This is a genomic window from Alcanivorax nanhaiticus, from assembly GCF_000756665.1.
Lineage (GTDB): Bacteria > Pseudomonadota > Gammaproteobacteria > Pseudomonadales > Alcanivoracaceae > Alcanivorax > Alcanivorax nanhaiticus.
On record NZ_ARXV01000001.1, the window covers coordinates 1 to 57,671 of the forward strand.

General features: G+C 56.5%; 48 protein-coding genes, 2 tRNA genes and 1 pseudogene (1 of these 51 running past the window's edge). 17 read left to right on the top strand and 34 right to left on the bottom strand.

All coding sequences use genetic code 11. The annotated features are described in order from the left end of the window. Window positions 1–63 precede the first annotated feature (63 nt). Window positions 64–558 carry a response regulator gene (locus tag Y5S_RS00005; protein ID WP_052041252.1) on the top strand — a complete coding sequence of 165 codons (495 nt, stop codon included), beginning with the start codon at window positions 64–66 and terminating at the stop codon, window positions 556–558. Window positions 559–603: 45 nt separating this feature from the next. Next, the gene (locus Y5S_RS00010) at window positions 604–1,827 is read left to right on the top strand and encodes a serine/threonine-protein kinase (RefSeq protein ID WP_052041253.1); all 1,224 of its coding nucleotides are present in this window, start codon (window positions 604–606) and stop codon (window positions 1,825–1,827) included. A 673-nt stretch (window positions 1,828–2,500) separates the two neighbouring features. Here Y5S_RS00010 and Y5S_RS00015 read toward each other — a convergent pair. The 5 genes from Y5S_RS00015 to Y5S_RS00035 form a co-directional block, all read right to left on the bottom strand. Next, window positions 2,501–2,977 (bottom strand): SixA phosphatase family protein, encoded by a 477-nt coding sequence (locus tag Y5S_RS00015; protein ID WP_035229116.1) that lies wholly within the window; start codon window positions 2,975–2,977, stop codon window positions 2,501–2,503. After that, on the bottom strand, window positions 2,974–4,002 hold the full coding sequence (locus tag Y5S_RS00020; protein ID WP_035229118.1) for an NAD(P)H-dependent glycerol-3-phosphate dehydrogenase: 1,029 nt from the start codon (window positions 4,000–4,002) through the stop codon (window positions 2,974–2,976). Before Y5S_RS00020 ends, Y5S_RS00015 begins: the two co-directional genes overlap by 4 nt. A gap of 186 nt (window positions 4,003–4,188) precedes the next feature. Then, complete coding sequence (gene htpG / locus Y5S_RS00025; protein WP_231552589.1) at window positions 4,189–6,036, bottom strand: molecular chaperone HtpG; 1,848 nt, start codon at window positions 6,034–6,036, stop codon at window positions 4,189–4,191. 100 nt (window positions 6,037–6,136) lie between these two features. Beyond that, window positions 6,137–7,036, bottom strand: coding sequence for a TIGR01777 family oxidoreductase (locus tag Y5S_RS00030; protein ID WP_035229122.1), 900 nt, complete (start codon window positions 7,034–7,036; stop codon window positions 6,137–6,139). After that, window positions 7,033–8,640: a hypothetical protein gene (locus Y5S_RS00035; protein ID WP_035229124.1), complete on the bottom strand. Its 1,608-nt coding sequence runs from the start codon at window positions 8,638–8,640 to the stop codon at window positions 7,033–7,035. The genes Y5S_RS00030 and Y5S_RS00035 overlap by 4 nt, the downstream gene beginning before the upstream one ends. Window positions 8,641–9,119: 479 nt before the next feature. Here Y5S_RS00035 and Y5S_RS00040 point away from each other — a divergent pair, with 479 nt between their 5' ends. Then, entirely contained in the window at window positions 9,120–9,356 is a 237-nt protein-coding gene (locus tag Y5S_RS00040) for a PA3496 family putative envelope integrity protein (RefSeq protein WP_035229127.1), read from the top strand. A gap of 164 nt (window positions 9,357–9,520) precedes the next feature. Here Y5S_RS00040 and sucD read toward each other — a convergent pair whose 3' ends face one another. From sucD to sdhC, 9 genes are all read right to left on the bottom strand, one after another. Then, window positions 9,521–10,396 (bottom strand): succinate--CoA ligase subunit alpha, encoded by an 876-nt coding sequence (gene sucD / locus Y5S_RS00045; protein WP_035229130.1) that lies wholly within the window; start codon window positions 10,394–10,396, stop codon window positions 9,521–9,523. Next, complete coding sequence (sucC, locus tag Y5S_RS00050) at window positions 10,393–11,562, bottom strand: ADP-forming succinate--CoA ligase subunit beta (protein WP_035229135.1); 1,170 nt, start codon at window positions 11,560–11,562, stop codon at window positions 10,393–10,395. Before sucC ends, sucD begins: the two co-directional genes overlap by 4 nt. A 69-nt stretch (window positions 11,563–11,631) precedes the next feature. After that, window positions 11,632–13,074, bottom strand: coding sequence for a dihydrolipoyl dehydrogenase (gene lpdA, locus Y5S_RS00055; RefSeq protein WP_035229139.1), 1,443 nt, complete (start codon window positions 13,072–13,074; stop codon window positions 11,632–11,634). 68 nt (window positions 13,075–13,142) lie between these two features. Continuing rightward, on the bottom strand, window positions 13,143–14,372 hold the full coding sequence (odhB, locus tag Y5S_RS00060) for a 2-oxoglutarate dehydrogenase complex dihydrolipoyllysine-residue succinyltransferase (RefSeq protein ID WP_035229140.1): 1,230 nt from the start codon (window positions 14,370–14,372) through the stop codon (window positions 13,143–13,145). A 13-nt stretch (window positions 14,373–14,385) separates the two neighbouring features. Continuing rightward, on the bottom strand, window positions 14,386–17,220 hold the full coding sequence (locus Y5S_RS00065) for a 2-oxoglutarate dehydrogenase E1 component (RefSeq protein WP_035229143.1): 2,835 nt from the start codon (window positions 17,218–17,220) through the stop codon (window positions 14,386–14,388). A 389-nt stretch (window positions 17,221–17,609) separates the two neighbouring features. Next, on the bottom strand, window positions 17,610–18,326 hold the full coding sequence (locus Y5S_RS00070) for a succinate dehydrogenase iron-sulfur subunit (protein ID WP_022986642.1): 717 nt from the start codon (window positions 18,324–18,326) through the stop codon (window positions 17,610–17,612). Window positions 18,327–18,340: 14 nt separating this feature from the next. After that, on the bottom strand, window positions 18,341–20,116 hold the full coding sequence (sdhA, locus tag Y5S_RS00075; RefSeq protein WP_035229149.1) for a succinate dehydrogenase flavoprotein subunit: 1,776 nt from the start codon (window positions 20,114–20,116) through the stop codon (window positions 18,341–18,343). A gap of 3 nt (window positions 20,117–20,119) precedes the next feature. After that, window positions 20,120–20,491 carry a succinate dehydrogenase, hydrophobic membrane anchor protein gene (sdhD, locus tag Y5S_RS00080; protein ID WP_035229151.1) on the bottom strand — a complete coding sequence of 124 codons (372 nt, stop codon included), beginning with the start codon at window positions 20,489–20,491 and terminating at the stop codon, window positions 20,120–20,122. Continuing rightward, window positions 20,485–20,859: a succinate dehydrogenase, cytochrome b556 subunit gene (gene sdhC / locus Y5S_RS00085; RefSeq protein WP_035229153.1), complete on the bottom strand. Its 375-nt coding sequence runs from the start codon at window positions 20,857–20,859 to the stop codon at window positions 20,485–20,487. The genes sdhD and sdhC overlap by 7 nt, the downstream gene beginning before the upstream one ends. 477 nt (window positions 20,860–21,336) lie before the next feature. On the opposite strand from sdhC, the gene gltA reads away from it, so the two are divergent. The 3 genes from gltA (at window position 21,337) to Y5S_RS00100 (ending at window position 24,983) form a co-directional block, all read left to right on the top strand. Further along, window positions 21,337–22,620 (top strand): citrate synthase, encoded by a 1,284-nt coding sequence (gltA, locus tag Y5S_RS00090; RefSeq protein ID WP_035229156.1) that lies wholly within the window; start codon window positions 21,337–21,339, stop codon window positions 22,618–22,620. Window positions 22,621–22,998: 378 nt separating this feature from the next. Then, complete coding sequence (locus tag Y5S_RS00095; protein ID WP_035229158.1) at window positions 22,999–24,096, top strand: SMP-30/gluconolactonase/LRE family protein; 1,098 nt, start codon at window positions 22,999–23,001, stop codon at window positions 24,094–24,096. Next, window positions 24,096–24,983 carry an NAD(P)-dependent oxidoreductase gene (locus Y5S_RS00100; protein WP_035229160.1) on the top strand — a complete coding sequence of 296 codons (888 nt, stop codon included), beginning with the start codon at window positions 24,096–24,098 and terminating at the stop codon, window positions 24,981–24,983. Before Y5S_RS00095 ends, Y5S_RS00100 begins: the two co-directional genes overlap by 1 nt. A 52-nt stretch (window positions 24,984–25,035) precedes the next feature. Here the strand turns inward: Y5S_RS00100 and Y5S_RS00105 are convergent, their stop codons facing one another. Continuing rightward, on the bottom strand, window positions 25,036–26,079 hold the full coding sequence (locus Y5S_RS00105; protein ID WP_231552590.1) for an amidohydrolase family protein: 1,044 nt from the start codon (window positions 26,077–26,079) through the stop codon (window positions 25,036–25,038). A gap of 164 nt (window positions 26,080–26,243) precedes the next feature. Between Y5S_RS00105 and Y5S_RS00110 the strand changes: the two genes are divergently transcribed. From Y5S_RS00110 to Y5S_RS00120, 3 genes are read left to right on the top strand one after another with little or no spacing between them, the layout of a single operon-like run. Then, complete coding sequence (locus Y5S_RS00110; protein ID WP_035229162.1) at window positions 26,244–26,651, top strand: MbcA/ParS/Xre antitoxin family protein; 408 nt, start codon at window positions 26,244–26,246, stop codon at window positions 26,649–26,651. Next, window positions 26,642–27,352, top strand: coding sequence for an RES family NAD+ phosphorylase (locus Y5S_RS00115; RefSeq protein WP_035229164.1), 711 nt, complete (start codon window positions 26,642–26,644; stop codon window positions 27,350–27,352). Before Y5S_RS00110 ends, Y5S_RS00115 begins: the two co-directional genes overlap by 10 nt. 39 nt (window positions 27,353–27,391) lie before the next feature. Further along, a complete protein-coding gene (locus tag Y5S_RS00120; RefSeq protein WP_035229167.1) occupies window positions 27,392–28,165 on the top strand; it encodes a TIGR01458 family HAD-type hydrolase in 774 nt (257 codons plus the stop codon). 199 nt (window positions 28,166–28,364) lie between these two features. On the opposite strand, the gene Y5S_RS00125 is transcribed toward Y5S_RS00120, so the two are convergent. From Y5S_RS00125 to gltX, 3 genes are all read right to left on the bottom strand, one after another. Further along, a tRNA-Glu gene (locus Y5S_RS00125) sits at window positions 28,365–28,440 on the bottom strand. Between the two features lie 5 nt (window positions 28,441–28,445). After that, window positions 28,446–28,521: transfer RNA gene (locus Y5S_RS00130), tRNA-Ala, on the bottom strand. Window positions 28,522–28,823: 302 nt separating this feature from the next. Continuing rightward, entirely contained in the window at window positions 28,824–30,308 is a 1,485-nt protein-coding gene (gltX, locus tag Y5S_RS00135) for a glutamate--tRNA ligase (RefSeq protein WP_035229169.1), read from the bottom strand. Between the two features lie 170 nt (window positions 30,309–30,478). On the opposite strand from gltX, the gene Y5S_RS00140 reads away from it, so the two are divergent. Beyond that, window positions 30,479–31,024 carry a DUF4399 domain-containing protein gene (locus Y5S_RS00140; protein ID WP_035229171.1) on the top strand — a complete coding sequence of 182 codons (546 nt, stop codon included), beginning with the start codon at window positions 30,479–30,481 and terminating at the stop codon, window positions 31,022–31,024. 52 nt (window positions 31,025–31,076) lie between these two features. On the opposite strand, the gene Y5S_RS00145 is transcribed toward Y5S_RS00140, so the two are convergent. Continuing rightward, on the bottom strand, window positions 31,077–31,916 hold the full coding sequence (locus Y5S_RS00145; protein ID WP_035229173.1) for a universal stress protein: 840 nt from the start codon (window positions 31,914–31,916) through the stop codon (window positions 31,077–31,079). Window positions 31,917–31,932: 16 nt separating this feature from the next. After that, window positions 31,933–33,414, bottom strand: coding sequence for a SulP family inorganic anion transporter (locus tag Y5S_RS00150; protein ID WP_035229176.1), 1,482 nt, complete (start codon window positions 33,412–33,414; stop codon window positions 31,933–31,935). A gap of 171 nt (window positions 33,415–33,585) precedes the next feature. On the opposite strand from Y5S_RS00150, the gene dusA reads away from it, so the two are divergent. The 3 genes from dusA (at window position 33,586) to Y5S_RS00165 (ending at window position 36,228) form a co-directional block, all read left to right on the top strand. After that, window positions 33,586–34,593 carry a tRNA dihydrouridine(20/20a) synthase DusA gene (gene dusA / locus Y5S_RS00155; protein ID WP_081939593.1) on the top strand — a complete coding sequence of 336 codons (1,008 nt, stop codon included), beginning with the start codon at window positions 33,586–33,588 and terminating at the stop codon, window positions 34,591–34,593. 216 nt (window positions 34,594–34,809) lie between these two features. Next, entirely contained in the window at window positions 34,810–35,754 is a 945-nt protein-coding gene (locus Y5S_RS00160; protein ID WP_035229178.1) for a transaldolase, read from the top strand. Between the two features lie 27 nt (window positions 35,755–35,781). Then, on the top strand, window positions 35,782–36,228 hold the full coding sequence (locus Y5S_RS00165; protein ID WP_035229180.1) for a tellurite resistance TerB family protein: 447 nt from the start codon (window positions 35,782–35,784) through the stop codon (window positions 36,226–36,228). A 155-nt stretch (window positions 36,229–36,383) separates the two neighbouring features. Here the strand turns inward: Y5S_RS00165 and Y5S_RS00170 are convergent, their stop codons facing one another. The 9 genes from Y5S_RS00170 to Y5S_RS00210 all read right to left on the bottom strand — a co-directional run bounded on the left by Y5S_RS00170 (window position 36,384) and on the right by Y5S_RS00210 (window position 48,107). Next, window positions 36,384–37,157 (bottom strand): MlaA family lipoprotein, encoded by a 774-nt coding sequence (locus tag Y5S_RS00170; protein ID WP_035229182.1) that lies wholly within the window; start codon window positions 37,155–37,157, stop codon window positions 36,384–36,386. Between the two features lie 102 nt (window positions 37,158–37,259). Next, window positions 37,260–37,913, bottom strand: a complete 654-nt coding sequence (locus Y5S_RS00175; protein ID WP_035229185.1) for an HvfX family Cu-binding RiPP maturation protein — start codon at window positions 37,911–37,913, stop codon at window positions 37,260–37,262. 191 nt (window positions 37,914–38,104) lie between these two features. Then, window positions 38,105–38,872: an HvfC family RiPP maturation protein gene (locus Y5S_RS00180; protein WP_035229187.1), complete on the bottom strand. Its 768-nt coding sequence runs from the start codon at window positions 38,870–38,872 to the stop codon at window positions 38,105–38,107. After that, entirely contained in the window at window positions 38,869–39,714 is an 846-nt protein-coding gene (locus Y5S_RS00185; RefSeq protein ID WP_035229189.1) for an HvfB family MNIO-type RiPP peptide maturase, read from the bottom strand. The genes Y5S_RS00180 and Y5S_RS00185 overlap by 4 nt, the downstream gene beginning before the upstream one ends. A 12-nt stretch (window positions 39,715–39,726) precedes the next feature. Then, on the bottom strand, window positions 39,727–40,020 hold the full coding sequence (locus Y5S_RS00190) for an HvfA family oxazolone/thioamide-modified RiPP metallophore (protein WP_035229191.1): 294 nt from the start codon (window positions 40,018–40,020) through the stop codon (window positions 39,727–39,729). A gap of 317 nt (window positions 40,021–40,337) precedes the next feature. Next, the gene (locus tag Y5S_RS00195) at window positions 40,338–41,468 is read right to left on the bottom strand and encodes a beta-ketoacyl-ACP synthase III (protein WP_035229194.1); all 1,131 of its coding nucleotides are present in this window, start codon (window positions 41,466–41,468) and stop codon (window positions 40,338–40,340) included. Between the two features lie 123 nt (window positions 41,469–41,591). Next, window positions 41,592–45,476 carry an ATP-dependent RNA helicase HrpA gene (gene hrpA, locus Y5S_RS00200; RefSeq protein WP_035229195.1) on the bottom strand — a complete coding sequence of 1,295 codons (3,885 nt, stop codon included), beginning with the start codon at window positions 45,474–45,476 and terminating at the stop codon, window positions 41,592–41,594. 111 nt (window positions 45,477–45,587) lie between these two features. Continuing rightward, window positions 45,588–47,384 carry a M61 family metallopeptidase gene (locus Y5S_RS00205; RefSeq protein ID WP_035229197.1) on the bottom strand — a complete coding sequence of 599 codons (1,797 nt, stop codon included), beginning with the start codon at window positions 47,382–47,384 and terminating at the stop codon, window positions 45,588–45,590. A gap of 84 nt (window positions 47,385–47,468) precedes the next feature. Next, a complete protein-coding gene (locus tag Y5S_RS00210; protein ID WP_052041255.1) occupies window positions 47,469–48,107 on the bottom strand; it encodes a hypothetical protein in 639 nt (212 codons plus the stop codon). 65 nt (window positions 48,108–48,172) lie between these two features. Between Y5S_RS00210 and Y5S_RS00215 the strand changes: the two genes are divergently transcribed. Continuing rightward, window positions 48,173–49,105 carry an alpha/beta fold hydrolase gene (locus Y5S_RS00215; RefSeq protein ID WP_035229202.1) on the top strand — a complete coding sequence of 311 codons (933 nt, stop codon included), beginning with the start codon at window positions 48,173–48,175 and terminating at the stop codon, window positions 49,103–49,105. Window positions 49,106–49,206: 101 nt separating this feature from the next. Here Y5S_RS00215 and Y5S_RS00220 read toward each other — a convergent pair whose 3' ends face one another. From Y5S_RS00220 to Y5S_RS00235, 5 genes and pseudogenes are all read right to left on the bottom strand, one after another. Next, window positions 49,207–49,494, bottom strand: coding sequence for a sll1863 family stress response protein (locus Y5S_RS00220; RefSeq protein WP_035229203.1), 288 nt, complete (start codon window positions 49,492–49,494; stop codon window positions 49,207–49,209). Between the two features lie 108 nt (window positions 49,495–49,602). Further along, window positions 49,603–51,708, bottom strand: coding sequence for a transporter substrate-binding domain-containing protein (locus Y5S_RS00225; RefSeq protein ID WP_035229206.1), 2,106 nt, complete (start codon window positions 51,706–51,708; stop codon window positions 49,603–49,605). Between the two features lie 839 nt (window positions 51,709–52,547). Beyond that, on the bottom strand, window positions 52,548–53,696 hold the full coding sequence (locus Y5S_RS00230) for a thrombospondin type 3 repeat-containing protein (protein ID WP_407921411.1): 1,149 nt from the start codon (window positions 53,694–53,696) through the stop codon (window positions 52,548–52,550). Next, window positions 53,691–53,852 (bottom strand): annotated as a pseudogene (locus Y5S_RS20145) (thrombospondin type 3 repeat-containing protein); the annotation flags it as partial. The pseudogene Y5S_RS20145 and the gene Y5S_RS00230, both read right to left, overlap by 6 nt. A gap of 146 nt (window positions 53,853–53,998) precedes the next feature. Continuing rightward, window positions 53,999–55,093 carry an OmpA family protein gene (locus tag Y5S_RS00235; RefSeq protein ID WP_035229211.1) on the bottom strand — a complete coding sequence of 365 codons (1,095 nt, stop codon included), beginning with the start codon at window positions 55,091–55,093 and terminating at the stop codon, window positions 53,999–54,001. 410 nt (window positions 55,094–55,503) lie between these two features. Between Y5S_RS00235 and Y5S_RS00240 the strand changes: the two genes are divergently transcribed. The 3 genes from Y5S_RS00240 to msrA all read left to right on the top strand — a co-directional run. Then, window positions 55,504–56,109 carry a hypothetical protein gene (locus Y5S_RS00240; protein WP_035229212.1) on the top strand — a complete coding sequence of 202 codons (606 nt, stop codon included), beginning with the start codon at window positions 55,504–55,506 and terminating at the stop codon, window positions 56,107–56,109. An 81-nt stretch (window positions 56,110–56,190) separates the two neighbouring features. Further along, the gene (locus tag Y5S_RS00245) at window positions 56,191–57,333 is read left to right on the top strand and encodes a CaiB/BaiF CoA transferase family protein (RefSeq protein ID WP_035229215.1); all 1,143 of its coding nucleotides are present in this window, start codon (window positions 56,191–56,193) and stop codon (window positions 57,331–57,333) included. A gap of 96 nt (window positions 57,334–57,429) precedes the next feature. After that, window positions 57,430–57,671 carry the 5' portion of a peptide-methionine (S)-S-oxide reductase MsrA gene (gene msrA / locus Y5S_RS00250; protein WP_035229218.1) on the top strand. The gene runs 382 nt beyond the window's last position, so the window shows 242 of its 624 coding nt (coding positions 1–242); it begins with the start codon at window positions 57,430–57,432; its stop codon lies beyond the right edge, outside the window.

Consider the following 57,671-nt stretch of genomic DNA (forward strand, 5'->3'; position numbering starts at 1 on the left):
CAAGGCGTCATTCAGAGGCTCCCCATTCCAGATTAAACCAGCCTTTTATTAGCGGATAACACGATGTCCTCCAGCGAACAGATAGCAGACGAACCGACACTTCCTGTCTCCCGTGTCCTGATGGTGGATGACACCCCTCAGAACCTTGTTGCCCTGGAAGTAGTGCTGGAAGATCTGGACTGTGAGCTGGACAGTGTCTCCAGTGGCAATGCTGCACTGGCCAAGCTTCTCAAGCATGACTATGCGCTGGTACTGCTGGATGTGCAGATGCCGGAGATGGACGGTTTTGAAGTGGCTAAACTGATGCGCTCCAACAAGCGTACGGAAAACGTCCCGATCATCTTTGTGACCGCCATCTCCAAGGAAACCCGCTTTGTACAGGAAGGCTACCGCACAGGTGCCGTGGACTATTTGTTCAAACCCATCGATCCCATGCTGCTACAAAGCAAGGTCAATTTTTTCCTCGGCCTGGATCGCCAGAAAAAACGGCTGGAAGCCAAATTGGCACAGGCCAGACGCTCTGAAGCAGAAATGAAGGCGCTATACGGGAAAGAGTAAACCCGGTAAAAAGCGTAAATAGTCAAGGACGGCACAGACTCGCACATGGCACTGAGACTCCCCGGATACCGCATTACCGAGCGCCTTGGCAAAGGCGGAATGGCGCACGTTTTTCTGGCCACCCAGAATTCCTTTGAACGCCAGGTAGCCATCAAGATACTCAGCCCCACCCTCTCCATGGAACCGCGTTTCGCAGAGCAGTTTATGCGGGAGGCGCGCACTGTGGCCAGCCTGAATCACCCGCACATCGTGCCGGTTTATGATGTCGGGGAGCATGAGGGCTATCACTATCTCAGCATGGAGTATGTGACCGGTGGCAGCCTCAAGGCCCGTATCCGGAACGGCATGTCTGAAAGCGATAGCGAGGCGGTATTACGGCAACTGGCCAGCGCGCTGAATTACGCCGGTGAACACCATTTCATTCACCGCGATGTAAAACCGGATAACATCCTATTCCGCGCCGATGGCTCAGCCCTGCTAATGGACTTTGGTATCGCCTCGAGCATGCTCAACGACGCCACCCAGAACAAAGGTCGGCAAATGGGGACCCCCAAGTACATGAGCCCGGAGCAACATCGTGCTCAGCCGCTCACTCCCCAGTCAGATCTCTACTCCCTCGGCTGCGTATTTTATGAAATGCTCACCGGTGAGCCTCCTTTCAAGGGGGCAGACCCCAGCGCCATGGCGGTAGCGCATCTGCGTGAACCTGTGCCTTTGCTGCCTGTTCGGCTGCGCCACTACCAGCCGTTATTACGCGCACTACTGGCGAAGGATCCGGCGGACCGACCGGAGAACGGCAACAAGGTGATTACCATGCTGGATGCGCTGGAACCGCCCGCCGCCCATTACAGCAAGGAGCGCTCCAGCTACCGACCTCAGCAGCAGGCCAACAGCACCCCGCTTGCCCCTCGACTACGCCTCAAGGAAACACCGCTTGGCCTGAGCTGGCGAGGCAAGCAGTATCAGTACGACGTCTACCTGGTGGCGGATGACTTCGAACATTTTCAGGATCACTTTCCCGTACTACGCTCCGCCCTGCTCGACTGGCATGCCCAGCGTGGCAGCCGCTGTAAGGCCGTCACTGTCAAGGCCACCCTGCATCCGTGGATCAGTGGCCGTGTGAAGCAATACCTGCGAGATCTGCGCAAGACCGACGGACTGGAGTTCATGTCTGCTATTCCCGTCTCGGTGAATCTGGTTGCCGCAGATGGCGAACCGATCGAAAGGTTTGTGCTGGAGCCAGAAAAGGCAGGCAAAGAAGACGCTTGAAACGCGGTTTCAAGGAGCGATTGTCGTGTGGCCAGATTCAAAACTTACCCTGACTCTCGCTCCCTCCCCTCAGCTAAGCATTCCTGCCTGTCGCGAGAAGCCCGTTGTCAGGGCCTGTTAACACTATAAAACCGCACCTGCTGAATGCATTTTTTCGTCCAGTAAGTGTCAGCCGATATGCGGTGTAGTCATTCTACATAAACAGCGGCTGGCGCTGCTGGGCGGAAAAGGGATCAGCCCCTCGGGTTGAGCCCCAAACAAGCCCGCGCAGTGAACAGTCGAAGGCTGGCCCGCAGGGCGAAGCGCTTGCGCGTAGTCAACCCGCCACTCGTCGTTATTCGTCATTCATTTGGAGCAACCAAGCATCACGCCTCATGCCGGGATTGGCGGGCTTGGGGACTCAACAGGTGCCATTTTGGTAGTGTTAACAGACTCTGGATACGACCGCGGAGCGGGCATAAAAAAAGCACTAACCGAAGTCAGTGCTTTAAATCTGCCTGAATCACGATGCAAGGAGTCATCGTATATCCCCCCTCAGGGAGTTGATGACGCTGTCAGGAGTCTGCCATGCGTTCAAGCGCCATCGAGTTCAAGATACGACAGCCTACAGGGGCTGCACAGCGACAATCGGCGAACGGCAGTTTTCGGATTCCCGGGGGTAGAAATTGACCGATTAGCGGCCAGCCAGGCTTTCGCCAGGGCTGCATAACCACAGCAGGCGAGCGCCATCCGCAGCCGCCACATCCACGTCCAGACAGGCAACCGTTCCTACCGAATACCCGATCCGGTCAAGGGTGCCCGTCCACAGCCCGGTCAGCTGTGCAACCAGCGGCATGTGGCTTACCATCACCGTATTCTCGCCGACAGGGTTAGCCATCAGCCATTCCAGAAAACGCTGTGGTGACGCCTCAGGAATGAGTTCATCGCAATCCACCCGTTTCAAACCGCCGTATACCTGCGCAATGCAGTCTGCGGTTTGCTGAGCACGAACATAAGGACTGACAACCAGCCCGGAAAGGACGACGCCACTGTCTTTGAGCTGCTGCCAATGCGACAGCAGAGACTCCCGCCCCCGTTCCGTCAACGGACGAAGCGCATCGGTAGCGGCCACTCCGACCGCCTCACCATGCCGGCTGATGAACAGCTTCATCCATTACTCCCTGACTGGAATTCCACATCGTGTTTGTATTCGCCGCTCATCAGCTGCTGAATAACAATCTCAAGCGGCTGTTGGTGATACACCACTTGGTAAAGAGCAGTAGCCAACGGCATATAGACATCCAGCTCGGCGGCCTTGTCCGCCACCAGTTTGATGGTATTGATACCTTCGGCAGTCTGTCCCAACGCTTCAACGGCCTCTTCCAAGGATTTACCCTGCCCCAGCTGAAAGCCAACCTGATAGTTACGTGACAGATTGGAAGTACAGGTTGCAATCAGATCACCTACCCCTGACAAGCCCAGGAATGTCATGGGATTGGCACCCAGCTCCACCGCAAAGCGACTCATTTCGGCCAGCGCACGGGTGATCAGGAAGCTGCGACTGTTTTCACCTACGCCAATAGCCGCCGCCATGCCGGAAGCCACCGCATAGATATTCTTGAGCGCACCGCCGAGTTCCACACCGTAGATATCCGGGTTGTCATAGACCCGGAAATAATCACAGCTGAGGGCTTCCTGGACTGTCTGACACAGCTCGTCGTCCGCACTGGCAACCACGGTACCGGTAAATTTTTGCTCAACGATTTCCTTCGCGAGATTAGGGCCACTGAGTACACCGATACGGGTATGCGGCCAATACTGATGCAGTAATTCACTCATCAGCAGGAAGCCATCCGCGTAGATACCCTTGGTGCAACTGATCACCAAAGTGCCATCCGGCACCCACTGCCGGGCCTGCTCCAGCACCTCGGCAAAAGCCTTGCTGGGAATCGCCACAAACACCATGGACGCTTCCGCCAGTGCCTCTTCCAGGCTATCTGTCGCGTTGACCCCCTCTGGCAATTCCTTGCCCGGTAGATAACGGCTGTTCTCCCGGTCCAGGTTGATTGCAGCCGCGGTTTCCGGATCCCGCACCCAGAGATTTACCCCATGGCCGTTAGCAGCAAGAATGCTGGCCATGGCGGTTCCGAAACTACCACCACCCAGAATGGCGGCATTGTATTTTTTCTGCGTCATAGGAACGCCTTATTTACTGCTTTGGGGCATCATAAAGCAGTTAACAGTGAATAGTGAACCGTTAACAGCGACGCGATCCAGGCTCGCGTTTTCCACAAACAAGAAGGCCGCGCCCACCCAGTGGACGCGGCCTCAGACACGGAATCAAAATCAAACCTGATCCGCGCAGCTGTTCACTGTTAACTATTAACTGTTCACTGCAGTTACCAGCATCTGATGCATACGCCGAGCCGTTGCAGCAGGATTCTTCGGCAACTGCCCTTCAGCCAGCATGGCCTGATCCAGCAACAACGCCGCCAGATCATTGAACTTGTCGCCCTCCTCTACGCTGTCGAGCGCCCGAAGCAGATCATGATCCAGATTCACTTCCAGCACCGGCTTGTTTTCCGGTACCGACTGGCCCGCCGCTTCCAGCATACGGCGCATCTGTGGCCCAAGCTGATCTTCAGCCAACACCAGACAGCTGGGGGAATCCACCAAACGCTGGGTAGCACGGACCGTTTCCACGTCTTCTGCCAGACTCGCTTTCAGTCGGGCAACCAATGGGTTGTCCTGATCCACGTCATTCTGCTCATCCAGATCGAGCTCACCACGGGCCGCATTGACCAGCTTCACGTCCTTGTAGCTATCCAGATAACTGATCATCCATTCGTCAACCGGATCACTGAGTAACAGCACCTCGATGCCCTTCTTGCGGAAGACTTCCAAATGAGGACTCTGACGTGCGGCGGATGCAGTGTCCGCCAACAAATAATAGATCTTGTCCTGTTCTGGCGGCTTGCGCTCCAGATAGGTATCCAGACTGGTCAAGCCTTCCTCCTGGCTGCTGCTGGCAAAGCGCAGCAGGGCCGCGATGGCGTCGCGGTTATCCGGGTCTTCCCCGATACCCTCTTTCAGAACCTGACCGAACTGCGCCCAGAAAGCAGGATATTGCTCTTCATCATTGCCAAGTTTCTTCAACATCTGCAGCACACGTTTGGTCAAAGCCGCACGGATCTTCCTCACCGGGCCGTAATCCTGCAGTAGCTCACGGCTGACGTTGAGCGGCAAGTTCGGCGCATCCACCACCCCTTTAATAAAACGCAAATACTGCGGCATGAACTGCTCTGCATCATCCATGATGAAAACGCGCTGGACGTAAAGCTTCAGCCCACGGCTGGCATCGCGATGATAGAGGTCAAAAGGAGCGCGGGCCGGGATATACAACAAGCTGGTGTACTCCAGCTTGCCTTCCACCTTGTTGTGGCTCCAGGTCTGTGCATCCTGAAAATCATGGCTGATATGCTTGTAGAAACTCTGGTATTCGTCATCCGAGATCTCGCCCTTGGGGCGCTGCCAGAGCGCAGTGGCGGAGTTGAGAGTTTCTTCGCTGGCTTCCTCATCACCATTCGCTGGAGTAACCAGACGGATAGGAAACGCCACATGGTCAGAATACTGATTGACCACCTGACGGAGCTTGAAGGGGTCCAAAAACGCTTTTGCATCATCGCGCAGATGCAGAATCACCGAGGTACCCGGCTCAGTCCGCTCAATGCGTTCAACGGTAAATTCGCCCTGACCATCACTTTCCCAGCGCACACCGGTATCTACGCCCTCGCCGGCCTTGCGACTTTCTACCGTCACCCTGTCGGCGACGATAAAGGCGGAATAAAAACCCACCCCAAACTGCCCAATCAACTGGGAGTCTTTTTTCTGATCTCCACTTAATGACGCCAGAAACTTCTCTGTACCAGAACGTGCAATAGTGCCAAGGTTTTCAATCACCTCAGCCTCATCCATACCGATACCGTTATCACTGACAGAGAGCGTTCCGGCATCCTTATCCACACTGAGAGTAATGGCGGGTTCGCCTGCGGATTCCGCCAAAGAAGCATCATCCAGCGCCTTGAAACGCAACTTGTCACAGGCATCCGAGGCGTTGGATACCAACTCTCTCAGGAAAATCTCTCTGTTGCTGTAGAGAGAATGAATCATCAGGTTGAGAAGGCGGGATACTTCAGCCTGAAAACCATGGGTTTGTTTTTCTGTAGACACAACGTGCTCCTGCATCAGTCATTACTGCGCTAATAGGTAGGGATGAATTCGGGGATTTCAAGATGGGGGCACCTTCTCCGAACGGAGAAGGTACCGAATATCAATTGCCCAAATGAGCCAGGGCAGAGGCAAGATCAGGAAAACGGAAAACAAATCCTTGCTGCTCCAGACGACGGGGAAATACCCGCTGCCCGCCCAGCAACAACTCCGACATTTCACCCAGCCCCAGCTTCAATGCTACTGAGGGCACTTTCAGCAGTGCCGGGCGTTTCACTTGCCGGGCAAGCCCATGATGGAAGTCTCGCTGGGTGACAGGAGCCGGTGCGGTAGCATTGAATACGCCCTCCACACCTGGCGTTTCAATGGCCCTCACCAGAATGGCCACCATGTCATCAATATGAATCCAGCTGATCCATTGATGACCATCACCCACCATGGCTCCCAGCCCGGCACGGTAAAGAGGCCATAGCCGGCCAAGCATGCCACCGTCACGTCCCAGTACAATCCCGGTTCGGATCAAACACAGCCTCACCCCCTGGCGAGAAACCGGTCGTGCGGCCTGTTCCCAGGCATCGCATAGCAGGTAGCCAAAGTCCTTCTTGCGGGCAGGACTTTCTTCGGAAAGCTCGGTATTTCCCGCATTGCCATAAAAACCCACAGCAGAGCCTGACACCATTACGGCGGGTTTGCGCTCCAACCGGGACACCAGGCTGACGAGCGCCTGAGTAACGCCAACCCGTGAATCGAAAAGCACTTTTTTGCGCCGGGTAGTCCAGCGCCCCGCAAAGAGGCTTTCTCCCGCAAGATTCACAATGGCATCGATACGCTCACTGCTTTCCAGCACATCAAGATTTTCAATCACTCTGGCCTCTTCCGGGACCAGCTTCACACTGCGCCTGGGGCGACGACTCAACACAATCAATTCATGACCATGCGCCGCCAGGCGGCGGCACAGATGTTGCCCAATAAAACCAGTTCCACCAGTAACAAGTATCTTCAACGGGAAGCCTCAATGCTGCGAATACTGTTTAGATCGTAGAAAAATTCCATATTCCCCGCTCCCATAGGGACACTCAGCGTAATGTGGTCTTCCTCGACGGTTTGCAAGATCCCTGTGCGTACAGGACCCTCATCTGCCGTGACTGTCACCGAACGGCCAACCAGTTCGCGAAAACCCTCTACCCGGGGATCGGAGGAAGCGTTGTAAGCTGAGCCAATGTTGCCTGAAACAGGCCCCGAAGTTGTGGCCTCTTGTGGCTCGGTAGGCGCTGGTGCCGGTTCCTCATTCTGGCCCTCAGATTCCACCATCACCAGCTGACCATTGGCCAACCGCAACGACTGTAGCTCATTCTCAGGGAAGCTACGCTCAACAACCCCACTACCCACATTAATCTCGATCCATAACCGGTTTACCGATACTTTCCTCAAGACACCGTCAATTTTTCTGCCGCTGGTCATTTCCAGCACAACAGCACGGTCCACAAAACCGACCAGCTCAGGGAAAGTCACTGTCACTGGCGGCAGCGCCTGAGTCACCTCCTTCTCAGGCTCCTTGCCCGGGGTCACGAAAGTCACACTGCCTTCATCGGCTGCTTTAACCACCTGCGTTGCCATAGAGCCCGGCTCCACAGACCAGCCCACATCACTTTTCTCCAGGCGGACGGAACGCTCCTCCACCGCTCCATTAGTCAACGCGACCTTCGCGGTTACCTGACCGCTGGACTCAGCGCGCCGAAGGACGATCTGCTCCGTTGTCACAGATTTCAATGCCCCCTCCGGAAACTGGGTCAACAGAAACTGTCTGGTGACATAAGCCAGGGTATCTTCATGATCAAAGTGAAGATCCACCACCCCGCCACGATAACGCAGATGATTGGTGTAGGCGGTAAAGTCACCGCTCAGATAGCTCTTGTAGCTGTCGGGCACCACCAACGTTAATGTTCCGGACAATTGCCCGGTATCCAGAGGGGCCATTGCCAGTTCCATCCGATACCCTCCCTCAAAGATACGAGTTTCGGGAAAGTCCTTGTCTTCAGGTTTCCACGACACATGGACCACCGGAGGCTTGGTATCCGAAGGTGTCACGTTCAGGTTCTTGCGTTCGGTAATATCTTCAGGTTTCCAGCCTATCAACACCCTGACTTCCAGATCAGGTAAAAAGCCTTCTCCCTGACTGGCGGTGAGAACACCATCGATCAATGCCACACGGTCATAGCGAAACGCCCGGCCATGGAGCCGCCCCGATAAGGGTTTACCCTGTCCCTTGACGACCGCCAGAGCGGCTTCCTCAGAAGATACAAACGTGGTGGTGGTTGCCATTTTCTCACCCCGCTGAACCTGTCCGCTCTGGGAGGATAGCGTCGTTGCGGCGGTGGAGAGCGACATGGCGAAAAGAGCGCCACCAACCGCAGCCGTTAACACCCCCGCCACTCGAGCCAGCGCCCACCAGCGATAATGCTCCCACCCTTGCTGTACCTGGCCCAGACTGGCCAGCGGCAAGATAAAAAACAACGCACTGTGACCCCGATGACTGGCCTCGTTCATGAGCCCCAGCGTGGTCACGATAATGGTGCTTACCCCAATAATGATCAGCAATTCCGCCATCTTTTTATTCTCTCCGCGTGTCAAACAATCGCCAATAGCAGCAATTATCTGACCGTGATTACCGGCCAGTCTGTCCACTCAGCCAGCCCAACCTCTATTGCCTCACTTTACAAAGCCAGCGCCAGTCATTCCAGCACTTAAGTGTCTGATTTTTCTGAATCATAATCCATCATGACCTGCTTCACAGAATCGTCATCCGAATGCGCAACTTTTGCCTACCGGAACCCCTTGATTGACCAGCCACCCCCTCCTCTGACACCACTTGTCTCTGCGCGGAAAAAAAATGCTTGTACGAACGAAAATCAGGCGATATATAGGCGTAGGAAACTGTTGTCACTCCCGTGACGCTGGCTTGAGCGGCAGGTTTATTGCTTCCGGCGCCAGGGGAGTGCCAACAGTCCTCTCTGGCGTTGCCGCTACCAGTCAGGTGCGGCAAACCGAACACAGGTTGTTTGAGGAGGTCAGTACAGGAGGCCACCATGAGTAACCATCGTAATGAGCAAGACCTTGATTCGGAAGATCTGCTGATGAACGAAGATTTCGATAACCTGGATGATGACATGGATGAAGAAGAGCAGGAGGCAGGCAATGCCCGCAGCCGCTCTTTCAACATGGACATGCGTCATCGCATCGAAGATCGACTGGAGGAACGCCGTCTGCGCAAGGAACTTAATGAATACGAGTTCTTTGAGCTGGATGATGATGTCCTTCACTAAGGCATGTGACTGAAAACAAGCGACGGAATATCCTCCGAAGCCGTTACCCGTGTTAACTCACAGGTAGAGTGTCGGATTGGATCATTTGCCAGCGACTTGCCAAAGAAACAGCCAATAAAAAGGCCGGCGTTTAGCCGGCCTTTTTATTTTGATCCCACCGCCTTTTACCAGCCGGTGAGTTCTTTCAGTGCCTGACCGATGCCGGCCGGGTTACGGGTAGTCTTCACTCCCGCAGCTTCCAGAGCCGCAAACTTCTCGTCCGCAGTCCCCTTGCCGCCAGCAATGATGGCACCAGCATGGCCCATGCGCTTGCCAGGAGGCGCGGTAACGCCAGCAATGTAGCTGACCACAGGCTTGGTCACGTTGGCCTTGATGTAGGCGGCAGCCTCATCTTCCGCGGTACCGCCGATCTCACCTACCATGATGATAGCTTCAGTCTGCGGATCGTTCTGGAACAGTTCCAGCGCATCAATGAAGGTCATACCCGGAATCGGATCACCGCCGATACCGATACAGGTAGACTGACCAAAGCCCAGCTTGGTGGTCTGGTTAACCGCTTCATAGGTCAGAGTACCGGAGCGGGACACGATGCCCACTTTACCCGGCTGGTGGATATGACCGGGCATGATGCCGATCTTGCACTGGCCAGGAGTAATCACGCCCGGGCAGTTCGGACCGATCAGGCGCACACCGCCCTTGCGGGTGATGTATTCCTTCACGTACAGCATATCCAGCGCCGGGATGCCTTCGGTGATGCACACGATCAGCTCGATACCGGCATCGGCAGCTTCCAGAATGGAGTCCTTGCAGAATGCGGCCGGCACGTAGATCACGCTGGCAGTGGCACCCGTTTCAGCAACGGCTTCGGCAACGGTGTTGAATACCGGCAGGCCCAAGTGGGTTTGACCGCCTTTACCCGGAGTCACACCACCTACCATCTGGGTGCCGTACTCGATAGCTTGCTCAGAGTGGAAAGTGCCCTGGCTACCAGTGAAACCCTGGCAGATCACCTTGGTGTTCTTGTCGATCAGTACGCTCATGCGGCACCTCCAACAGCTTTCACTACCTGCTCGGCAGCGTCTTCAAAACTTTGTGCGGCGATGATATTCATACCGCTCTCGGCCAGCTTCTTGGCACCCAGCTCGGCATTGTTACCTTCCAGACGAACCACAACCGGAACAGTGACACCCACCTCTTCCACAGCACCAATAATGCCGTCAGCGATAAGGTCACAGCGCACGATACCACCGAAGATGTTCACCAGAACGCCTTTCACCTTGTCATCAGAAAGGATGATCTTGAACGCTTCAGTAACACGCTCTTTGGTTGCACCACCACCCACGTCAAGGAAGTTGGCCGGGGCACCGCCTTTCAGCTGCACCAGATCCATGGTACCCATGGCCAAACCCGCACCATTCACCATGCAGCCGATGTTGCCATCCAGAGCAACGTAGTTCAGTTCCCACTCCGCTGCGCGACGCTCACGGGCATCTTCCTGCGAGGGATCTTCCAGCGCCTTGATGTCCGGGTGACGATACAGAGCAGAGCCGTCTACATTGATCTTGGCATCCAGACAATGCAGGTTGCCTTCTTCAGTGATCACCAGCGGGTTCACTTCGATCAGGGCAAGATCCTTGTCGATGAACAACTGGGCCAAGCCTACAAAGATCTTGGCAAACTGGTTTACCTGTTTGCCTTCCAGACCCAGTTTGAAGGCAATCTCACGCGCCTGGTAAGGCTGTGCGCCGACCAGCGGATCAATTTCCGCACGCAGGATCTTTTCCGGGGTTTCTTCAGCCACGGTCTCAATGTCCATACCACCTTCGGTGGAGGCCATGAAAACGACACGACGGCTGGCACGGTCCAGCACCGCACTCAGGTACAGTTCCTTGGCGATATCGGTGCAGGTCTCAACCAGAATCTTGGTAACCGGCTGACCTTTCTCATCGGTCTGGAAAGTCACCAGGTTCTTGCCCAGCCACTGCTCGGCAAAGGCAGCCGCTTCTTCAGCGCTGCTCACCAGCTTCACACCGCCAGCCTTACCACGGCCACCAGCGTGTACCTGAGCTTTCACTACCCACTTGTCACCACCGATCTCTTTGGTTTTGGCTGCGACCTCTTCTGGAGTGTCGCAAGCGAAACCGGTAGAGACTGGCAGGCCATAATCAGCAAAGAGCTGTTTTGACTGATACTCATGGAGATTCATGCCAATATTTCCATCTGTTGAATGATTCGGCGCCTTTTGGGCGCCCTTTTTCGCTACCGTTCTACGTCGTTACTTCTTGCGGCGACGCTGAGCCACATGGATAGCTTTGTAATCCACCGCCAATGCGGCTTCATGAACGGTTTCTGACAGGCTCGGGTGACCGAACACCATCAACTGCAAATCTTCCGCAGTCGCACCGAACTCCATGGCGATCGCGCCCTGGTGGATCAGTTCAGAGGCTTGCGGGCCAACAATGTGCATGCCAAGAATGCGGTCGGTTTTTTCGTCCGCCACAAATTTCACCATGCCCCCGGTTTCACCTGCTGCCATGGCACGACCATTCGCGGCGAAAGGCACCACCCCGGTCTTGTAGGCGTCACCGGATTCCTTCGCTTCTTCCTCGGTCTTGCCCACCCATGCCACTTCCGGATGGGTGTAAATCACACCAGGAATCACGTCGTAATTCACTTGGGTAGTTTCTTCCATGATCACTTCCGCGACCATGACACCCTCTTCAATGGCCTTGTGTGCCAAGGCCGGACCACGCACCAGATCACCAATGGCGTAGACGCCGGGAACATCGGTACGGCACTGGCTATCCACATAGATGAAATTACGCTCATCCAGGCTCACACCCGCATCAGCGCTGAGCAGACCCTCTGTGTAAGGCCGACGGCCAACAGCCACGATCAGCTTGTCGAAGCTCTCGGTATGCTCACCTTCGCCATCGCTGTAGGTCACCTTGACCTTGGTCTTGGTGGTTTCAGAGCCGGTCACGCGGGCACCCAGACGAATATCCAGGCCCTGTTTTTCCAGCTGCTTCTGGGTGTCTTTGGCGATTTGTTTGTCGAGCATCGGCAGGAAAGTATCCACTGCTTCAAGCACCACCACTTCACTACCAAGACGGTTCCAGACACTGCCCAATTCCAGACCGATGACGCCAGCACCAATCACGCCAAGGCGTTTCGGCACCTTGGTGAATTCCAGCGCACCGGTGGAATCCACAATCAGATTCTGGTCTACCGGGGCCACCGGGATATCCACCGGGACAGAGCCAGCTGCCAGAATCACGTTCTCGGCCTGCAGCGTTTGTACTTCACCACCATCCAGTGGCTGGAACTCTACCTGTTTGCCAGCTTTCAGTTGGCCTGTTCCCTGCAGCCAGGTCACCTTGTTGGCCTTGAACAGCTGGGCGATGCCGCCCGTCAGATTCTTGACGATGGTGTCCTTACGCTTAAGCATGGTGTCCAGATCCAGGTCTGCACCCTTGATCTTCACACCGTGTTCGGCCAGAGCAGACTCGGTCTCGTGGAACTTCCAGGAAGAATCCAGCAACGCTTTGGAGGGGATACAGCCCACGTTCAGGCAGGTACCACCCAGGGCGGGCTCGTCCTGCTTGTTAATGCGTTTTTCGATGACAGCAGTGTTCAGCCCCAGCTGGGCACAGCGAATACCCGCCACGTAGCCGCCAGGTCCACCACCGATGATAATGACGTCGTATTTATCAGACATGTTCTTTCCTCTCGGGAAACCACCTCACACTGCATAGGCAGCATGAGGCGTGTTGCGTGCGGCGTTTATCAGATATCCAGCAGCAGACGTGCCGGGTCTTCGATGAAGTTCTTCACAGCGACCAGGAACTGAACCGCTTCCTTGCCATCGATCAGACGGTGATCATAGGACAACGCCAGATACATCATCGGCAAGATTTCCACCTTGCCATCCACCGCCATGGGACGCTCCTGGATCTTGTGCATACCCAGAATGGCTGTCTGCGGCGGGTTGAGGATCGGCGTGGAGATCAGGGAACCAAACACACCACCGTTGGAAATGGTGAAGGTGCCCCCCGTCATCTCTTCAATGGACAGCTTGCCCTTCTGGGCTTTCTGACCGAAGTCGATGATCTGGGATTCCACCTCTGCAAGACCTTTCTGGTCCGCATCACGGATCACCGGCACTACCAGACCACGGTCAGTCGATACCGCCACACCCACGTCGTAGTAACCGTGATAAACAATGTCATCACCGTCGATGGAGGCGTTCACCGCCGGGAAACGCTTCAACGCTTCCACACAAGCGCGGGTGAAGAAACCCATGAAGCCCAGGCGCACGTTATGCGCCTTTTCGAACTCCGGCTGGTAATTCTTGCGCATATCCATGATCGGCTTCATGTTGACCTCGTTGAAGGTGGTCAACATGGCCGCATCCTGCTGGGCGGATACCAGACGCTCGGCAATGCGTTTGCGCAAGCGGGTCATCGGTACCCGGCGCTCTTCACGCTCACCAGGTGCAGCAGGCACTTCAGCGGCAGCCGGCTGTTGTGGAGCCGGTTGGCTGGCACGCTGTTCAGCCTTGTTGCTGATGGCCTGCTCAACGTCCTGCTTGGTGATGCGCCCGCCTTTACCGGTACCACTCACTTGCTCGGCAGCAATGCCATGCTCGCTCATCAACTTGCGAGCCGCCGGGCCAGCCTGGTCGGAGGCACTGCTGTCATCGCTGGCACTGGTTGCTTCAGATCCAGATTCGGCTGCCGGCTCGCTGCTGGCCGCAGGCGCCGGTGCAGACCCGGATGCACCTTCTTCAAAATGAGCCAGCACCTGCTGGCTTTCCACCGTGTCACCTTCGCCAGCAAGGATCTTGCTGACCACGCCATCGGCAGGTGCTACTACTTCCAGTACTACCTTATCGGTTTCGATATCAACCAGCAGCTCATCACGCTTAACCGCTTCGCCTTCCTGCTTGTGCCAGGTGGCCACGGTGCCATCCGCTACGGACTCGGGAAACTGCGGGGCTTTGATGTCAGTCGCCATGACTTATCCTTATTTACTTGATCTCAAAGGCGTCCTGAACCAGACGCTGCTGTTGTTCGATATGCAGACCCATGGAGCCTGCAGCCGGAGCCGCAGCCATTTCACGGCCTGCGTAATGGACCTGTGCGGCACCCACCTGGTAAGCCACCCGATACATGTGATGCTGTGAGCAATACCAGGCACCCTGGTTCATCGGCTCTTCCTGGCACCACACCAGATGCTTCAGGTTCGGATAACCGGACAACACTTCAGCGAGGCGCTGTTCAGGGAACGGATATAGCTGTTCAATTCGAACCAGTGCCGTATCGGTACGACCATCGGCTTCCTGTTTTTCCAGCAAGTCGTAGTAGACCTTGCCAGAGCACATCACCACCCGCTCGACCTTCTTGGCATCAAGATCGCCGGGATCATCCAGCACGGTCTCGAATTTGCCGACGGCAAGATCATCCAGAGTGGAAATCGCCTTCTTGTGGCGCAACAGGCTCTTGGGACTCATCACCACCAACGGCTTGCGCAGCGGACGAATCGCCTGGCGACGCAGCAAGTGGAAAATCTGCGCCGGAGTGCTTGGCACACAGACCTGCATGTTGTGCTCTGCGCACAACTGCAGGAAGCGCTCAAGGCGCGCAGAGGAGTGTTCCGGCCCCTGCCCTTCGTAGCCGTGGGGCAACAACATGGTCAGGCCACACAGACGCGCCCATTTGGCTTCCCCAGACGAAATGAACTGGTCAATCACTACCTGTGCACCGTTGGCGAAGTCACCGAACTGCGCTTCCCAGATCACCAGGGATTTGGGCGTGGTGGTCGCATAACCGTATTCAAAACCCAGTACGGCTTCCTCAGAAAGCAGGGAGTCGTAGAGGTCAAAACGCGGCTGCTCTTCGTGGAGATGCTGCAGGGCGACAAACTGCCCGCCGTCTTTCTGGTTATGCAGAACCGCATGGCGGTGGGAGAAAGTGCCACGACCACAATCCTGACCGGTCAGGCGAACATTAAAGCCCTGATCCAGCAGTGTGGCGTAGGCCATGGTTTCTCCATAGCCCCAGTTCAACGGCATGGCTCCCGCAGTCATCTTGTGACGGTCTTCCAGGATTTTCTTCACCTGGCGCTGGGCGACAAAGCCTTCGGGAAGGGTCTCCATGGTCGTCGCCAGAGACTGGATCTTCTTCAGCGGGTAGCCAGTGTCCCAGTCATCTTCAACCTTGTGGCCGATATAGGGAGACCAGTCCACAAACAAGGCCTTGTTGGGCTCGCGAACCAGCGACTTCACCACATGGTTACCCGCATCCAGCATGTCACGGTAGTTATCTGCCGTTTTCTGGGCTTCCTGCTCGCTAACCACGCCTTCATTGATCAGGCGCTCGGCATACAAGGTGCGAGTTGTCGGATGGCTCTTGATCTTCTTGTACATCAGCGGCTGGGTACCTGAAGGCTCATCCGCCTCATTGTGGCCCAGCCGGCGATAACAGATCAGGTCGATCACCACGTCCTTCTTGAACTGCATGCGGTAATCCACCGCCAGCTGTGTCACGAAGTAAACCGCTTCGGGATCATCTGCATTCACATGGAAGATCGGTGCCTGCACCATCTTCGCCACGTCAGTACAGTACTCGGTAGAACGAGCATCTTCCCGGCGGGAGGTAGTGAAACCCACCTGGTTGTTGATGATCACATGCAGGGTGCCACCGGTGTAGAAACCGCGGGTCTGGGACATCTGGAATGTCTCCATGACCACGCCCTGACCGGCAAAAGCGGCATCACCATGAATCAGAATAGGAACAACCTGTTCGCCGGCAACATCATCACGACGATCCTGACGGGCACGAACCGACCCTTCCACCACTGGAGACACGATCTCCAGGTGAGACGGGTTGAAGGCCATGGCCAGGTGCACCTCACCGCCAGAGGTGAGCACGTTGGAAGAGAAGCCCTGGTGATACTTCACATCACCGGAGCCTGATTCGATGAAACTCTTGCCATCGAATTCTTCAAACAGATCCTTGGGGCTTTTGCCCAGAGTGTTCACCAGCACGTTCAAACGGCCCCGGTGAGCCATGCCAATGACCATTTCCTTGGCGCCGTAGCTGCCGACCCGCTGAATCATTTCATCCATCAGCGGAATCAGGGACTCGCCACCCTCCAGACCAAAGCGCTTGGTCCCGGGATATTTACTACCCAGATATTTTTCCAGGCCCTCAGCAGCAGAGAGGCGCTCAAGAATATGGGTCTTGATGTCCTTGCCATACTCAGGATGACTGCGAACACCTTCCATACGCTGTTGCAGCCAGCGCTTTTCGGCGGTGTTGACGATATGCATATACTCTGCCCCAACACTGGAGCAGTAGGTTGTCTGCAAACAGTCTACGATTTCACGGAGAGTGGCTTCGGGCTTGCCGATAAACAGGTTGCCGGTCTGAAAGACGGTATCCAGATCTGCAGGACTCAACCCGTGATGCGCAAGCTCAAGATCCGGAACGGCTTCCCGCTCCATCAACCCCAGCGGATCCAGCTTGGCCACCTGATGGCCCCGGTTACGGTAGGCCGCAATCAAATGCAGTACACGCACCTGGCGACGCTCGTGTTCAGTGCTGACAGCACTGGCACCGAACTTCTGTACGCGGGAGCGATTTTTGGCCTGAAGCAGGAAGTATTCACGTACGGCCGCATGGGGAACGTCGGATTCGACGGCGGCATCAACGCTGGGAAGCTTTTCGAAATAAACGCGCCAGTCTTCCGGCACGGAATTGGGATCGGTCAGATAGGATTCGTACAGTTCATCGACATAGGCAGCATTGGCTCCTCCAATGTGTGAGGACTGCCATTGTCGCTGCATGGAACTGTCTTGCATTTTTGCTCGTTCCTTCCGCGGGAATTCGTCACACAACTGTGGTTGGTGCACTGCGACCACAGGGGTGATGACCCTGTTCCCGTACGCTTCTGATTGTCAGGAGCAACGCCTTTTAAGCCCTGCTCCCCCCGTGAGTACAGCAAAGGCCGAAAACCCTGATGGAGGTTTGTCGGCCTGACGCTGTCTCGCATTCGAGGGATTACCTCGAACGGCATCTAGTGTAGCCCTTTTATTAAGGTTTTGTTAGACGCCGAATTCATAAAAGATGTTATGAATCGATTTCCAGCTGACCTCAATTGGCAAAACGTCGAATAGACAGCAAAAAAAGGGCAATTCACCGCTATTTACAAACAAAAAAGGCGACCAACAGGCCGCCTTTCTTGTGGAGGTCAGATACCCCGCTCCAACAGCATGGAGCGGATATGACCAATTGCCCGGGTGGGGTTCAATCCCTTGGGGCAAACGCTGACACAGTTCATGATGCCGTGACAACGGAACAGGCTGAAGGGGTCGTCCAGTTTGGACAGACGCTCTTCAGTGGCGTTGTCGCGGCTGTCCGCCAGGAAGCGGTAGCTCTGCAGCAGTGCCGCCGGACCCAGGAACTTGTCCGGGTTCCACCAGAAGCTCGGGCAGCTGGTAGAGCAGCAGGCACACAGGATACATTCGTACAGACCGTCGATCTTGGCGCGCTCTTCCGGAGACTGCAGACGCTCGATGGCCGGAGCCGGCGTGTTGTTCTGCAGGTACGGCTGCACCTTCTCGTACTGGTTGTAGAACATGCCCATGTCCACTACCAGGTCACGAATGACCGGCAGGCCCGGCAGCGGGCGCAGGATCAGCGGCTTCTTGCCTTCCAGAACACCCGGCGCCACCTGGGACAGCGGAGTGATACAGGCCAGGCCGTTCTTGCCGTTCATGTTCATACCGTCAGAGCCACAAACACCCTCACGACAGGAGCGACGGTAGGCCAGGGACTGATCCTGCTCTTTTACCAGAGCCAGGATGTCCAGCACCATGAGGTCTTTACCCTGGGTATCGACCTCATACTCCTTCATGCTCGGCTCGCGGTCCGTTTCCGGATTGTAGCGATAGATACTAACTTTCATCGTATTACTCTCCGTTAGTAGGTCCGAGCCTTGGGCTGGAAGGTGTCGACGGTCTTCGGCTTGAAGTTCACGTCACGCTTGCCCAGCTTCTTGGCTTTCGGGTCGAAGATGGAGTGGCACAGCCAGTTCTCATCGTCACGATCAGGGTAGTCGTAACGGGAATGGGCACCACGGCTCTCGGTACGACCTTCAGCGGCAATCGCCGTTGCTTCAGCCACTTCCAACAGGTTGTCCAGCTCCAGCGCTTCAATACGCGCGGTGTTGAACGGCCCGCTCTTGTCTTCCAGGTGAGCGTTGGCGATACGCTTGCGCAGGTCAGCCAGCTTGGCCACACCTTCCGCCATCAGGTCACCCTTGCGGAATACACCGAAGTGGTTCTGCATCACGCTCTGCAGTTCCTTGCGCAGGGCAGGAACAGACTCGCCACCGGTAGAAGACTCCCAGCGGTTCAGACGCGCCATGGCTTCGTCGATGTTGGCATCGGTAGGTTCGTACTGGGTCATGCCCTGACGGAGCTGATCTTCGATGTACAGACCCGCCGCACGACCGAATACCACCAGATCCAGCAGCGAGTTACCGCCGAGACGGTTCGCACCGTGTACAGATACACAGGCTACTTCACCCACCGCGAAGAGACCGTTAACGAACTGGTCTTCACCTTCATGACCGCCAGACAGCTTGATGGCCTGACCGTGAACGTTGGTGGGGATACCACCCATCATGTAGTGACAGGTCGGTACTACCGGGATCGGCTCTTTCACCGGATCGGTCTGTGCGAAGGTAATGGCCAGTTCACAGATGCCCGGCAGGCGGCTGTGCAGCACTTCTTCACCCAGGTGATCCAGCTTCAGGAATACGTGATCACCATCCGGACCGGCACCACGGCCATCCAGAATTTCCATCATCATGGAACGGGCCACAACGTCACGGGACGCCAGATCTTTGGCGTTCGGCGCGTAACGCTCCATGAAGCGCTCGCCGTCCTTGTTGATCAGGTAGCCACCCTCGCCCCGGCAACCTTCGGTTACCAGTACACCGGCTCCGGCGATGCCGGTCGGGTGGAACTGCCACATTTCAATGTCCTGCACCGGCAGACCAGCACGCAGGGCCATGCCCACGCCGTCACCAGTATTGATCAGGGCGTTGGTGGTGGAGGCGTAGATACGGCCGGAACCACCGGTGGCAAATACGGTTGCCTTGGCCTTGAAGAACACGGTCTCGCCGGACTCGATGTCGATGGCGATCACGCCACAGACATTGCCTTCGTCGTCCTTCACCAGTTCAGCGGCATACCACTCGTTGTAGAACTGGGTGCCGTTCTTCAGGTTCTGCTGGTACAGGGTGTGCAGCAGCGCGTGACCGGTACGGTCAGCAGCAGCACAGGTACGGGCCGCCTGGCCGCCCTCACCGAAGTTCTTGGACTGACCACCAAACGGACGCTGGTAGATACGACCTTCTTCGGTACGGGAGAACGGCAGACCCATGTGGTCCAGCTCGAACACCGCTTCCGGGCCTACATTACACATGTATTCGATAGCGTCCTGGTCACCGATGTAATCGGAGCCTTTAACGGTATCGTACATGTGCCAGCGCCAATCATCGTTGGGATCGGCAGACGCGATCGCACAGGTGATACCGCCCTGGGCGGATACGGTGTGCGAACGGGTCGGGAATACTTTGGAAATCAGCGCAGTCTTGAAGCCGGACTGGGCCATCTGCAGTGAGGCGCGCATACCGGCACCACCACCACCTACGACGATAGCGTCAAATGTAATAGTGCGAATGGACATGGATTACGCCCCTCCCCAGATCAGAACCAGACCCCACAACAGGTACACCACCAGAGCCAGTGCGATTGCCACCTGGGCAATCAGGCGCACGCCGGTGGCAGCTTTACCAAAGGTCAGGCTGGTCAGGTAGTCAGTGGTTACGCCCCACAGGCCTACCCAGGTATGTGCGGCAACAGCAATTACCAGCAGCGTATTGGCAATCTGCATGCAAACGGAACCCATGAAAGCCTTCCAGCTGCCATAGTCCAAATCGCCAGTGCACATCAGATAGCCCAGCATGCCGATCAGGTACACACCAATAATGACAGCGGAAACACGCTGAATGAGCCAGTCATACAGGCCATTACGGCCCAGACTCGTTACCGGGGTTACCATATCCAACCTCCTACCAGCAGAATCAGTACCGCAGAGATGATGAACACCAGTTTGGCGCCACGGCGGCCGCCTTCCAGGGTTTCACCAACGCCGGTGTCCATAATGAGATGGCGGATACCCGCCACCAGGTGATACAGCAATACAGCCAGAATGGCCCATACCACCAGCTTCACCAGCGGGGAGGTCATCAGTTCTTTCAGGTCCGCAAAGCTCTCGGGAGACGCCAGGGAGCGATCCAGCATCCACAGCAGAATCGGCAGCGCCAGGAAAATGGCAACGCCGGTTACACGGTGGGTGATAGATGCTATAGCCGTGACCGGGAACTTGATCGTGCTCAGATCGAGGTTAACGGGTCGCTTGTCGTTCACGGTAGCCTACTTATAGCCGGGCCCCGGAAATCTCGGGGCGGTTGTCGGGAACTTGGTAGCGTAGCTGAGATCAAAAACGCAGACTCTGATCTCAACAAGCTGCCAGGGCCGGGGTGGGCCCATCCATCAGAACACCACCAGGTGCGCTGACGGGCGGCAGTATATCGCCGCAACTTGCGCAAAACAAACGCTCCGCACCATTTAGGTACGTTCGCGTTTACCTAACGCCTTGATTTACAATGATGCACTTCAACGGAGCGTCAAAAAACGCGTTGCACCAGCACAATGCATAAACACTCCCAGAGCGTAACGCGCTGTTTACCCTACAAAAGTCTGACTCGTCAGTTCCCGGCTTCGCGTTGACAAAGGTGTGTCAAAACTTTACCTTCCACCGCGCTTTGGAGGACCTTCCTGCCCTACGGAGTCGCGCTGAGACTTCCAGAGGAACGTTCCCTGTCCGCCAATGGAGAGATTCCCATGACCGAGAAGAAAGCCACTCTTAACGTAGAGGGCAAGGATCTAGACCTTCCCATCTATACCCCGACTCTGGGCCGCGACGTAATCGACGTGTCCAAACTGGTAGCCAACGGCGTCTTTACCTTCGACCCCGGCTTTACCTCCACCGCTTCCTGCGAATCCAAAATCACCTTCATTGATGGTGAAGTGGGCAAGCTGCTGCATCGGGGCTACTCCATCGAGGAGCTGGCAGGCAAATCCGATTATCTGGAAGTGTGCTACACCCTGCTCTACGGCGAATTGCCGTCTGCCGAGCAGAAAGAAGAGTTCGTGAATACTGTCAAGAACCACACCATGGTTCATGAGCAGATCCGCAACTTCTTCAACGGTTTCCGTCGCGATGCACACCCGATGGCCATCATGTGTGGCGTGGTTGGCGCCCTGTCCGCCTTCTACCACGACTCCCTGGACATCAATAACCCGCAGCATCGTGAAATCACCGCGTACCGCCTGATCGCCAAGATGCCCACCATCGCGGCCATGTGCTACAAGTACGCTCTGGGCCAGCCTTTCATGTACCCGCGCAACGACCTGGGTTACGCAGAAAACTTCCTGCACATGATGTTCGGCAACCCCTGTGAAGAGTCCAAGATCAGCCCGACCCTGGCCAAGGCCATGGATCGCATCTTCATCCTGCACGCCGACCACGAGCAGAACGCCTCCACCTCTACCGTGCGTCTGGCTGGCTCCTCCGGTGCCAACCCGTTCGCCTGTATTGCTGCTGGCATCTCTGCCCTGTGGGGCCCGGCACACGGCGGCGCCAACGAAGCTGTGCTGAACATGCTGGACGAGATTGGCTCCCTGGATAACATCGATGCCTACATCGCCAAGGCCAAGGACAAGAGTGACCCGTTCAAGCTGATGGGCTTCGGTCACCGCGTCTACAAGAACTATGACCCGCGTGCCACCGTAATGCGTGAGTCCTGCCACGAAGTACTGGCTGAACTGGGCGTGAACGACCCGCAGCTGGAACTGGCCATGAAGCTGGAAGAGATCGCCCTGAGCGACCCCTACTTCAAAGAGAAGAAGCTGTTCCCGAACGTGGACTTCTACTCCGGCATCATCCTGAAAGCGATTGGAATCCCGACTTCCATGTTCACTGTCATCTTCGCCCTGTCCCGTACCGTGGGCTGGATTGCACACTGGAACGAAATGATCTCCAACCCGTACAAGATTGGCCGTCCGCGCCAGCTGTACACCGGCGAAGCCGAGCGTCCGTTCGTACCGGTCAACGAGCGCAAATAAGCGTTTCGTTATCGCCAATAAAAAACCGCCTTCGGGCGGTTTTTTTATACCTGGGATCCTCATCACCCTACAGTGATGTCCGTGCTGCGTACGGTTCGCAATGCACGCTGAAAATCCAGCATTTTTAAAAGTGTTTCTGGAATCTTTACCTCGCTTAGGCTCGGATCGTCCAGACAAGCAGGGCTCCTACAACGGCTTCGCAGAAAGCCTTGAACCCAGGGAACCTTCCAGCAACGGTTAATCCAATCAGCGTAGCTCGTAGCTCGTAGCTCGTAGCTCGTAGCTCGTAGCTCGTAGCTCGTAGCTCGAATCAGGTTTGCCAACCCTGCTCCTCCATGCAAGCATCTCCCTTTCGCTTGCAAAGGATCCGGACACCCCATGAAAAAAATCATCGCCCTGTTAATTCTGGCAGCTATTGCTGGCTACCTGTTTTTCTGGCCTGTGCCCATCGAGCCTGTCGCATGGAAAGCACCAAAAGCACCTGCGCTTGAAGGCCCCTACGCCGTCAATGCTGCGCTGGCCAGTGCCAGAAGCCTGGGTGAAGACGAAGGAGCAGGCCCGGAAGATGTGGCCATCGATGCTGCTGGCTACCTGTATGTGGGCTACGTGGATGGACGCATTGTGCGCTTCAATCCGGATGGCAGCGAACCTGATCTGATTGCCAACACTGAAGGACGCCCCCTCGGGCTGGATTTCGATCCGAACGGCAATTTGATTGTTGCTGATGGCTACAAAGGCCTGTTGAGCATTTCTCAAAGTGGAGCCATCAGCCCACTAAGCAATACCCTGGATGGCATCGACTACGGATTCACGGATGACGTGGATGCTGACAGTAACGGCGTTCTCTACTTCACCGATGCCTCCAGCAAATTCGGTCCGGCCATGAAAGCCCGTGACGACATCCTTGAGCACGGTGGCCATGGCCGACTGATTCGTTACGACCCTGCACGGGAACATGCGGAACTGCTTCTGGATGGCCTGCAGTTCGCCAATGGTGTTGCGCTATCCCAAAACGAAGACTTTGTGCTGGTAAATGAAACCGGCAGCTATCGCATCCTCCGCTACTGGCTCAAGGGAGAAAAAGCAGGCTCCCACGATGTGTTCTTTGACAATCTACCCGGCATTCCCGATGGCATTTCCGCCAATGGCAACGGTACCTTCTGGGTGGCACTTTTCAGCCCCCGTAACGCCATGCTAGACGCCATGTCAGATAAACCCCTGCTTCGCAAAGTCGCCTTTCGACTTCCAGAATTTCTGCAACCTCAGCCCGCACATCACGCTTTCGTGCTGGGCCTGAATGAACAGGGCGAAGTCACACACAACCTCCAGGACACCAGCGCTGGAGCTTTCGCCCCGATCACCAGTGTGGAGCAGTTTGGCGATACGCTCTATCTGGGCAGCCTTACCGAACCCCGTTTTGCCGCCTATTCCCTCTCAGCCGCTCCTGAGGTTGAAGCCGTAAAGGAAGCCCAATAATGACGGCCCCCAACATCGCGTTTATTGGCCTCGGCACCATGGGCTACCCCATGGCCGGTCATCTGGTTCGCGCAGGCCTCAAGGTAACAGGCTATAACCGCACTCTCAGTCGAGCGCAGCAGTGGCAAGCCGACTACGACGGTGCGAACATTGCCGGCACACCAGCTGAAGCCGCTCGAGGTGCCGACATCGTCTGCCTATGTGTTGGCAACGATGAAGACCTTAGACAAGTCACTCTGGGTTCAGACGGCGTCCTGGAGACGCTGACTGCTGGAGCCATCCTTATCGACCACACCACTGCCAGTGCCGCCATGGCCCGGGAGCTGGATCAGGCCTGCCGGGCACGGCAGGCCTACTTTCTGGATGCACCGGTTTCTGGCGGCCAGCAAGGCGCGGAAAACGGACAGCTGTCCATCATGTGTGGCGGAGAGGAAGAGGTGTTCAACCAGGCCCTGCCAACGCTCAACCTCTACGCCAAAGCCTGCAATCTCATGGGCCCCGCAGGCAGCGGCCAGCTGACCAAGATGGTCAACCAGATTTGCGTCGCCGGCCTGGTCGAAGCCCTGGCTGAAGGCGTCGCCTTCGCACAGAACGCGGGACTGGATGCCGAAAAGGTCTTCGCCACCATTAGCCAAGGGGCCGCTTCTTCATGGCAGATGATCCATCGTCACAAGACCATGCTGGAGGACAATTTTGATCACGGCTTCGCCGTGGACTGGATGCGCAAGGATCTGGACATCTGCCTTGATGAAGCCTCGCGCAATGGCACTCCTCTGCCCGTCACCGCTCAGGTAAACGACTTCTACCGCGAAATACAGGCAATGGGGGGCGGCCGCTGGGACACCTCCGCCCTTCTCCGCCGACTTACGCGGAACAAACCGGCCTGATGCAAGCAAGTCAGCCCCTTCACTGAACGGGCTGACGACCCGCCAAGGCCCTTCACTTGCCCACAATTCTTGCACCTTTTTCGGGCAGCAACGCCTTGGCATTAGCGCTGCCGATTTGCTGTGCGACTTTTTTGGGCAGTACATCCAGTAAGGGCTGATACCCATCTATCTGCCCGGCAAGGCCGCCAAAGTGCCCAACCAGATCACTACCCAAAGTAAAGCGATCGGGATATTGCTTGATCAACAACACCCAATCAGGATCCACCTTGCCCTCTTCCATCAAGTAGTGGTCCTTTACGCTCCATGACAGGTCCACATACAGATTGTCGTGGCGCTCCAGCATCGCCCGAAGAATCGGTACCAGCGTTTTCAGCGGGGGCTGAGAATCTTCGACCCCCCCGCTCGTCCCCGCATGGGCAAGTACAAAACGGGTATTTGGACTACCTTCCAGTGCCGCTTCCAACTCCTGTAAATAAATCGGCGTTTCCTCCCGGAGCGAGGTCAAATTACTGTGTAACAGCACAGGTAAATCATGCTCGGCCGCCACCTCGTAAACCCTCATCAGCGCAGGATGGTTGGCCCGCGGTGTCTCGCCTTCAGTCAGGGCGGTGAGCTGATCATGCCGGGTCAGGATCTCACCGATGCCATACCACATACCCGGATAACGCCTGATCAACGACTCGATCTGTTCAGCAGCGTGGAGATCAGTAGGGTTAAAACCACTGATAAAGGGTTTCACCCGCTCGCGCTGCTCCTGCGGTAGCGCTTGCACCGCCTGTGCAACAATGTCGTCCGTAGCACTGTAGTAATACAGCGGAGACTCATCTCCCAGGTAGTAGCGTGGTTTACGCGGTGCGTCCGCCTGCCACTTCTTCATCACCGGCAGTCCGAACAACCAGGCCTGCTCCACTCCCGCCTTGTCCATGGCCTCCATGAGAGCCTCCATGCCCTCTGTTTCCTGCATAAAATCCACATAGTGAAGATGAGCATCAATCACCGTCCGCTGCTCTGCCATACAGATATTCTGAAAGGCCAGCAGCACGCCACCCAACAACAGTGGGCGGATAAAGCGCCAAAACACAGGCATAGCAAGCATAGAGAGTCCCTGAAATTGCCATTTAGCCAACAGACCTGCGAGAACACCCCCTGGTTCTGCCAAAAAGCACCACATTCCAAGATTTTACATTAAGTCCATAAATAGACATAAAGGTGAATTACACCCATAATGGAATCCAAGTCAATCATCGCTAAGGTGTCAGCATGCAACCCTCAACACAAATCAGTACGCAGCCTCTGGATGACAGCGCCCGCCGTGCTGCGCTGCGTGCTGTGCTGAATTTACTCCGCCACTGGCAGTGCACCGAAAAGGAAAAAATGGCGTTACTGGGAGTCGGCCGTTCCACCCTGCACAAGTATCAAAGTCAACCTGACAGCGCTCGTATCAGCGCCGATCTGCTAGAGCGCCTCAGCTATTTGCTCAATATCCATCAAGCGCTGCGCACCCTGTTTGGCAATCGTGACAATATCTATGGCTTCGTGCGCATGGCCAACCACAACCACTTTTTCAACGGTAGCACCCCGATGGATGTCATGACTGGCGGCACAGTGGCAGGGCTTTACGAAGTCCACCGTCAACTGGATAGCCTGCGGGGTGGGCAATGGGGCTAACCTCTATCACGCCGACACTGCCCCGGTTGCAGCTCAAGCAACAGTCAGCGTTTCGCCTGGTGAATAGCAAGTTCCCGCCTATCCACATTTTTGACGATGTAGCGGATCAAACGGATTTTGACGCCCTTTTTGCCGTTCAGGCCCTGACCAACCCTCGCCTTCAGCAACAGGTCGGTCAGCTCAACCGGGTACCGGAGGATCAGCGTCCCTGGGGCATCCCTGGTTGCAATTACGCGCTTGGCCCCTTTGTCCATGTCAATCCGGCAGGATCACGCTTCTCAGACGGCGACTTCGGGGTGTTCTACTGCGCAGACCATATCCACACCGCCATCGCAGAAACGCGCTACCATCAGGAGCGCTATTTCCAGAATGTGGAGGGGCTGAAATACGACCGTATCGTCATGGGCGGACTGAAAACCGAATTCAGCGCAGAACTGCTGGATATCAGCCCGGCAAGAAAGCAGCCCCGATACCATCACCCCGATGATTACCGACCGGCTCAGGAACTGGGCTCTCACCTGAAGGCCCACCAGGAAACAGGCCTGAGGTATGAATCTGTCCGCGCCCCCGGCGCGCTCTGCTACGCACTGCTCACCCCCAAAGCCATCACTTCGGTCGTCCCCTCCTGCCACTACGAATACATCTGGGACGGCGAGAAAATCGCGCATATTTTGACCATTAGTCGCTTGAGCCAGCCCTGACAGGAGGCCTATGCTGGGAGCAACCAAGGAGGCCTTGTCATGCCTGCTTCGTCTTCTCTCAAGGCCGTCTGCCTGGATCTGGCGGGCGTACTTTATCAAGGCCCCACAGCCCTGCCGGGCGCAAGGGAAGCCTTGGCGACTCTGCGCGCCACTGGATTACCGCTACGCTTTGTGACCAACACTTCGCAGCGCAATCGACTACAGATCCTCAACGACCTTGAAACACTGGCCCTGGATATCCACCCCTCGGAACTCTTCACCGCACCTCAGGCAGCTCACGACTATCTCAAGCACCACAGTCTGACGCCTTACTGCCTGATTCACCCCAACCTGAAACAGGAATTTGCCGAGCTGGAAACCAACCAGCCCAATGCCGTATTGCTCGGCGACGCCGGTGACAAATTTGACTACGACCACCTCGACAAGGCTTTCCGGTTGCTGCAGGCAGGGGCCAGCCTGGTTGCCATTGGCGACAACCGCTACTACCAACTGGACGATGGCCTGCATCTGGATGCTGGCCCCTTTGTCCACGCTCTGGAATACGCCAGCGGAAAAACCGCCATCATCACCGGAAAACCCTCAAGGACCTTCTTCGAACAGGTTCTGAACAGTCTGGGAACCCCTGCCGAGGAGACGCTGATGGTGGGTGACGACATCCACGGCGACGTGGAAGGCGCACTCCACGTAGGTATGCAGGCCAGTCTGGTACAGACCGGCAAATACCGGGAGGGAGATGAAAACCGCATCGAAGGCGACTTCAGGGTGGAAACTGACATCCTGACCCTGGCAAAACGGATCTCAGACGCCCTGTAGAGACAGCAGCCGGCAGCACCGACCCCGTGGGAGCTTGCCTGCAAGCGAATTCCCCACCCCTATCTTCTACAGGCAGACTCCCACAGGGCCAGACTCCACACCGTCATGGTGTGCCACTTTTGCGTGTTGCATGGAGCGTCCAGCAGCCGCGGGGCGGCCAATAAAAAAGCCCCACTCTTTCGAGTGAGGCTTCTTTATGTGGCGTCCCCTAGGGGAGTCGAACCCCTGTTACCGCCGTGAAAGGGCGGTGTCCTAGGCCACTAGACGAAGGGGACGTGTTTGGTGGAGCTAAGCGGGATCGAACCGCTGACCTCAACACTGCCAGTGTTGCGCTCTCCCAGCTGAGCTATAGCCCCAGATACCAGTGAGACAATGTGCGTCTCGGTAGGTGCGGCGTATTCTACCGGCCACCCCTAAGCTGTCAAGCGCCAAGCGCCGGTTTTTTTCAGAATGAAGTCTATTTGACTACATCCTGAGCAAGCTGTTGAAAAACTGGACAAAATCAGGAGCAAGTTACAAGTTACAAGTTGCAACGCGATAACCGCTCCGGAAAACTGAAACGCCGACGCCGCGATTGAAGGTTCGGTCGCGGGCATGGCCTCAGAATGCACTAGGCCCCTCAACCGCGCCTTGCAACTTGAAACTTGCTACTTGTAGCTCAGCCCACCGGGAGATCGCGGTACGCCTTCTCCAGTTTCTTCATCTGCTTCTTGGACACCCCGCCCAACACCTCGATGGCATGGCGGATGCGCGCGCGGCTGACGTCAGAACCGATGATTTCCATGGAATCCACCACCGAGAAGCTGGCGCTGGTGCCGGCGATGGCGATGAAAACGGGCAACAGGAAGTCCTTGATCTTTACTTCCAGCGCATCGGCAATGGCCTTGGCATCGGCGAACAGACCATCACGGCTCCAGTCGCTGCGTGCTTCGTAGGTCCACAGCAAATACTGCAGCCACACCACCATATCCTCGGCACCATACTGCTTGTGCTCAAAGCTGGCCGGAGTAATGGCCGGCATACCGTTAAAGCAGAAAGCCGCCTTGTCCGCCACTTCAGACAGCGTCTCCACCCGTTGGCGCAGGTGAGGAATAATCTTCATGGCGTAATCGCGGTTGTAGGCCCAGTTGAGCAGGGAGTCGAGAAACTGCTCATCACTCTGCTCACGGAGCCACTGACCGTTCAGCCAGCTGAGCTTTTCCACGTCGAATACCGGACCACCCAGAGACACCCGCTGGATATCGAAGGCTTCCTGCATTTGCTCCAGGGAGAATTTCTCGCTCTCATCCGGCATGGACCACCCCATACGCCCCAGGTAGTTCACCAGCGCTTCGGGCAGGTAACCCATGCGCTGATAGAACAGGATGCTGGTGGGGTTCTTTCGCTTGCTCAGCTTGGACTTGTCCGGGTTGCGCAGCAACGGCATGTGGCACAGCACAGGCATATCCCAGCCAAAGTATTCATACAGCAGCTTATGCTTGGGCGCGGAGTTGAGCCATTCCTCACCCCGAATCACATGGGTGATCTCCATCAGGTGATCGTCCACGATATTGGCCAGGTGATAGGTCGGCATGCCATCGGACTTGAGCAGGATCTGCGCATCGACCAAAGCCCAGTCCAGCTCCACCGTACCACGCAGCATATCCTGGATCTCACAGCGACCATCAAACGGCACCCGCATGCGAATCACGTAGGGTGCGTTCTCTGCTTCACGGCGAGACTGCTCCTCAGCAGACAACTCCAAATCCTGAGGTTTGAGAGCACGATTCTCGCCCTTCTCTTTCAGCTCTGCTCGCAGCACATCCAGCTCTTCACTGGTACGGAAGCATTTGAACGCATGGCCTTTTTCGATCAGCGTCTCAGCATACTCTCGATACATGTCCTTACGCTCACTCTGTCGATAAGGACCATGAGGGCCACCGACATCCGGGCCCTCGTCCCAGCTCAACCCCAACCACTTGAGAGAATCCAGAATCATCTGCTCAGACTCATTGGTGGAGCGGGTCTGATCGGTATCTTCGATGCGCAGAATGAACTGGCCACCGTGCTGGTGGGCAAAGCAGCGATTGAACAAGGCTATGTAGGCGGTACCTACATGGGGGTCACCAGTGGGGGATGGGGCTACGCGGGTGCGAACAGTCATGCTGACTCCATATGTGCAAACTGGCGCGGATTATACCTGTCAAAACGTGCGCCATGTAGACGCCAGCCCGTCCGATTCTGCTATTGTTGGCCTGTTTCAGGATTATGACGTTGCGGCTGCCCTATTTGCGGTCGCGCATTATCGGCAATAACCAAGCAAAGGAAACAAGCATGCGTATTCCCTTCCAACGCTCCCTGCTCGTGGCCCTGGTGGCCAGCAGCACCCTTCTCCAGGCCTGCTCTGACGAAAAAGAGCCCATGGCCAGTGAAACCGAACAGACCGCAGCTGCCGCAGAAGAAACCAGCCATGATATGGCCTCCATGGACACTGCGGCCGAAGAAGCCGCACCGCAGATCGCTCGTTCCGCTGCTCCGGAAGGTGCCAAGGTATTTTTCGTGACACCGGCCAACGGCGACACAGTAACCAGCCCGGTCACTGTAGAATTCGGCCTGGAAGGAATGGAGGTGATTCCGGCAGGCACCGAGCAGGAAAACAGCGGCCATCACCATCTGTTGATCGATCTGGCTGAGGCCCCGGACATGGGCATGCCGTTGCCAGCCAACGACAATGTGGTGCACTTCGGCAAGGGCCAGACCTCCACGACTCTGGAACTGGAACCCGGCGAGCATACCCTGCAGCTACTGCTGGGGGATTTCCGCCACATCCCTCATGAGCCACCTGTCATGTCGCAGGAAATCACCATCACAGTGGAATAACGGACACAAAACAAAAAGGGCCTCATCGAGGCCCTTTTCCATTCCCAATCACTCATCGTAACAATAAGTGCGGAACCTTGGCCTCGCGGATCATCTTATTGGTGGTGCTACCCACAAAAAATTCCCGGATCCTCGAATGCCCATAGGCGCCCATCACCACCAGATCGACATTTTGTGATTGCTGGTATTCGTGTAGCGCAGGCTCCACTTCACCGTCCAGCACCGCCGTTTGTACCTGATGCCCTGCCGCCGTCAGTTTTTCTGCCGCCCAGTCCAGATCCGCCTCACGGTTGCCCACCGTTACCAGGTGACAATCCAGACCTTTGAACAACGGGCTGTCAGCCAGCATGTTCACCCCCTTGCGGGTGGTGTCACTGCCGTCATACGCAAGCAGGATGGTTTTCGGCTCGCGGAACTCACCTGCTGCCACCAGAATCGGGCGGTGCACAGCACGAATTACCCGTTCCACGTTATCGCCCAGCTGGGCACCGACCCCCTCATGCTCCTCACCTTGCTTGCCGATCACCAACAGGCGCATCTCATCTTCGAGGCCAGTCAGGGTGTCCACCAGATCACCATGGCGCTGGCGCTCTTGAGGACCGTCGACTCCCAGCGCGACCACCCGCTCACGGGCGGCTTCCAGCATCAGTTTGCCCTGCTCCAGTGCCACCCGGTTACGCTTGGCATCCAGATCGGCCAGCTCCTGCATCAGGTGCTCACGCCCCCCCAAAGACAGATTACCGCTGAAATCAGCCGCGACGGGATAACGGGAGTGATCCAGCACATGCAGCAGTGTCAGGGGGGCATCCAGTCGCTGTGCAGACCAGGCTGCATAGTCGCAGATGGAGGCTGTCGCTGCGGAGCCATCAATACAGGCGATTATATTTGTCATGGACTCTCTCCCTGGCTCAGTGGCCACCCATCAGTTTCTCGACCTCGGCGGGCTTGTCGTGCACGCCAAACTTATCCACCAGGGTTGCGCTGGCTTCGTTCAGGCCGATGATATTCACTTCGGTGCCCTCGCGACGGAACTTGATCACTACCTTGTCCAGCGCACCAATTGCGGTGATATCCCAAAAGTGCGCTCGGTGAACATCAATGGTGACCTTATCAATGGCTTCCTTGAAATCAAACGACCCGAGGAACTGCTCGGAAGAGGTAAAGAACACCTGCCCCACAACCTGATAAACACGGTGCCCGTCGGCCTCATCCTCAGATGCCTGCACATAGAAAACACGCCCGACCTTGTTGGCATAGAACAGCGCGCTGAGGATCACCCCCACACCAACACCAATCGCCAGGTTATGGGTCGCGAGGGTCCCGGCCACGGTCGCCAGCATCACCACCGTACTGCTCCACGGGTGTTTCATCGTATTGGTGATGGACTCCCAGCTGAAAGTACCGATGGAGACCATGATCATCACGGCCACCAGAGCCGCCATCGGGATCATGGAAACCCACTTGCCCAGGAACACCACCAGAATCAGCAAGAAGACACCAGCCACCAGCGTAGACAAACGCTTGCGGCCACCGGATTTCACATTGATCACGGACTGCCCGATCATTGCACAACCGGCCATGCCCCCCAGCAGCCCCGCCGCAATATTGGCAATACCCTGCCCCTTGCATTCACGGTTCTTGTTGCTGGTGGTATCGGTCAGTTCATCCACAATGGTGGCGGTCATCATGGATTCCAGCAAACCCACCACGGCCAACCCAAGGGAGTACGGCAGGATGATCTGCAACGTCTCCATGTTGAGAGGAATGTCCGGCAACAGGAACATCGGCAGACTGTCTGGCAGCGCCCCCTTGTCCCCCACGGTAGGCACATCCAGGCCCATCCACAGCGCCAGACCCGTCACCAGCACAATGGAAATCAGCGGGGACGGCACTGCCGTAGTCAGATAAGGCAGTAAATAAATGATCGCCAGCCCAAGCCCGGTCAGCGCATAGACGTGCCAGGTCACATTGGTCAGCTCGGGTAGCTGGGCAATGAAAATGGAAATCGCCAGGGCATTCACAAAGCCCGTCACCACCGAGCGGGAGACGAACCGCATCAACTGATCCAGCCTGATAAAACCGGCAATAATCTGGAACACCCCGGTCAGCACCGTGGCCGCCAACAGGTACTGAAGACCGTGATCTTTCACCAGATCGGTCATCAACAGCGCCATGGCCGCCGTGGCGGCGGAAATCATGCCCGGTCGACCGCCGGCAAAGGCCGTAACAACGGCAATACAGAAAGAGGCATACAGCCCCACCTTGGGATCCACACCGGCAATGATCGAGAAAGCAATGGCTTCCGGGATCAATGCCAGCGCGACAACGGTGCCGGCCAGCACATCCGCACGGATATTACTGAACCATTCCTGCTGAATAGAACGAAACATGAAATCAGTACCTTGACGACGATACGAGACGCGCGGCAAAGCAAAGTTGCCCACGTAGAAAGGTCGCGGAGTCTACCAGATCCACCAGGCGCAAGACAGGCAGCCCATCCGGGGGCTACGCCAAAGCGCCATGACATGCGACAATGCGCCCCCCTGTTCACAGCCTTCACAATGCCGCCCAATCCTATGATCCAGACCCCGACATCCGCCCTGCCGCCGCTGGATCGCCGCCTCAGCGTGGCACCCATGATGGAATGGACGACCAGGGACTATCGTTATCTGGCCAGATTGATCACCCGGCATACCCTGCTCTACACCGAAATGGTGGTGGCTCAGGCCATTATCCGCGGCGACCGTGACCGCTTTCTGGCATTCAACCATGAAGAGCACCCAGTGGCGCTGCAGCTGGGTGGCTGCGACCCTCAGGAACTCGCCGAAGCGGCCCGAATCAGCGAGCAGTATGGCTACGACGAGATCAATCTGAATGTGGGCTGCCCATCCGACCGGGTACAACAGGGCAAGATCGGCGCTATTTTGATGGCAGAACCAGACCTGGTGGGGCGCTGCGTGGAAGCCATGCGTTCGGCTGTTTCAGTGCCCGTTACCGTGAAAACCCGTATCGGCATCGACGATCAGGATGACTATGATTTCCTGTTCCGCTTTGTCGAGCGCATGGAACAAGCCGGCTGTACCAGCCTCACCATCCATGCCCGCAAGGCCATTCTGAGCGGGCTATCGCCCAAGGAAAATCGCGAAATTCCACCGCTGATCTACCAGCGCGCCTATGCCATCAAGCAGGCCTTCCCGCACCTCGAGATCATTCTCAACGGTGGCGTGAAAACACTGCAGGAAGTGCACGACCACATGGGCGAAGTGGATGGCGTAATGATTGGCCGTGAAGCTTATCAGAACCCCTATTTCCTCGCCGAGGCAGACCGTATCGTGTTTGGAGACCACCACCCGGTCGCCAGCCGTCGCGAGATTGCAGAACAGTTCCTGCCCTATGTGGAGCGCCGCTTCGCTCTGGGCCATGCTCCCAAACACTCGCTGCGGCACATCCTCAACCTTTTCCAGGGCGAACCCGGGGCCCGCAAGTTCCGCCGCCACCTGAGCGAGAACATGCACAAGCCCGACACGACCCCACAAGTGCTAATGGACGCTCTGGCGCAACTGCCTTAGCCTGTAGGCAGGCAACTCTTTCACAGAGGTCGGCACTAACATTGCTTACCTTTGTCGTACCACCTTGGTCCGCTTTGGCGAGACGCGAGTAACGAGTTTCGAAAGGCAAAAGATTGTTGGTTTTCGAAACTCGCTTCTCGTAACTCGCCCCTGAGCACCAAGCAAGAATCCTGTCATATGGCGGATGTAACCTCCCCCGCCATGACAACACAAGGAATGGAAACCGTGAATAAACGCGAACAGCTCGCCCAATGGACCTCCCTGGTTGCCGATACCGGCGATCTCGACATGATCGCCGCACTGGCACCGGAAGATGCCACCACCAACCCCTCTCTTCTGCTGGCTGCGGCCCGTGACGAGCGGTATCGCGAACTGCTGGACCAAGCCGCCGAGCTGACCCGTGCACTAGGCCACGCTGGTGACATCAACTGGCTGACCGACACCAGCGCCTGTCTTGCTGGCCAGGCCATTCTGGAGCGGGTGCCGGGATTAGTGTCGACAGAAGTAGATGCAAGGTTGTCATTCGATACTCGCGCCACCGTCGAGAAAGCCCGACGCCTGATCAGCATCTACCGGGAACTGGATGTGGATCCCTCCCGGATTCTGATCAAGATTGCCGCTACCTGGGAAGGCATTCGCGCCGCTCAGATTCTTGAGGAAGAAGGAACGCGCTGTAACCTTACCCTGGTGTTCAACCAGACCCAGGCCCTGGCGGCTGCCGAAGCGGGAGCCACGTTGATTTCTCCCTTCGTGGGCCGCATCTACGATTGGCACCGCAAGAACGGCATGGAGATCAATACGCCGGAAGACGACCCCGGGGTTATTTCCGTACGGCAAATATTCAATACCTTCAAAGCCCGTGGGCTGGACACCATCGTGATGGGCGCCAGCTTTCGCAATGCAGACCAGATTGAAGCGCTGGCCGGCTGTGACAAACTCACCATCAGCCCGGCCCTGCTGGAGGAACTTGCTGGCCGCGACGGCAGTCTTACCCGTAGGCTGGACCCTGAACTGGTGGCTCCTGAAGATAGCTGGACGCCAGTGAGCGAAGCCGGCTTCCGCTGGCAAATGAATGATGACCCCATGGCCTGTGACCTGCTGGCAGACGGCATTCGCCGTTTCGCCAAGGATCAACTGGCCCTGGAAGCGCTGTTGAAGTGAAACATCACTGAGAATTAAGGAGCCGATTTGCGCTGGTTGAACCAATTATTCGGAACCGACAACCACACTCCGGAAACCACTCAGCATGATCTGCATCGTGCTGCGGCCGCCTTGTTGCTGGAAGTGGCGCGTACCGATGGCGAAGTGGACGAAGACGAAACCCGCCATCTACTGGAAACCGTACAAACCCGCTGGCATCTTGATCCGGTCGAGATGCAGGACATTCTCGGCGAAATCGAGTCACGCCTCGACCAGGCCACCGACCTGTTCGAATTCACTGCCCCACTGCGCGAACACTGGGACCCGGAAACCCGCGTCGCCCTGATCGAAGACATGTGGTCCATGGCCGCCGCCGACGGCAAAGCCGACGTCCACGAAGAACACATGATCCGACGCGTCAGCGACCTGCTCTATGTGTCACATGGGGATTATATAAGGGCGAAGATGAAGGCGCTTGAAGGCAGTGAACAGTGAATAGTTAACAGTGAACAGCTGCGCGATCAGCGCACTTTTTGAATTTACAGCGCAAGAGGCCGCGTCCAAGAGTTGAGCGCGGCCTCATTGCTTACAAATCAAGAAAAGCGCTGTTCGCGCAGCTGTTCACTATTCACTGTTAACTGTTCACTGCCTCACCAGTCCTCATACTCCTGCTCCATCTCGCTATCGCGCTGTTCAATGTCCGGGAAGCGCAGGGATGGCATGTCGCCGGTTTCGAAGCGACGACGTTGCAGGTAGGCGTTGCGCAGGAAGGTGTAGCGATCTCCCACGATGTTCCTTTCCAGATCCAGTAGATCTGCACGTAAATCCACCACATAGACCGCAGTGAAGCTGTGGCGGGTCAGGTCGTGATCGATATAGTGGCGCAGACGCATGAAGTCTTCCGGCAGGATCGCTGCCGCGTCCCGACCGGTGGAGGGGCCAAAGAAAGGCAGTACCAGATAGGGGCCTTCCGGCACCCCCCAACGCGCAAACGTCAGACCAAGATCCGTATTGTGCTTGCGCAGGCTGACCTTGCTGGCCACATCGAACAGGCCGCCAATGCCAAGGGTGCTGTTGACCGCAAAACGGCCCCAGTTCTGTCCCACATGATTCCATCGCCATTGCAGGACACTATTCAGACCACTGCGAAAGTCTCGCAGGTTCTCGTAAAAGCGGGTGATCGTGTCATCCATCCACTGAGGCGTGACCTTGCGATAGCCCTTGGCCACCGGCTTCAGACCGTATTTGTCCATCAATTCATTGAAGGCAAAGGTCTTGCGGTTAAAGCCTTCCCAGGGGTCGGCATACTGGTCTTGGCCAGCCGGGGCGTCAAAGGCTGTAGTCGGCTCTCCCCAGTCCTCTTCATCCTCGGCGAGAGAATGCACTGGCAGGCTTAGCAGCAATGTCAGAAACAGGTAGCGCACAGTCACCCCGGTCAACCGGCAAGTCAAAGAGGCCTATTATAGAGAGGAGCTGTTGGCCCCGTAATAGGTCAGGCAAGGCAGCTTACGCAACTCTGACAGTTTTTACACTGTTTCAGGAGGAAGCCAGCGACGAGCCACCCAATAGTCCAGGCTCAGATACCGTCCTCCTCCCCAGAAAAACAACGCCAGCAGCATGACAAAGTAACTCATGGCAAATTCGATACCGTTGTTCAGAACCACAAACCCGCCCTTCTCGGTCAACCAGTCATAATGGCCATGCTCTTTGAGGATAGCGCGCGCACGGCTTAGCCTCTCCCCTGCTTCAACACTGTTTTTCAGGCTGCCTTCCGCCCCGGGGAAACCGACTTTGGCCAGCGGTGCCGCCATACTCGTTGCCGGATTGGTCGGCGTGATGGCAAACCAGCCATGCTCCCAATGCACCGTGGCCATGGCAACCAGCATGGTCACCATCAAAGGCAAGGCAATGTAGCGAGTCAGCAGGCCAATCAACAACAGAACGCCCCCTACCAGCTCGGTGGCAGTCGCCAGAAATGCCAACACCAGCGGGAAAGGCAGTCCCAGCCCCCACTCTTCATTGCCAAACCAGGCAACTGTACTCTCAAAACTCATCGCCTTGTTGTAGCCTGCACTGATCATGACCGGGGCCAGAAAAAGCCGCAGAGCCAGAGGGGCAAGAAAATCTACCACACGCGTGGTATTCAGAGTTTGATGGATCGTTTTCATCAGAGCGAGCATAGGGGACTCTCCGTCACAGATAACGTCTCCCGGCCCGAGCCACGCTGGCGGCATCTAGTCACAAGTATTGGCTTGAGAAATTTCGAAATCGACGGCAGCGCTTTGTCTACCGGTTTTCGCTTCTCGCAACTCGCTACTCACAACCCTTCTGATCACGCTCAGCCGTTCACACAAAAGGGCCAGAAAGGCATTTAACAACGCTTCAGCGTTGTCCCTATAAGGATGTCGCGTTCAAGCATTTGTTGCAGAATGCCACGAGAAAATTCTGTCAGCTTGTCTTCATCAAACTGCATTTCCCCCGCCAGCACGCTCACCACCTCGGCACCAGTCAGAGCGGGATTCTCATCAATCAGTTGCAGCAACCTTGCCGTAGGAGCATTGATTTCCATGAAACGAACCTGATCTTGCCGATTGCGGTAGACCAGAAGCCAAACCGGCTGCGGCAAGGGAGCATCAGGCTGAAAATCAGCACAGATCTCATGCACAGGAAAGTGATAGGACAGCACAGCATGAAGGGGACTGAGTTGCGGAATGGCCCGCAACAAGTCACCTTCAGGATGAAACCCTGCCTCAGGAAACGACTCGGTTGAGGCATCCAGCACCAGTTCCATCCACTCATAATGAGCAAGCTCCAGCAGGAACGGGGGATCGCCCTCTTCGCCGCCCTCCCCTGTGGCAAGATAACTGACGAACTCTTGGGGAATCTCAAGAAAATAGGGGGTCTGGCAGGCATGGTGTTCAAAGAAACCTCGCACCAGTCGCTGCCAGCGATCAGCACTCAGCAGCGAAAACAACACCGGAAAGCCCTGCTCGATAAAGCCATTTACATTGTTGAAAAACAGATTGCGGTAGATCGCAAGACGGCGCTCTTCGATACCCTCTGGAGCCGGGCGGGTATGAGGGTTGCGCAGGTGACCGGCAAAGGCCCGTTGCAGGCGCTGGAAGTCCGCGTCACTCATCCCAGTTTACGCTCTTTGGCAGCATACTGTTGCTGGTAACGACCAATCTCTCGGAGCTCACCAAACAGTTCGTCCTCACCAGGAAAGTTGAAATCCCGTTCCAGTAAGGTCGGCAGTACGCCAAATTCTCGGTAGGCATGCTGCAGCAGCTCCCAGACAGGGTCGATCACCGCCGCACCATGAGTATCGACTTTCAGATCGTCAGCCTCATCGAAATGCCCAGCGATGTGCACATAGCAGATACGTTCACCGGGCAAACCACTGATGAATGCCTTTGGGTCATAACCGTGGTTGATGCTGTTCACGTAGGCGTTGTTCACGTCCAGCAGTAGTTCGCAGTCAGCCTCTTGCAGGACCGCGTTAACAAATTCCAGCTCGGACATTTGCGAACCGGGAGCCGCATAGTAACTGACATGCTCAATACCAATAGGCTGCTCCAGAAAATCCTGCACCTGGCGCACCCTACCGGCCACGTAATGAACGGCTTCTTCGGTAAACGGAATCGGCATCAAATCGTAGAGATGGCCATGATCACTGCAGTAACTCAGGTGTTCGGTATACCGGCGAATATCGTGTTCACGCAGAAAGGTCTTGATAGACCCCAACAGCTCGAAATCCAGCGGTTCTGGCCCGCCAAGGGACAGACTCAAACCATGGGTCACGAACGGAAATCGCTCGGTAAACTTTCTGAATTCCTTGCCCAGGCGCCCGCCCATGGGAATCCAGTTTTCCGGAGCCACTTCCATGAAATCAAAGGGAGGTGATTCGGCGCGGGAAAGCGGGCCCATCAGGGCCCGCCGAAGACCCAGGCCCACACCGGACACTGGTGTCTTGTGGTTCATGACAAGCCTGCCTTATGCGCTACCGCACTTGCCTTCACCACATTTTCCTTCACCGCCTTTATCTTCACCACACTTGCCTTCGCCGCCTTTCTCGCCGCAGCTACCTTCGCCTTTCTTGTCACCGCATTTACCTTCGCCACACTTGCCTTCCGCGTGGTCGCCAGCCAGCTGATAACCGGCTTTCAGATCAGAAACAGCAAACGGGTTCTCTGCAGCATTGGCTGCTACCGGGGCGGCCATGGCAGTGGCAACAACAGCAGCGCCTACGGTGGCGGCAAGAGGGTTCAGTTTGGTCAGCTTAGCCATGTTGAGTCTCCATACGTCATTATTGAATGTCCAAAGCCGCATCCCCGAGCCAGGTGGCTCTTAGGCAAAACGGTTCAGGCGTTTTTGATGTAGCGCCTGTATCAGACAATATAGAGATGCGGCTGTGAGGTAAACGTTACGGAAGAAAGGCTATTTATTTGACCGAGCGCCAGAGGTTACCCTCGGGCATGGTTCGAAGGGGCCAAGGAGTCTCGAGTTGCGAGTCACGAGTGACGAAAACCAAGAGATGGTGTTGATTTTCGATACTCGTCACTCGTCACTCGTGACAGGGCAGCCAGAACCGCGACTGCGCCCGCTTACTTGATGCGGTTAACGATCACGCTGCCAATGGAGTAACCTGCCCCGAAGGAACAAATCACGCCATTACTGCCCGCCGGCAAGTCACTGTTGTACTTGTGAAAAGCGATAATGGAGCCCGCTGAACTGGTATTGGCATAATCATCCAGAATCACCGGCGCTTCCTCGCGGGTCGCCTGACGACCCAACACACGCTTGGAAATCAACTCATTCATGCTCAGGTTGGCCTGATGCAGCCACATGCGATTCAGCGATTCCACGGCGATCTCGGTATCCGCCAGGTGCGAACTGATCTGCTCCGCCACCATCGGACACACTTCCTTGAAGACCTTACGTCCTTCCTGCCGGAACAGCTTGTCACGGGCACCAATGCCGCTCTCATCACAGCGGTTAAGGAAACCGAAGTTATTGCGGATATTGTTGGAGAATTTGGTCTGCAAACGTGTACCCAGCACTTCCCACTGATTATCCGAGGTCGCGTCTTCCTTGCGCTCCAGAATCACCGCCGTGGCCACATCGCCGAAAATGAAGTGACAATCACGATCCTGCCAGGCCAGGTGAGCAGAACAGATTTCCGGGTTGACCATCAGCACGCGTCGGGCGCTGCCGTTGCGAATGGCATCAACACCCGCCTGAATGCCAAAGGTGGCGCTGGAGCAGGCCACATTCATGTCATAACCCCAGCCATGCTCCATACCAAGGGCAGCTTGCACCTCGACAGCCATTGCCGGATAAGGGCGCTGCATATTGGAACAGGCCACCAACACCGCATCCAGATCATTCGGCGTCAGATTGGCATTTTCCAGCGCCTGGCGGGCAGCATTGACAGCGATCTCAGCCTGGATGGAAACCTCATCATCCCCGCGCTCCGGAATGCTGGGAGCCAGACGGGACGGATCAAGCACACCACTCTTGTCGATCACGTAGCGCTGTTTGATACCCGACGCCTTCTCGATAAAGGCAGAATTGGAGGCATCAAGCGCGGTTACCTCTCCCGCAGCGATGGCATCGGCATGCTCGGCATTAAAACGCTCCACATACTGGTTAAAGGCTGCCACCAGTTCATCATTGGTGATGGTCTGCTCCGGAGTCCACAGCCCGGTGCCGGAAATAACAACAGAATAGCTCACAGCGAGTCCTCGCACTCGAAACGGGAGGGATTGACCCTCCCGGAAAAGGTGAATGGGTCGATTATCCGGATTCAGGGGCACGGGCGCAAAGGGCGTCTCCGCTTTTATCCCGATCTGGCCCGATTAACACAACTCCCATTGTTTGTTTAGCCGTTTGGCTGAGACGGGGACTTTCGTACCCAGTTGCTGGGCAAACAGACTCACCCGGTATTCCTGCAGCATCCAGAAATAGGTCTGCAAGGGCTCGGGCTGCTGCCACAATGGCTGCCCGGCTGCTCGGGTATTGTGCTGTTTGCTGAACGCCTCCAGCTCTGCGCTCTCCGTGCGATCCTTGCCAATCTGCCCTCCCAGTTTTTCCAGCCGGTGCTCAATGGCACTCAGATAACGGGGGTATTCCTGCAGCCAGGCCCAGGGCATCTGCAGCAGGAAGTCGTCACAAAACAACACCGAAAGCTGCTGCTTGAGATCCCGGTGGGCATGGGCCCAGGCTAGCGGGAAGTTTTTCTCCAACTTGGCCATTAGCTGTCGATAGAGATTGAACCAGCCTGCGATCTGCTGCAGCTGCTCAGCGGCCCAGGGAACAAAGTCGCCTCGGTGCGCATCCAGACGCGCCTTGAAGGCGTCGGCATCGCGTACCGGCTCAGCAAGCTGAAAGTGCTCGGCCAGCAGGCGCAGCAAGGCATAATCCAGCGCATGCCGGGCCATGGGCCCCTTCTCGGTCTTGAGCTTCTGGAAACCGGCCATTTGTGATGCCTGCTTGCGCAAATCGTGCAGCTGGACAGACAATTTGAAGCCGAGCAGGCGAGCGGTTCCCCAGCGATGCTCCCACTGTGCTTCTTCTGCCGTATCGCGGTAGACCAAAGTGACCTTGTCACCGTTATCCTGCAAAGCGGGATAGCGGCGTAAACGAATGCCCCCCATCTCCTGCTCATCGGTTTCGGGAAGGTGCCCAAAGAGCCATTCCTGCCCTTCCAGAGCAGGCTCTGTCGCTTTCGGTTCCGGCAGGGTCGCTTGCACCCCTGCCAGGCGCTCCTTTACCTCACTCAGGCTTCGCGCCTGGGCCAATACTTTCGGTTTACCATCCAGCTGATCCAGCACCCGGATATTCATCCGCAAGTGCTCTGGCAACGCCCCGTCCTGCCACTCTTCCCGCTCAACGCGTATCCCGGTCATGCGCTGCAACTCGCGGGTCATTGCGGCTAACAAGGGCTCATCAGGGGTAAGGGTATCGAGCAAGGCGCTGACGTAATCCGGCACCGGCACAAAGTGACGGCGACGGGCCTTGGGCAAGGCGCGGATCAAGGCTTCCAGCTTTTCCTTGAGCAGCCCCGGCACCAGCCAGTCGAGTCGCGCTTCCGGCACCTGGTTCAGTACCGCCAATGGCACCAGCAGGGACACACCGTCACGGTCGCCACTGGGGTCGAAACTGTATTCCAGCGGCAAGGTCAGATCGCCCATTCGCAAGCTATCCGGGAATTGCCCCCCGGCCAGCTCGGGGCTGCGCGACAGCAGAAAATCCTTGTCCATCAGCAGGGCCTTCTGCTCCGCCTTGGTCGCCTTTCGGCTGTACCAGCTCATCAGGCCCGCTACCGTATTCAGAGAGGCTGGCAGACGCGCATCGTAGAAGGCCACCCTGGCTTCTTCGTCGACCAGGATATCCCGCCGCCGCAGCTTGTGCTCCATGGCTTCCAGAGACTCGTACAGCTCCCGGTTAGCCTTGACGAAGGGCGGCTCGCGCGTGAGCTGGCCCATCACCAGCCCCTCGCGAATCATCAGCTCACGGGATTCCTCAGGATGGATCGGCCCGTAGTTCACCCGCCGGCCGCTGGCCAGGATCAGGCCGAACAGATTCACCTGCTCCTTGGCCATGGCACAACCACGCTTCTTCGACCAGTGCGGCTCGAAATACTGACGTTTAATCAGATGGGACGCTGCTGCCTCCACCCATTCCGGTTCTATTTTCGCTACCGTCCGCGCAAACAGCCGGCTGGTTTCCACCTGCTCGGCGGCCATCAACCAGCGCGCCTTGGTTTTCGACAAACTGGACCCCGGCCACACCAACGGTTTGCGGTTTCGGGTCGAGAGCCACTCCCCCTCCTCCGTGCGCTGCATGACATTGGTCACCAGCCCGGTCAGCAAACACTGGTGCAATGGCGCGAAGCTTGCTTCGGCTGCCCCCTCTTCGTTCACTGCCAGTTTGTTCAGCGCCCACCCCTGCTCCTTGCTGAGCAGCAACAGCTGGCGATGAGTATCGCGCCACTCACGCATCCGGGTTGGGGAAAGGAAGGTCTTCTTCAGCAGCTTTTCATACTGGTTGCGGCTCAAGGCTTCCCGCTGTTGTTCCGCCCAATGCCAAAGCTTCACAAAAAACAGGAAATCCGACTGTTTATCGGTAAAGGGCTGATGGGCCTGGTCGGCCTGCTGCTGCTTGTCATGGGGACGCTCACGAGGATCCTGAGCCGCCAGGGCCGACACCACGATCAGAGTTTCATACAGCACATTTCGCTCTGCGGCGGCCACCAACATGCGGCCCAGTGTCGGATCCAGAGGGAAACGCGCCAGCTGACGCCCCATGGCTGTCAGTGTCTGTTTTTCCGTCAACGCGCCAAGCTCATCCAGCAGGCGATAACCGTCCCGAATCAAGCGGCCATCCGGCGGTTCAATAAACGGAAAATCTTCTACTTTGCCAAGGCGCAGATCGGCCATCTGCAGGATAACGGCAGCCAGGTTGGTACGCTGGATTTCCGGATCGGTAAACGCTGGCCGGCCGATAAAGTCCTCTTCCTCGTACAGGCGGAAGCAAATGCCCGGCATGATCCGCCCACTGCGCCCGGCCCGCTGGTTGGCACTGGCCTGGCTGACCGGCTCCACCGGCAGGCGCTGCACTTTGGAATGCACGCTGTAGCGACTGATACGCGCCGTACCCGCATCAATCACATAACGAATGCCCGGCACCGTCAGCGAGGTTTCTGCCACATTGGTACTCAGCACCACACGACGACCGCGGTGCGGCGAAAAAATACGATGCTGCTCTGCCTGGCTCAGCCGCGCATAAAGCGGCAGAATTTCGGTATCCTTCAGATCACAGTGTTTGAGGTGGTGATGGACATCGCGAATATCGCGCTCCCCCGCCAGAAACACCAGCACGTCACGGGCCATGGGCAAGCCTTGTTGTCGCTCATCCCGTTGTATTTCCCGCAGTACCTCCTCGATCTGACGCGACAGCTCCTGCCCCTCCGTCGGAGGCCGGTAACGCATCTCTACCGGATATGTCCGGCCCGACACCTCCAGCACCGGAGCACCATTGAAATGCTCGGCAAAACGTTCGTGATCGATGGTCGCAGAGGTAATGATGACTTTGAGATCAGGGCGTCGCGGAAGCAGCTGCTTGAGATAACCCAGCAAAAAATCAATGTTGAGGCTACGTTCGTGGGCCTCATCAATGATCAAGGTGTCATATTGATTGAGAAAGCGATCCTGTTGGATTTCATTGAGCAACATACCATCGGTGAGCACCTTGATCAGGCTGGTCTCGCTCACCTGCTCCGCAAAACGCACCTTGAACCCCACCGCGCCACCCAGCGGGCTGTGGAGTTCTTCCGCCACCCGGCTGGCCACCGCCCGTGCTGCAAGACGTCGCGGCTGGGTATGGCCAATCGTGCCTTCAATTCCTCGTCCCAGCTCCAGACAGATTTTTGGTAGCTGGGTGGTTTTCCCGGAGCCGGTTTCCCCGGCGATCACCACCACCTGATGATCGCGCACCGCCGCCTTGATCTCTTCACGGCTGGCCACCACAGGCAGGTCCGGCCATTCCAGTGCAGGCATGGAAGCCAGGCGCTGTTCACGGTTGGCAATGGATGCGGCCATTGCCGTGGCCAGCTTGTCCATGGCCGACTGGCTACGCTTTTCCTCAGGCAGACGCGCCAACCCATCCACGCGCTTTTTTAAACGAAAGCGGTCGGCATGGCGGACGTTTTTCAACTGGTTGTATAACGACTTCAGAGACATGAGTGAACAGTGAATAGTTAACAGTTAACAGCGCCCGAACACGCACTGGGGTGACAGCTCGGCAGTGGCCATGACTTCAGATTTTGATTTTCACTATTCACTCTTAACCGTTCACTTTTCACTAACATGCAGCCATGCCTTCCCTTTCTCGGTCAGCCCGCCCTTGGCAATGCTCAGGAAGGCCGTACTGGGTTCACTGGGACCGATTTTTACCTTGAAGGTCATCAGTTCATCACGACGGAAAGCATGCAACTCCACGGTCTCACCCGGCAAGAAGTTGGCCAGCAGGTTATCCAGGTTGGCATTAGTGGCCTGCAAGCCGTCGACCGCGATAATGATATCCCCTGCCGACAGGCCCGCCGCCATGGCCGGCCCCTGCTCAAACGCCACCGCAATCTTGGCACCCACCGGATCCGCCACCATGCGAGCCCCAAGATGAGGAATACCTTCCTTGCCCGGCTTGCCACCGTTATCAGCATGCCCCGCAGCACTCCGCCAGTTCAGCTCCACGCCGCGCTCCGCCAGTAATTCAGCCAAAGGCAGATCTTCCGTGCTGTAGAGAGCCTGTTCGAAGAAAGCGGAAAGATCACACCCTGAGACCTCTTCCGCCAGCGGCTGAATACCCTGCTCCGGCACCCCTTCCCCGGTTTGCCCGTAGCGGCTCCAAAGCACACGCATCAGGTCATCCAGCGACTTTTGCTCATGAGTGGCGTTGCGAATGGTCAGATCCAGCGCCAGCGCTACCAGTGAGCCCTTGGTGTAGTAGCTGACGATGGCATTGGGTGCATTCTCGTCTTGCTGATAAAAACGCGTCCAGGCATCAAAACTGGATTCCGTCACGGTTTGCTTGAAACGCCCCTGCCCTCGATAAACGCGGGTCAGGGTTTGTCCCAGCAATTCCAGATAACTTTGCGCCGGGATCAGTCCGGTGCGCGCCAGAAACAGGTCATCGTAGTAACTGGTAATCCCTTCGAAAGCCCACAACAGCTCGGTATGCACTTCGCTGGAAAGCTCAAACGGCGTAAAGGCCGCTGGCTTGATCCGTTTCACGTTCCAGGTATGGAAATACTCGTGGCTGCACAGGCCAAGATAGGTGCGATAGCCATCGCGCACCTTGAGCGGATCATCGGTGCGCTTGGGCAGATCATCACGGGCACACATGAGGCTGGTGGAGTTTCGGTGTTCAAGCCCGCCATAGCCATTCCCGGTGACCAGCGTCATGAACAAATAACGATCCATGGGAGCCGGTTCACCAAACATGCGGATATGGTGCTCACAAATCGGTTTCAAATCCCGACACAAGCGCGCCATGTCTGCATGGTGACGACCAGACAGCACTACCCAATGGGGCACTCCACAGGCCTCAAACTGGGCATAGTCGAACGGCCCCATCTCAGCCGGATGATCAATCAGGGCATCGTAGTTTTCGGCACGGAAACGCCCAAATGCCAAATCAGAACCGGACAGGCGCTCCAGCCCGGTGGCCACGCGCCAGTCTTCGTAACGCTTGCCCTCCGGTGCCTGAATCTCCACCTCGCAAGGCTTGTCCTCGTGCCCCATGGCCGCTAGGAACACACAGGTGCCATTGAAATAGCCATGGGTGGTATCCAGATGTGCGCCACGCACGGAAAGGTCCCAGGCGTAAACCTGGTACTGGATATGCACCGGGCCTTCACAAGGAGGGAGTTGCCAGGTCTGCTTATCGATCTTCGCGATGGGCAGGGTTTCGCCGTGGCTATCCGCCTCGATATGCACCAGATGCCGGGCAAAATCGCGAATCATGTAGCTGCCAGGAATCCAGGCAGGCATACAAAAAGCCTGCCCCTCGGGAGTCGGGTCCGCCACGGTCAGACTGACTTCAAAAAGGTGCGCTTCAGGGCGCAACGGGCGAATCCGGTATTCAATCATGAAAACTCCAGGCTCTGATTCAGTAAAACAGCAACATCAAAAACGGGGGCCGTAGCCCCCGTTGAATGGCAAACGCGTGCAGGCTCAGATCATGTCATCCTTGGCCATACGGCTCACCACCGCCTCGGCGACACCCGCGGTACCTGCTTCCACATCCGCAGGATTTACGGTGGTGGATTTGGCCGACCATAGTAGCGCTTCCGGCTGCAGGCGGTACAGGTTCGACTCCAGGAAGTATTTTTTGTCATTACTGAAATAACCCGGTTCATAGACCGAGTTCTGGCGTACGTAATAGGTCTGCCCCATGGCACCCTGCACGGCAATATCCGGCGCATAGTTCATGCCACCCTGGGTGTAGTGCATTTCTTCCTTCACATCCACCAGGGTGATCACCAACGCCGATTCATAACCACGGCTGGCAATATCGGCTGCCATTTCACTGCGGGCCTTGCCTTCACCATAGTTCTCGCCCAATACCGGCAGGGAGGGAGAAGCCTCTACCTTACGCTCCTGAAGCGCGCTGACCACACGATCTTCCAGCACCGTACGGATCTTGCTGTCGTTGACCAGTGCAATCACGATCACCTTGTTCACGTGATCGCCGGGGGCATGCCCCTTAACCCGGGCAGAGCTGGTAACATCCGTATTGTGACTGGTGGCACAGGCACTTAGCAGCAGCAACGCTGCCAAAGTCGTCAGGATTGCTTTTATTCTTGCTATCATTGTCCGTCCTCTTGAACACAGCTTGCTTCGGCGGTCGCAGGACGCGACGCGGCCGGGAGATCATTATGACCGAAGAACGCCTCCATCACATCACCGATGACCAACACCGCATCGGCATTCACTACTGGCCCGCTGCGGATAACGACAGCCGGGGCGTGCTGGTCTGGCTGCACGGCATGGCAGAACACGGAGGCCGCTATGGTGCTCTGGCGGAACACCTCAATGCGCAGGGCTGGCATCTCTACTGCCCCGATCACCGCGGCCATGGCTTGAGCATCTCCGAGAGCTGCCCGAAGGGGCATTACGGCGATAATGATGGTTGGCAGCGGGTCGTCGATGATGCCTGTGAAGTGCTTGCCTGGGCACAAGCCCGCCACCCCCGGCTTCCCTGTGTGCTTGGCGGCCACAGCATGGGCTCCTTCATCGCTCTGGGTGCCGCGGAGCAGGCAGGTGAATCACTGGCGGGACTGGTGCTTTGTGGTAGCGACTATAACCCCGCGATCTACTACCGCATGATGCAATTGCCTATCCGGATGGTACGTCTGAAAAATGGCAAACGTGGCACCAGCGGGCTGCTGCGCAAAATGACCTTTGGCACCTGGGCAAAACAGGTTCCTGAACCCGCCACGGATTTTGATTGGCTAAGTGCCGACCCGGATCAGGTGCAACAATATATTGACGACGACCTGTGTGGTTTCGATTGCAGTACCGAAACCTGGTTCCAGCTCAGCCAGGGGTTGAGGAAGGTGCACAGTGTGGCGCAACTGTCCGAACTACCCGAAACTCTGCCAGTTCTGTTGGTAGGAGGGGAAGCCGACCCCATGAGCCACATGGGCAAGGGAATGATGGCACTGGAAAGCGTTATGCATGCCATGGAACAACCGGTTGAGGCCCACTTCTGGCCCGAAGGCCGTCATGAAATTCTCAACGATTGCTGTCGGGATGAAGTCCATCAGGTTATGGCCGAGTGGCTGCAGAAGCGAGTGACTACAGCCTGATTCACTCCAATCTGCCCCCATGAAGTGAAGGCAGGCCTTGCCGCGGCAAAGCCTGCCTGCTTGAGGGCCAAGAAGCCTCTCACTTTCTCGTCTCACAACGCCTATTTAAACAGGCTGTCGCGAATATCTTTCATGCTGTTCCTGGCACTGTCCCAGGTTTTTTCTGCGTGTGTCTTGAGCTCTTCCCACTGCGCATTGCTGTCATTGCGCAGCTGATCAAGCCGGGACTGCAGCTCCGTCCGCTTCTCTTTCAGCTCCAGCTTGCGGTTCTCCCATTCATGGCGAACCTTCTCACCAGCTTGGTCGGCCTTGATCTGGAACTTGTCGACTTCGTTATCAAGCTCATCGAGCTTGGCCTTGAGTTTCTCGATAAAAGCATTGCGATCCATCACAACCTCCTGTTAGTGACTGTTCCTGAATAGAACCTTTGGCAACAACAGAGTTTGGGATGAATCCATGCCTTTTCCAGTCCGAACTTGTAAAAGAGTTGCAAAGCGTCAACCCGGCTCTTCAAGCGCCTCCACATAGCCCAGGTAGCGGTTTTTGATTTCCCGCACATATTTCACCGGTTCAGACCCCCGCACATAGCCATATCTTGCCTGACGGGCATATTGTGGCTTCGACAGCAACAGCATTGCCTGCTCCACATTGCCGAACCACTTGTCAGGATCCTTGCCGAGCCGCTGCGCCAATCGCCGGGCATCCTCTACATGGCCATGCCCGGCATTGTAGGCGGCCAGTGTAAAATACAACTTCTCTGCCAGATCAAGCCGTGCCGGAAAGCGCTGCTCAAGCCAATCCATATATGCCACCCCTGCACTGACTCCGTTCTCCGGTTTTGTCAGATTACTGTAACCAAACTGGCGCCCCGTACGTGGCATCACTTGCAGCAATCCCTGCGCTCCCGCAAAAGAGCGAGCCTTGGGGTTGAAACGGCTCTCCTGATACATCTGCGAAGTAATCAGCCGCCAGTCCAGTCCATACTTGAGGGATTCCATCTTCACCAGTTCATCATAGGGCGAAATATCCTTGCCAAGGGTGACACGGTATTCAGCATGAGTGGCGATGGTTTTCTTTTCCTTGAAGTAGCGATTAAACGTGACGTTGTAGAACAGGCCGCGATAATTGCGCTTGATGTAATTATCCAGCTGCTCCCGTAGCGCAGTCTGTTCGGGTCGCAAGCCCCAGGCAATCTCCTTGGCTGGCTCAAACTGGTACAACACCGCAATATCATCCCGGTAGGTCGACTCCATCGCTGCCAGATGACTGTCTGATACGGTTAGGTCATAGATGCCGTGTGCGACGGCATCAATCAGCTGCTCCGTACTGAGCCCTTCAACTTCAACAATATCGAACTTCAACCCACCCATCTGCAGCGCTTTGAGAGTGCCATAGAAAGCACTGTCCGGGCTCACAGCCACCGACCGGCCAGCCAGATCATCCAGACTCGATAACAGAGCATCATCTGCACGCCCGATCAACTGCTCATACACTTCAAGATAGCGCTTACTGAACATCCACCCCAGGGATTCCCGATCGGGAGTACGGGTCATGGACGCCGCAATCACATCCCCTTCTCCGGCCTGCAGCGCAGCAAACATATCGCTCGCCGATTCTTCCACCCGCACGCTCACCCGCAGGTGATGGGTTTTGGCAAAATGCTTGATGAGCTCATAATCGAACCCCATCAATTCCCCCCGCCACATAAAGTAACTGGCCGGGTTGTTGGACGTGATGACCCTAAGCACGCCCCTGTTCTTGATCGCTGCCCAGTCGCGAAGTTCGGGTTCATCCACCGACGTCATCACCCGCTCGCTGGTGATGTATTGATTCATCTGATCCAGCAGCTCCTTGCTGCCTTTTCGCACAGCCCAGGCAATACGCCGCTTACGATTGACCACGGGTCCCTCTACCGCAGCTGTCACCCCCTCTTTCTCTCCCAGGAGCAGACCAAGCATGTTGCTGTCGATGATGGTGGCCGACAATTCACCACTTTCCACCGCAGCCACCAGCTCCTCATCAGACATACTGCCATCCAGCACTTCCACGCTGACATGCTTATGGCGACGGGACAGTTTTTCCGCCGTTTCCTGATAGGCAGTCCCCTCAGGAACAGAAATCACCAGGCCTTCCATCTCGGCCAGGGTTTTACCCGCCAGATCCGCGGGAACAACGAGTTTTTCCTGAACGGAATTAACCGGCGTGGAAAATGACAGGGATTTTTTGCGAGATTCCGTAACGGAATAATTGGTGACAATGATGTCCGCGCTACCGGCATTGATCAGGTCATCCAGCTCATTGAAATCATCGGCATAAACCCAGCGCGGCTCCAGGTTCACCGAGCGCACAAAGGCTTCTGCCTGCACCTGATAATCCACGCTGGGAATCCCGTCCCGAGGCAATGCGGAAGGCTCATCGAAGCGGGGGGCCAACAGGCGGATGTAGCCTCGCTCGCGCAGATCAGACAGATCCCCCGTTTCTTCATAGTTTTCGAACGTACTGACGGCCTCGCCGACCTCCGGCACTGCGTCACCGCTGTTGGAGTCACAGCCCACCATCAGGGCCAGAAAGAACATCAGCCAGACAGTCACTACAGATCGCATAACATTCCCCAGTCTTATCCCTCAACGCTTGAGCCTAAGGTACCCACATCCCCCCTGTATACTCAAATCCGACGAAAGTAACCGCCGCTTGTATCTGCTTCAATCACCCTCTTCTTCACTTTCACAGAGCAAGGCAATCAGGCACCGGGATCGTGGGGCTTCCCCGTTCGGGCTTGAAAACGATTCATGGCGGATTAGCGACAAAGCCCGATTCGAGACCATGATCAAAAGCTTATTCACCACAGAGAACACGAAGTTCACAGAGAAAATGACTTCCCCCCTCAATGCTCTCTGTGTCCTGTGTGTCCTGTGTGACCATTCTGTCTTTAGATAAGTTGGCAATCGCGCCGCCGCGACAATCCTACATGGCCGGCTTTACGGTGGAGCCAAAAACCCAATCCGCAATGAATAAAGGTTCATCGCGGATTCGTGGGAATGGCTCGCAGCAAGGTCCATTCCGTAGGAGCGTCGCTGGCGGCGCGATTTCAGACTCGGCGATCCCTTCAACCTCTCTGGTAAAACTGGCTTTGTTGCTTGTGTGGGAAGTTCAGCTTCCTGAACGAATGCTGCTGTAGATCAGGGCGCGCTACCAGAACCTTCATTCAGCAAGCTGAATCTCCCACCAGACGCCGATTTCACCCGGGCGAAGTTAAGCGCTGGAATCGCGCCGCGACCGAGCGCAGCGAAGGAACGCCTGTCAAGGCGGCCCCGTAGGGGTGAGCGGAGCGAATAACCGACGCTCCTACGGGAAAACCTTGGTAGCAGCAACTTCCCGGCAAGCCGCGATGAACCAAAAAAAGGGGCCCGAAGGCCCCTTTTTCGCTACCACTGATCAAGCATCAGGGCGTACCGGCACACACTTCATGTACACGGAACGTCTTGTTCGCGTTCAGCAGACCGGCGTACTCAAGCTGGATGGCGTCGAAGGCCACACCTGGGTCCGGTGCTGCGATAAAGCGTTGATCAGAGTTGGCGCCCAGACCCAACAAGTCCAGATCCAACAGACCACCGCCCACAGTGGCGCTCTCCACTTCGGTTCCATCGTCATAGTAACGAACGGTGATGAAATTACCCAGCAGCTCCAGATTCAGCAACGCTGAAGTGGGGTCGCTTACCACAAAGCCCACAACATCCGCGCTGAAATCATTTGCGGGGTCATTGGCTTCCACCGCAACCGCAGCACCGCCGTAGAGAAGCGCCACACCCAGGTTCATGGAAGCGAAAGTGGCGTTGTTACCATCGATAATGTTGGCTTCATCGTCTACACCGCAGGCAAGACACAGACCCAGAGAGCCGCCCAGCGCAGTGTAATCCGTATTGCCAATGGACTGATAAGTGGAGGTGGCGGAACAAGTAAAGCCATCGTCATCACACACATCACCCTTGCCGTCACCGTCGCCGTCAGCCTGGTCGTTGTTCGCAATCAGCGGGCAGTTGTCGGTGGCATCCGGCTTGCCGTCACCGTCAGTGTCAGTGGGATCGCCGCCGCCACCGTCACACACATCACCAATACCGTTACCGTCGCTGTCAGCTTGATCTGCATTGGCGACCAGCGGACAGTTGTCGGTGTCGTTATCCACGCCGTCACCATCGCGGTCGTCGTCACACACATCCCCGATGCCATCCAGGTCCTGGTCAGCCTGATCCGTGTTGGGCAGGTTCAGACAGTTGTCGTTCGGATCCAGAATCGTGTCACCGTCACGGTCATCTTCACAGGCATCGCCAATACCGTCGGTATCGGTATCTGCCTGATCCGCGTTGGCGGTGTACACACAGTTATCATTGGTGTTGTCAACGCCATCACCATCCGCGTCGTCATCACAGACATCGCCAATACCGTCGCCATCCACATCACCCTGCTCCGGGTTGAAGATAGTCGGGCAATTATCTACACCGTCATCGATGCCGTCTTTGTCCTGGTCATTGTCCATGTCACAGGCGTCGCCGATGCCATCACCGTCAGTGTCTTCCTGATTCGGATTGGCCACCAGCGGACAGTTATCGGTGGGGTTATCTTCGCCATCGCCGTCACGGTCATCGTCGCAGACGTCACCGATACCATCGCCATCCTGGTCTTCCTGCATGGCATTGGCATTCAGCGGGCAGTTATCCACGTTATTCGGGATCCCGTCACCGTCTGTATCCAGTGAGCGGGTGTTGGGATTGTTGTTGCCGTTACCACCACTGCTGCCGTCGCCTTCGGCTTCACAACCGCTCAGCACCAGCGCCAGGGAGGCAGCCATCAGTATTGAAAATAAAGCTTTCATTGCACTTTTCATGATCTGTCTCCTTATTCGCTGACGCGGAATTCAACACGGCGGTTCATTGCACGACCGGATGCGGTTTCATTGCTGGCAACCGGATCCACTTCGCCATATCCGCGGGACGTCAGACGATCACCGGAAACACCTTGTTCAATCAGATATTCACGGACGGACTTAGCACGCTTATCAGACAACGTTTCGTTGTATTCGGCGGAACCGCTACTGTCGGTATGGCCGGCAATTTCCACGTTGAAATCAGTCTGGGACAGCAGAGATTGGGCCAGCTTGTCCAGGGTCGGACGAGAAGTAGCAGTAATCTTCGCTGAGTTCAGCTCAAAGCCGATATTGTTAAAGGAAATGGTCTGGTTCTTGAGAAGACAGCCCTGTCCATCCACCTTGCCTCCGGCAAGCGTATTCGGGCACTTGTCGCGGCTGTCTGGAATGCCGTCATTATCGCTGTCGGCTTCTGCAACTACTTTCTCGACCACTTTTTCCACTTCACGGGTCTCGTAGACAATCTTTTCTACTTCCACAGTGCGCGTGACGCCCAGCGGAATTTCCAGACCCAGAGAGACACGCCAGTCATTGAAACCACCCTCGCCATCGGAGGCGGTGCCTGACACGCCGTCGAAATCGTCATACATGTAACGACCTTCCACGCGTAGCTTGAGGCCATTATCGAAGAGAGGACCCGTCACTGCGCCCAACCCCACATTGGCGTGCAGGTTGATCCCGTCGTCATCATCGGGCACCACGTCTTCGTAGATACCGCCGATTTGGGCCAGTACAAAAGGCGTAAACCCTTCGCGATCACCGAACGCGTAGGCCAGACCTGTGCTCACGGAGTACTGGTAAAAATCCGTGGCTCCCTCGATACCGGAATCCAGGCCGAAGGCATTGCCTTCCGTTTCCCACCACACATGATCAGAAAGCTGGCGGCCGTAAATCAGACCACCACCCAAACCATTACGGGCAAGATCCCGATCATCATCGAGAATCAGGTAATGCACCATCGGTGCCAGATATTGGCGAGTCGGTTCAGCATTGTCCTCAGCGGCCATGGCATTCGATGCCAACATGACACTGGCGGCCAATGTGCTGATGCGCATGCATCCTTTCATGACTACCCCCCTTGGGTATGAATAAACAGTGCAATCATTAGAATAGGAGGCAGGAGCAAAAAAAATTGAATTACGGTGGCTTTGCGTTACTTAAATGTTGTGACGGAGTTCAAACTTTGCTTTTAGGTGAGCACTTTGTGAATTTCCGTTACACGCCGCAACGTCACGCATCCTGCGGTCAGCTTCCCCTACGTTATCCGAAGGCATAGCTGAGCTTTTCCCTTTCCCTGTCAGATCCAAGATACCCCGATACCGGCCTCCCGAGCCCACCGATAGGCGCTAATTTGCACTCGCCTATCGGAAGGGGCTGCCTTTTTACTGACCCGCTCCTTTGCTAATCCAAAGGTGAATGGGATGTGACACCCGCATGGCGCTGCTACACTTCGTATCTCTGAAGACGGAGATCTGCCATGCGCTCACTATTGATTGTGCTGTTGCCCACCCTGCTGCTAGCAGGTTGCGCCAGCACCACGGAAGTCACGACCCGCTTCACCAGCGAAGAGAGCTTCCCCGCCACCGATCGCATGCTGTTGGTGGCCCACACCCCGGAAGGTGGCGTCCGGGAAACTTGGGAACTGACCTGCAGGGATATATTTTCCTCCGATTCGTTGACCATTTTGCTCAGCCATCAAGAATTACCGTTATGGTATGAAGGTGGAAAACAACGCATTCTCGATTGGGCGCAGGACACCGGCGTAGACCGGGTTCTGGTCGTGGAACTGACCCATTTGCTGATTAATGCTGCCGAGCCACCGCAACCGGTAAATCAGCTCAACGCCATAAATCAGCCGCCCGGCAGCCCGCCTCCCACCTGGGAGATGGGCATTGGCGGCGATCTGAAGCAGGCTGACGTTCCGGATGCCCTTCGCCAGCATGGCGCTGAGCTGATCAATGCCCAGGGCAGCCCGATATGGACCGGGGTGGCGACTACTCATGAAGCCAATAACATGGTCGCCATCGCCAAGAGTCAGTGCCAGGCCCTGCGCAAGACACTACGAGAACAGGGATACCTGTAGCGCAGGCATGCCTTGCGCCCGGCTTGGGCGCAGCACCCGTTGCCGGTATCCGAACCAACACCTGACAACGGAAAACTCTCTATGACAGGCCCACTTCACGGACTGACTTTCATCGAGCTGGCCGGCATTGGCCCCGGCCCCTTCTGTGGCATGATGCTCGCCGACATGGGCGCCACCGTGATTCGCGTTGATCGCCCCGGTGGCAATCCCCACTCCGCCATCGGCCACACCGTCCTGTTTCGCAACCGCCAGAACCTTGCCCTGGACCTGAAGAAGCCGGAAGGCATCGAAACCGTCCTCAAACTGTGCGAAACCGCCGACGGTATCTTCGAAGGCTTCCGCCCCGGTGTCACCGAGCGGCTGGGCATTGGCCCGGAAGATTGCATGGCCCGTAATCCCAAACTGGTGTACGGTCGCATGACCGGTTGGGGCCAGACCGGCCCGCTGGCCCAGGCCGCCGGCCACGACATGAACTACATCTCCCTGTCTGGTGCCCTGCATGCCATGGGCCGCGCCGGAGAGAAGCCTGCCATTCCCCTGAACCTGGTAGGCGACTTTGGCGGCGGCGGCATGATGCTCGCCTTTGGTCTGGTTTGTGCCGCCCTCGAAGCACAGCGCTCAGGCGAAGGCCAGGTGGTCGACACCTCCATGGTAGAAGGGTCTGCCGCTCTCATGGCCATGTTCTACGGCCTGAAATCACAAGGGCTGTTCACCGATCAGCGCGGTACCCACATGCTGGATTCCGGGGCCCACTTCTATGAGGTCTATGAAACCGCAGACAACAAGTATGTCTCTATTGGCAGCATCGAGCCCCAGTTCTATGCCCAGCTGTGCCAGATTGCCGAGCTGCCGGCAGAAGACTTTGGGCATCAGATGAACCCGCCCAAATGGCCAGAGATGAAACAAAAGCTGGCTGCCGTCATCAAACAGAAGAGCCGCGATGAATGGAGCGAGCTCATGGAAGGTACCGATGTCTGTTTTGCTCCGGTGCTGAGCCTTGAAGAAGCGCCTTCACACCCGCATAACGTAGCTCGCGGTTCCTTTGTCGACGTAAACGGTAGCATTCAACCCGCTCCCACCCCGCGCTTTTCACGAAGCGCCCCTGGTGAAATCAGGGCAGCCACCACGGCAGGAGCAGACAGCCTTGCCGTACTTCGTAATGCGGGAATGGACGAGGATGCGATTGAAGCACTCATTGCAAGCGGTGCCGTGAAACAGGACTAACCGCTTTGCCACTCGGAGCCCCGGAAGAATCCGGGGCTCCGGGAAGCAAGGTTTGAAGAAGACCCTGAATGCTTCAGGGCTCCCAAGGAGACAACCATGACCCCGGTGATACCCGGCACCACTCTGGCGATTCACCCCGAACAATTTCCGGACGCCAACACCGACCTGGCTGCCGACGGCATTCGCCATGCCATTCTCGCTGGTGGCTGCTTCTGGTGTGTTGAGGCGGTTTACCTGAATCTGGAAGGCGTCCTGGCAGTCACCTCAGGCTATGCCGGCGGAGATCCTGCAACGGCCAACTATGAGGCAGTCTGCACAGGCACCACCGGTCACGCTGA

Bases quoted from the DNA above. Each gene is read 5' to 3' on its own strand.
- Y5S_RS00115 (WP_035229164.1), top strand. From the start codon at position 26,642: ATGGGGCTAACCTCTATCACGCCGACACTGCCCCGGTTGCAGCTCAAG.
- Y5S_RS00210 (WP_052041255.1), bottom strand. From the start codon at position 48,107: ATGATAGCAAGAATAAAAGCAATCCTGACGACTTTGGCAGCGTTGCTG.
- Y5S_RS00240 (WP_035229212.1), top strand. From the start codon at position 55,504: ATGCGCTCACTATTGATTGTGCTGTTGCCCACCCTGCTGCTAGCAGGT.
- Y5S_RS00150 (WP_035229176.1), bottom strand. From the start codon at position 33,414: ATGTTTCGTTCTATTCAGCAGGAATGGTTCAGTAATATCCGTGCGGAT.
- Y5S_RS00070 (WP_022986642.1), bottom strand. From the start codon at position 18,326: ATGAAAGTTAGTATCTATCGCTACAATCCGGAAACGGACCGCGAGCCG.
- Y5S_RS00215 (WP_035229202.1), top strand. From the start codon at position 48,173: ATGACCGAAGAACGCCTCCATCACATCACCGATGACCAACACCGCATC.
- dusA (WP_081939593.1), top strand. From the start codon at position 33,586: ATGCCGCCCAATCCTATGATCCAGACCCCGACATCCGCCCTGCCGCCG.
- hrpA (WP_035229195.1), bottom strand. From the start codon at position 45,476: ATGTCTCTGAAGTCGTTATACAACCAGTTGAAAAACGTCCGCCATGCC.
- Y5S_RS00040 (WP_035229127.1), top strand. From the start codon at position 9,120: ATGAGTAACCATCGTAATGAGCAAGACCTTGATTCGGAAGATCTGCTG.
- Y5S_RS00245 (WP_035229215.1), top strand. From the start codon at position 56,191: ATGACAGGCCCACTTCACGGACTGACTTTCATCGAGCTGGCCGGCATT.
- Y5S_RS00010 (WP_052041253.1), top strand. From the start codon at position 604: ATGGCACTGAGACTCCCCGGATACCGCATTACCGAGCGCCTTGGCAAA.
- Y5S_RS00105 (WP_231552590.1), bottom strand. From the start codon at position 26,079: ATGCTTGCTATGCCTGTGTTTTGGCGCTTTATCCGCCCACTGTTGTTG.
- Y5S_RS00100 (WP_035229160.1), top strand. From the start codon at position 24,096: ATGACGGCCCCCAACATCGCGTTTATTGGCCTCGGCACCATGGGCTAC.
- Y5S_RS00145 (WP_035229173.1), bottom strand. From the start codon at position 31,916: ATGACAAATATAATCGCCTGTATTGATGGCTCCGCAGCGACAGCCTCC.
- Y5S_RS00190 (WP_035229191.1), bottom strand. From the start codon at position 40,020: ATGGCTAAGCTGACCAAACTGAACCCTCTTGCCGCCACCGTAGGCGCT.
- Y5S_RS00205 (WP_035229197.1), bottom strand. From the start codon at position 47,384: ATGATTGAATACCGGATTCGCCCGTTGCGCCCTGAAGCGCACCTTTTT.
- Y5S_RS00140 (WP_035229171.1), top strand. From the start codon at position 30,479: ATGCGTATTCCCTTCCAACGCTCCCTGCTCGTGGCCCTGGTGGCCAGC.
- sdhA (WP_035229149.1), bottom strand. From the start codon at position 20,116: ATGTCCATTCGCACTATTACATTTGACGCTATCGTCGTAGGTGGTGGT.
- sdhD (WP_035229151.1), bottom strand. From the start codon at position 20,491: ATGGTAACCCCGGTAACGAGTCTGGGCCGTAATGGCCTGTATGACTGG.
- Y5S_RS00095 (WP_035229158.1), top strand. From the start codon at position 22,999: ATGAAAAAAATCATCGCCCTGTTAATTCTGGCAGCTATTGCTGGCTAC.
- Y5S_RS00175 (WP_035229185.1), bottom strand. From the start codon at position 37,913: ATGCTCGCTCTGATGAAAACGATCCATCAAACTCTGAATACCACGCGT.
- Y5S_RS00180 (WP_035229187.1), bottom strand. From the start codon at position 38,872: ATGAGTGACGCGGACTTCCAGCGCCTGCAACGGGCCTTTGCCGGTCAC.
- gltA (WP_035229156.1), top strand. From the start codon at position 21,337: ATGACCGAGAAGAAAGCCACTCTTAACGTAGAGGGCAAGGATCTAGAC.
- Y5S_RS00005 (WP_052041252.1), top strand. From the start codon at position 64: ATGTCCTCCAGCGAACAGATAGCAGACGAACCGACACTTCCTGTCTCC.
- Y5S_RS00035 (WP_035229124.1), bottom strand. From the start codon at position 8,640: ATGGCGGAATTGCTGATCATTATTGGGGTAAGCACCATTATCGTGACC.
- lpdA (WP_035229139.1), bottom strand. From the start codon at position 13,074: ATGTCTGATAAATACGACGTCATTATCATCGGTGGTGGACCTGGCGGC.
- odhB (WP_035229140.1), bottom strand. From the start codon at position 14,372: ATGGCGACTGACATCAAAGCCCCGCAGTTTCCCGAGTCCGTAGCGGAT.
- Y5S_RS00110 (WP_035229162.1), top strand. From the start codon at position 26,244: ATGCAACCCTCAACACAAATCAGTACGCAGCCTCTGGATGACAGCGCC.
- Y5S_RS00225 (WP_035229206.1), bottom strand. From the start codon at position 51,708: ATGCGATCTGTAGTGACTGTCTGGCTGATGTTCTTTCTGGCCCTGATG.
- sucD (WP_035229130.1), bottom strand. From the start codon at position 10,396: ATGAGCGTACTGATCGACAAGAACACCAAGGTGATCTGCCAGGGTTTC.
- Y5S_RS00120 (WP_035229167.1), top strand. From the start codon at position 27,392: ATGCCTGCTTCGTCTTCTCTCAAGGCCGTCTGCCTGGATCTGGCGGGC.
- Y5S_RS00235 (WP_035229211.1), bottom strand. From the start codon at position 55,093: ATGAAAGGATGCATGCGCATCAGCACATTGGCCGCCAGTGTCATGTTG.
- gltX (WP_035229169.1), bottom strand. From the start codon at position 30,308: ATGACTGTTCGCACCCGCGTAGCCCCATCCCCCACTGGTGACCCCCAT.
- Y5S_RS00015 (WP_035229116.1), bottom strand. From the start codon at position 2,977: ATGAAGCTGTTCATCAGCCGGCATGGTGAGGCGGTCGGAGTGGCCGCT.
- Y5S_RS00220 (WP_035229203.1), bottom strand. From the start codon at position 49,494: ATGGATCGCAATGCTTTTATCGAGAAACTCAAGGCCAAGCTCGATGAG.
- Y5S_RS00020 (WP_035229118.1), bottom strand. From the start codon at position 4,002: ATGACGCAGAAAAAATACAATGCCGCCATTCTGGGTGGTGGTAGTTTC.
- Y5S_RS00160 (WP_035229178.1), top strand. From the start codon at position 34,810: ATGGAAACCGTGAATAAACGCGAACAGCTCGCCCAATGGACCTCCCTG.
- sucC (WP_035229135.1), bottom strand. From the start codon at position 11,562: ATGAATCTCCATGAGTATCAGTCAAAACAGCTCTTTGCTGATTATGGC.
- Y5S_RS00185 (WP_035229189.1), bottom strand. From the start codon at position 39,714: ATGAACCACAAGACACCAGTGTCCGGTGTGGGCCTGGGTCTTCGGCGG.
- Y5S_RS00065 (WP_035229143.1), bottom strand. From the start codon at position 17,220: ATGCAAGACAGTTCCATGCAGCGACAATGGCAGTCCTCACACATTGGA.